The sequence below is a fragment of the Cryobacterium lyxosi genome (assembly GCF_004403345.1).
Taxonomy (GTDB): Bacteria; Actinomycetota; Actinomycetes; order Actinomycetales; family Microbacteriaceae; genus Cryobacterium; species Cryobacterium lyxosi.
Genome location: NZ_SOGT01000004.1, coordinates 1 through 57,671, shown reverse-complemented (window position 1 = coordinate 57,671; position 57,671 = coordinate 1). Strand labels below are relative to the sequence as shown.

Here is a 57,671-nt window from a genome sequence, read left to right as displayed (position 1 = left end):
GGCCCCGGGCCTGAAGTACGGCGCAAACCCGCTCGACTTCATCTCCCTCGCCCTCGCCCTGGTTCTCGGAACCGCCGGCCTGCCGCACGTGCTGATGCGTTTCTACACGGTTCCTACCGCCAAGGAAGCTCGGCGCTCGGTGGTCTGGGCCATCTGGCTCATCGGCGCGTTCTACATCTTCACCCTGGTGCTCGGCTTCGGTGCCGCGTCGCTCGTCGGTGCGGAAACAATCGAAGCCGCACCGGGCGGCGTGAACTCGGCAGCCCCCCTGCTCGCTCTCGCTCTCGGCGGACCGCTGCTGCTCGGCTTCATCTCGGCCATTGCATTTGCGACGATCCTGGCCGTCGTGGCCGGCATCACGATCACGGCAGCAACGAGCTTCGCACACGACATCTATGGCTCCGTCATCAAGAAGGGCAAGGGAAACCCTGACGACGAGGTCAAGGTCGCCCGTCGTACCGTCGTTGTCATCGGAATTCTGGCCATCGCCGGCGGTATCGGCGTGCAGGGGCAGAACATCGCCTTCCTGGTCGCCCTGGCCTTCGCCGTCGCGGCGAGCGCCAACCTGCCGACCATTCTCTACTCCCTGTTCTGGCGTCGGTTCACGACCCGTGGCGCGGTCTGGAGCATGTATGGCGGATTGTCCTCGGCCGTTCTGCTGATCATCTTCTCGCCGGTGTTCTCGGGCACGCCCACCTCCATGTTCGGCGAAGGTGTCGACTTCGCGTTCTTCCCGCTGAGCAACCCGGGCATCGTCTCGATCCCACTCGGATTCTTCCTGGGCTGGCTCGGATCGGTCACCAGCACCACGAAGGAGAGCCCGAAGCTCGCCGCCGAAATGGCCGTGCGCTCACTCACCGGTCACGGCGCCGAAAAGGCCGTCGAGCACTAACCCCCGCCCCTCACCCGCAACGACGAACGGGCTGGCCAGGATCTCACGATCCCGTCCAGCCCGTTTTTTAGCAACGCTGCGGGCTGCCTGCTACTCCCGAACTTTTAGAGGACCACGGGCGATGCGGGTCGTGGCAGCCTGGGCGACCGGCTTGATCACGATCAGGTCGAGGTTCACGTGCGCGGGCCGCTCAACACTTGCAACGATGGTCTCGGCGATGTCCTCGGCCGAGAGCGGGTCGGGCACGTTATCGTAAGCTGCGACAGCTTTGTCGGCGTCACCGTCAAAGCGAACCAGACCGAACTCATCCGTTTTGACCATGCCCGGCGCGATCTCGATCACCCGGATCGGCTCACCGGAGAGTTCGAGGCGCAGCACCTCGGTCATGGCGTGCGCGGCGAACTTGGCCGCGTTGTAGCCGCCACCGCCGAGGTAGGCGACATGGCCCGCAATCGATGTGACGGTCACAATATCGGCTGATCCGGCCCCGGAGTCGATGCCGGAGCGCAGTAGCGGCAGGATGGCCGTGGTGACCCGCTTGACGGCGAGCACGTTGATCTCGTACATCCAGGCCCAGTCTTCGATGCTGCCGGCCTCGACCGAGTCGAGACCCTTGGCGCCGCCGGCATTGTTGACGAGCGCGTGCACCGGGCCGCTGGCGGCGAGGTAGTCACGCAAGGCGTCGACATCCGCCTGCACTGTGAGGTCGGCGGTGAAGACATCCGCCCCCGTTTCAGCTTGCAGCGTTCTGAGGCGGTCGGCACGCCGCGCGACCCCCACCACGTTCCAGCCATGCTCCCGGAACAGGCGTGCCGTTGCCGCTCCAATTCCTGAACTTGCCCCGGTCACAACCACTCGTCGAGTACTCATTTGTCCATTGTGGCGGGAGAATGGTGTCAATGAGCGCACTGGACACCACCACTTCACCGCAGAAGCGTCGCGTACCCCTCTGGGACAACGCGCGCTGGGTCGCCGTGACCCTCGTGCTGATCGGCCACGCGATTCTCAAACTCATCGGCGAATCGGATGTCGCGTACACGCTGTATCTATTTATTTACGCCTTCCACGTACCCGTTTTCGTAGCTGTGAGCGGCTACTTCACCAAGTCGGAACCACCAGACGCGCGGCAGCTGCACCGGCTGCTCACCGACATCATTTTTCCGTACGTCATCTTCGAAACAATCTGGACGGTGCTGCGCTGGATCCTCGGCGGCAAGTTCGTTCTGGACTATTCCACCGCGAGCTGGACACTGTGGTTTCTGCTCGCCCTGTTGCTCTGGCGCATAGCCCTGCCCTACCTCGTGCTTTTGCGCTACCCCCTCATCATCAGCATTATCATCTCGATCGGGGCCGGCTACCTGCCCAATATCGACGGCACGTTCACCCTGTCCCGCGCCCTCGGGCTGCTGCCATTCTTCGTCTTCGGCTGGAAAATGCGCCAGTGGCAGCTGACCGATACCTGGCTCGAACTGCGTGATGGCCTGATCTGGCGTTGGCGGGCCGGGGCGATCGGGCTGTTCGCCCTGCTGTACCTGCTGATCGGGCTCAACATCGAGACCCTGCGCACCCTGCAGGTGCGCCGATTCCTGCTCTACGACGAGGCGTACGCGATATTCGGGTATTCCGAGTTCTGGGCCGGCGGCATCCGTTTGGCCGTCATGCTGCTCGCCTGTGCGCTCATCGTGGCGTTCCTCATGCTGATTCCGCGCCGCACGACCTGGGTGACCAACCTCGGCACGGCCACGATGTACATCTACCTGCTGCACACCTTCGTGCTGTACCCGCTGCGCGAAACGGGTGTGCTCGACGGGCCGCAGCCCGCGTGGGTATTGCCGGGCATGATCGTGCTGAGCGTGGCTACCTCCTTCCTGCTGTCGACGCCCCTCGTTCGACGACTGGCTCGGCCCTTCGTCGAACCGAAAGCCCGGTGGCTGTTTGGCACGACCAGAGCGACGCCGCCCGGAACGATCGCGCTGCCACACCGCGAGCGCACCTAACCGCCGCGACAACGTGACGTTGTGTTTCGCCCACTCTTGCACGGCCATTCGCGGCTTCATATGCTCGGGGCGAAGCCGGACATTCCGCGCTGAGTAATCCGGAGGCTACTGTGACCGACAATTCTTCATCGTGGAAGTTTGAGACCAAGCAGGTCCACTCCGGTGCCCGGCCCGACCCGGTCACGAACGCGCGCGCTACCCCGATCTATCAGACGACCTCGTATGTCTTCAACAGCGCCGAGCACGCGCAGAACCTGTTCGCGCTGGCTGAGTTCGGCAACATCTACACCCGCATCCAAAACCCCACCCAGGCCGTCGTCGAAGAGCGCGTGGCCGCGCTCGAGGGCGGAACCGCGGCGCTGCTGCTGTCCAGCGGCCAATCGGCATCCACCTTCGCGGTATTGAACATTGCCCAGGCCGGTGATCACATCGTGTCGTCGAGTTCGATCTACGGCGGAACCTACAACCTGTTCAAGTACACCCTGGCCAAGCTGGGCATCGAAACCACATTCGTCGAAGACCAGGATGACGCGAATGAGTGGGAGCGTGCAGTGCGCCCCAACACGAAGCTGTTCTTCGCCGAGACGATCGGCAACCCGCGCATCAACGTGCTCGATATCTCGCTCGTCGCCGATATCGCGCACGCGGCCGGCATTCCGCTGATCGTCGACAACACGATTGCCACGCCCTATCTGATTCGTCCGTTTGAGTACGGCGCCGACATCATCGTGCACTCGGCAACGAAGTTTCTTGGCGGCCACGGCGCCATTATCGGAGGCGTACTCGTTGACGGCGGCACGTTCGAGTGGTCGAAAAACGTCGAAAAGTTTCCGGGACTGACCGAACCCGACCCGTCCTACCACGGCGCGAGCTACACCACCGCGGTCGGCGACGGCATTGCTTACATCATCAAGGCCCGCGTACAGCTGCTACGCGACCTCGGAAGCGCAATAGCCCCGGCCAGCGCCTGGCAGCTCATTCAGGGCATCGAAACACTCAGCCTGCGCATTGAACGCCATGTGCAAAACGCCCAGGACATCGCCGAATGGCTCGACCACCACGATGACATTGCCTCGGTGAACTACGCCGGACTGCCGTCGAGCCCCTGGTATGCCAACGCCAACAAGTACGCGCCACTCGGCGTCGGAGCTGTGCTCTCGTTCGAGTTGAAGGGCGGAGTCTCGGCCGGCCGCGCCCTCGTCGACAACCTGACTCTGTTCAGCCACCTCGCCAACATCGGGGATGTACGTTCCCTGGTCATTCACCCGGCGTCGACCACGCACTCCCAGCTGACCCCTGAGCAGCAGCTCACGGCCGGAGTCACGCCCGGCCTGGTACGGCTCTCCGTGGGCATTGAGAACGTCGCCGATCTGAAAGCCGACCTCGAGGCCGGCCTGGCTGCAGCCCGCGACGTCGTCAAGCGCGACCGCAGCAACGCCTGACGATCGCTCTTCGCCCGGGCGTACGACGTAACATGCGCCCGGGCTGCTCATCCGACCGCCAGAATAGACATGTATGGAATGGCAATCGTCAGCAGACACGGTCCCGTCGAGCTTCATCACCGAAGCCCAGGCGCGCTCGGTCCTTGGCAAGCCTCCGGCGACCGGCGCCTGGCGCGACGGCGACCCGGTCGGCCACCGACAGTTCCTCAACCTCGGGCCACTCACCTTCGAGGCCGGCGGCAGCCTGCCGATGGCCCGCCTCGCCTATGAAACCTGGGGCACGTTGAGCCCGACCGGCAACAACGCCGTGCTCGTGCTCCATGCCCTCACCGGTGATAGCCACGTAGCTGGCTCGCCCGGCCCCGGGCAAGAGACCGGCGGATGGTGGGACGGCATCGTCGGCCCCGGCCTCGCCATCGACACCGATTCATGGTTCGTCGTGGCGCCGAATATGCTCGGCGGCTGCCAGGGCAGCACCGGACCGGCGTCGCTTGCGCCCGACGGTCTGGAGTGGGGTATCCGTTTTCCCTATCTGACCATTCGCGATCAGGTCAGTGCGCAGCGAGTGTTCAGTGACCTGCTCGGCATCGACCGCTGGGCGGCCGTCATCGGCGGTTCGATGGGTGGCATGCACGCCCTCGAATGGGCGATCGAGACCCCAGACCGGGTTGAACGCCTGATCATCTTGGCCGCGCCACCGATCACGACCGCCGACCAGATCGCGCTCAATTCGGTGCAGATCGAGGCCATCCGTACCGACCCGGCGTTTCGTGCCGGCGACTATTACGACGAAGCAGACGGCGACGGGCCGACGCGCGGTTTGGCCCTGGCTCGCAGAATGGCCCTGCTCAACTACCGAAGCCCGGCCGAGCTGAACGCCCGTTTCGACCGTGGCTGGCAGAGCGGCATCAGTCCGCTCGGCGCCAACGGCCGTTTCGCCGTGGAGTCATACCTCGACTTTCATGGCAACAAATTCACTCGACGTTTCGACGCCAACAGCTACATCGTGTTGGTTGAAGCCATGAACTCCCACGATGTCGGTCGCGGACGCGGCGGCGTCGCGGCCGCCCTCGGTCGGATCAAAGCCCACTCGGTCGTCGTCGGAATCGATAGCGACCGTCTCTTTCCCGTCGATGGCCAGCGCACGATCGCCGCGCACCTGACAAACAATATCGATGGACCCACCGCGATGGTCCTGAAATCAAGCTACGGCCACGATGGCTTCCTCATCGAGAACGAGGCAATCGGAGCCCAGATCAAGCGGGTGTTGCCCTAAGTCGTACCCGCATGTGCGTCGCCCGCTATGGTGCTGATAGAACACCTTCATCTGCAACCGGACAGGCACCTATGCAACGCATCATCAAGGAGCGCGACCGTCTCCTGCGAAGAGGGGTGCAGGCAGGCGGGCTCGTTGGCTCGGCAACAACGCTGGCGTGCGTGCTGGTGCCGGGCGGTCTGGAGGCCGACGCGCGCCTCGGGTCTGCCGTGCTGGTGCTGCTGATGGCCACTGGCCAATACCTGCTCGGAAGCACCGGCGCGCTACGCTGGGCCGTTCTGATCCTGCTCAGCGGAGAAGCGATCATTCTCCTCGTGGGTTTCACCAGCCATCCCGGCGTTCCGCCGAACTTGATCGAGGAGAGTGTCATCGGCATAGTTTCCACCGCGCCGATGTGCGCGGTCGCCGCCGTGCTCCTGACCAGCCCCCGCCGGCTGATGCTGCTCGCGGCATCTTTCACGGTCACGGTCACCAGCGTCGCTGTTGTGACGGTCGATGCTCCCGACCGAACGGTGTTGCTGGCCCTGACCGTGGCCATGTGGCTGTCGTTCACCCTCGCCTCCTGGTGGATCGCGCAGAGCGTGCCCCGGGTGATGCATCGCATCGCCGCGATCGGCCGCGCCCACCGGGCCGAGCGGCATGCGAGCGAGCTGGAGGCTCAGCGCCGCCAGGATGCCCGCCTGTTGCACGACACGGTGCTCGCCACGCTGACCCTACTCGCCCACTCCGGTGTCGGCGTGAGCCCGAACGCACTGCAAAAACAAGCCGGTGATGACGCTCGGCTGCTGCGCCAGCTACGCCTCGGCGGGCTACCGACGCCGCGTCGTTCCGGGGTCTACAGCCTGGAATCGGCGACGGTGCTCACTCTCGGCGACACCCTGGACGCCGTGCGCCAACGCTTTGAACGCCTCGGCCTCGCCGTCAACTGGCACGGCAGCGGCCAGATACAGCTGCACAGTAACGTTTTGGATTCCTTTCTCCTGGCTCTCTCGGAATGCCTCGAAAACGTGCGCCGTCACTCCGGTGTCGACCACGCAGACGTGACGATAACGGATGACGACAGCACCGTTCGCGTGATGGTCACCGATACCGGGGTCGGTTTCGACCTCGGCCGAGTGGGTTCTGAGCGCCTCGGCGTCGCCGAATCGGTCATCGCCCGGCTGCGGGATATCGGAGGCAATGCCCGCCTGTTCTCGTCGCCCGGGGCCGGAACCACGGTCGTACTGGAGGTTCCGAAGTGAATCACTTTAACGACACCGCACCCATTGCAACCCACCCGCGGGCACGTGGTGTCGGTTTGCGTATGCTCGGCGGGTCCTCTGAACGCAGCTGGCCACCGGCCTCCGCGGGCCGGCGCACCCGAGCTGACCTGTTGCCCTTGCGTTTTCCACGCACGATTCTGCGCGGTGACGGCCGCATCAGCGTCTTTCGGTCGGACCGGAACGGTTTGGGTGCCCGTCATCTGGGTATCGGTATGAGCGTCAGCGGGGCGTTCATCGGTGTATTCCTGCTCGCACGGTTGATCATCGACTGGGACCCAGCGCGGGTCCCCGTGCTGAGTATTCTGGCCTGGGTCATTCTGCTGGCCACCGCGGTGGCCGTGAATATCGTGGCGTGCAAACTGGGGTGCCGGCTGCCGCTCTGGCTGTTCCTAGTATCCCTGGGAGTCTGTGTGATCGTGGTGACGCTCGATCTGGCCGGATCCTGGGGGGTGAGTGGCGCGGGAGACTTCCCTACAGCGGCGCCCGCCGTCGGTGCTTTCCTCCTGTCGATCGTGACGCTGCGAGAGACCGGCGATATCACCATGGCCGCGGTGGCCCTCGGTCTGGTCATAAGCGCGGCGACGCTGTTCAAAACGCGCACGGACCTGCTCACCCTCGGCCCCGACATTCTCTCCATCGCCCTCGCCGTCGCGCCACCGCTGGTCGGTGCGAGCATCGTGCAGGCCTTTCGGCGCATGGTGCAGCGCGAACTCGATCTCGTGCTGGTGCAGAGCACGGTCTCCCAGCCGCGATTCGCGGTCGGGATGCTCGCCTCCGAGCAGTTGGCGCGGCTCGATCTCGATGCCGAGACCCTGCTCGACGATGTAGCCCAGGGCCGCACCGCACTGCCACTCGCGCCGTCGGCGGCGGCAACGGCCGCTTCCCTGGCCACCCAGCTTCGATTACACCTGATCGAGGGGCGCACCGAAACGTGGCTGCACCATGCCATCACCGAGAGTGAATTTCTCGGCCCGGTTGCCGCACTCAGCGATCCGGCCGGCCTGGCCGGGCTGCTCTCCCCGCCGCAACGCGATGGGCTGCTGTTGACAATTTGGCTCCTCATGGGGGACACAGCGCGGTCCGGGGCATCCATCTCGCTGCGCCTCGGACCAATTGCCCCCACATATGGGGCGCTCCTGCACCGAAAGGTACGTTTTTCGATCGAATTGACCACAACGGGGGTATCCAGGCGGCGTGTCGATCCCGAAACCTGGCAGGCAATTCGTGCGGTTGGCCCGCATGTGGACTCAAATCGGGCCGGAAGTCTGTGGGTAGACATCGAGTGCAGCGTGGACAATCCCGCGGATGCCTAATGTTGGGTATTTTGACGATAGTGTGCAGGAAGTAGGAGGCAGAAAATGACGACGACAGACCGTCCCATCCGATTGGCCCTGGTGGATGACCACAGGATGCTGCTCGGCGCACTCACCGAGTGGATCCGAAGCGCAGCTGACGACATCGAGATGGTGGCGGCGGTGACCACCTGGCCCGAGCTGCTGACTCACCCCGAGTTTCCGGTGGATGTCGTCCTGCTCGACCTCGACCTCAAGGACAACATTCCGGTTTCCCTGAAGATTTCCACGCTTAGGACGACCGGGGTGAAAACGGTGCTCATGAGCACCTATTCCGAGCCAGCCCTCGTGCGCGAAGCCCTCGCCGCTGGCGCTCTGGGCTACCTCGTCAAGAGCGAGGAAGCGAGCATGATCGTCGACGCCATTCGCGCGGCCTACAACGGCAAGTCGTACATCTCGGCCGAGCTCGACTACGCGCTCAACTCAACCGACAACGTCGAAGGGCCCCGCCTCAGCGCGCAGGAACGCCGCGTCATGGCGCTCTACGGGGCCGGCGAGCCGGTGAAGGCCGTCGCCTATCAGCTCGGCATCTCCGAGGAGACCGCCAAGAGCTACCTCAAGCGCATTCGCGAGAAGTATCGCCTGGCCGGTTACGACGTGGGCACGAAGGTCGCGCTGCGCAAGCGCGCCATCCACGACGGCATCCTGCTGCAGACGGACTAAACGCGCAGCATCCGCTTCACCACTGACCGGCCAACATTTCGATACTGGCCGGTCAAATGCGTTAACGCTGCCGGACGACGGGGATCAGCTGGGTTCCGTACGGCACGTGGTGGCCACGATGACGACGGCTGCGGTCGATGCTGAAGGTGACCACGGTCAGCAGCACGCCGAGCGCGCTGAGCCCAACACCGATCCACACCGGGGCGAGATAACCGAGCCCCGCAGCAATGGCCACACCGCCGAGGGCCGCGCCGAGGGCGTTGCCGACGTTGAGCGAGGAGTGATTGAGCGCCGCTGCGAGCGACTGGCTTTCGTGCGCCACATCCATCAGCCGGGCCTGAATGGTCGGCGACAAAGCGGATGCCGCAGCGCCGACCAGGAACATCCCCACCAGCAGCCCGGCCAGGAACTGCGCCGACAGGCCCAGGGTGATGAGCGCAAGGATGAGCACGCCGAACGCGATGTACATTGTGCGGCGCACGCTCCAGTCGGCCAGGGCTCCCCCGGCGAAGTTGCCCGCTGTCATGCCGAGACCGACGACCACCAGGATGAGTGGCACTGCTGCTGCGGCCAACCCGGTGATCTCGATAACGAGGGGGGCCACATAGGTGTACACGGCGAACAGGCCGCCGAAGCCGATCGCGCCGATTGACAGGGTGATCCAGACCTGCAATTTGCCAAACGCCCGCAGCTCGGCGCGCATGGTGGCTTTCGGGTTGCCGGCCTGGAACGGCACGAAAACGGCGACGGCCACGAAGGTCAGCGCGAAAATAGCGGCGACGACAAGGTAAGCGACGCGCCATCCGCTCATCTGACCGATCCAGGTGATCGTGGGCACCCCGATGACGTTGGAGATGGTCAGGCCGCCGAGCACGATCGCGATGCCGCGGGCTCGCTTACCCGGACCCATCAGGTGGGCGGCAACGAGCGAGGCGATGCCGAAGTACGCGCCGTGCGGCAGCCCGGCCACGAAACGAGCGGCCAGCACCGTCTCAAAGGTGGGCAGCAGTGCCGACGCGATGGTGCCGAGGGTGAACGCGGTCAGCAGGCCAAGCAACAATTGTTTGCGCGGCCAGCGGGCTGCAGCCGCGGCGATCGTCGGAGCGCCGACGACGACACCGAGGGCGTAGGCCGAGATGAGCCAGCCCGCTTGCGCGTTGGCGGCATCCGGTGCGCTGGCATAGAGTCCCGGCAGCAGGTCGGAGGCGAGGTTTGGCAGCAGACCCATGGCCACGAATTCGGTCGCACCGATACCGAATCCACCCAGGGCGAGCGCTAACAGGGCAAAACGAACTCGGGTCGACGACAGCTGCGTCGACCCGTCAGGAGTGAGGGGCATGCAACAAGCCTAAGCCCCGGCTCGCCCGCACGCCAGATTCAGTCGACCAGGGCGGTCTCGAGGCGCTCAAGCTTGCCGGTGAGCTCACCGGTGTGCCCTGGGCGGATATCGGCCTTCAATACCAGGGACACGCGCGGCCCGAACGCGCCCACCGCCTCGGTCGCGGCCTTGATGACGGCAAAGACCTCGTCCCAGTCGCCCTCGATCGTGGTGAACATCGAATCGGTGTGATTGGGCAGGCCGGAATCTCGCACGATGCGCACGGCAGCAGCGACCGCGTCGTGCACCGATCCCTGCGAGTCGGCGGCGACGGACGGTGCAACGGAAAATGCGACGAGCATAGTGGCTCCCTAGAGGTGGTGGTTGGTGAAATGTTGGTTTCGATCAGCGGATACGGGTTCGCCCCGCGCTGGTGTGAGTCGATACAGCGCCAACAGGGCCCAGCCGAGCAGCACGAACTCGAGCAGGTTGCGCACGGTCAGCACGAGCACCATGACCGGATTGGCCCTGAGCACCCCGTCATACAAATAGGGGTACACGAGCTGGGTGAGCGCGGCGAGCGTCAGACCGAGCAGCGCCGGGATTCGCCAGGTTCGCCCGTTCACCGCGATTCCCAGAATGATCGGTGCGGCCAGCCAACTGATGAACTGCGGCGAACCGACCTTGTTGACCGCGATCAGGGTCGCCGTCAACGCGAGCGTCAGCGGCGGTAGTACCGCGAAAGTGCCAGCTCCCCGGCGCTGGGCGCGTATGCCGAGCAGCAACACTGCGAGGGCGGCTAGGGCCAACAGCGGGGTCATCAGAGCGCTCACTGTGGTGGTGCCAGCGCCGGCGACCTGAAACGTGAGAATCTCGTGGTCGTAATAGATGAAACTACCCGGCACGCCCAGTGCAGTCTGCCAGAGCCAGGGCACTGCGACGGGCGATTCAATCTGGATCCCCCGGCCCGCCTGTTCGGCCACGAAGCTCAGCACGTGAATGCCGCTGCCGCGGCTCAGGCTGAGCGCCCCAGCCACGGCGACGACCGCAGCGGTCACGACTGCGGCAACGCCGACCATGCGCCACCGCCGTTTCGACGCCACGAACAGGGCGGCGAGCGCGGCGACCGGCCAGATCTTGATCCAGGTCGCGATCGTGAGCAGTGCCGTGCCCCAGAATGGGCGCCGGCGCAGCCACAGCAGGGCGACGATGCACAGCGGCACCGTGATCGCGTCAATTCGGGCGAGCGCGATGGGGCCGAGCAGCACCAGAAAGGCCAGCCACCACCAGGCCACCGCGCGGTGCGAGCGAACGAGTACGACAAAGGCCCCCGCGTTCAACGCGGTCACGACCGCGAACCAGGTGGCAAGGTAGACCGTGCCACCGAAGGCGAAAGCGCTGACAATCGGCACGAGGGCGAGAACCGGGTAGACGAAATTCTCCGTGATCCCGACGATGCGGCCAGCAAACGCATTCTCGGCCCAGCCGCGGTAGACCACCTCGACGTCGCCGAGCGAATACCCCGGCCCGAACATGGCCAGGACGATCAACAGTATGTGCACGCTCACGAAGGCCGCCCACAGCACGGCGAGCGGGTGTGGCAGCACCGGCCACGTCCGGGCAGTGCTGCGGGTCTCGTCGTGAATTCGCACGCTTTACCTTTGCACAACCGACCGCGTCGTGTCCTGTTCTACCGGGCCACGCGCTGACCGGGTCGATTCAGGGGTCGAGCAGGGCGGCGACAGCCCGCGGTACGGCATCCGCTATGTCGAGGGCCGCGATCGGGCCGCCGGCTGAGGCGAGGATCGCAGCTTCGGCGTGCAGCAGGGCTGCGGTGGCGGCAAGCGGGGCGAGGGAGGCGGAATCCGTTTCGAGCTGGTCGGAATGGGTCGCCAGGAGCGCGCCGAGAATGCCGCCGAGCACGTCGCCAGACCCGGCCGTCGCCAGCCAGGCCGGCCCGATCGACACGGTCAGGCGGGCGCCAGACGGTGAGGCGATGTGGGTGACGGCGCCCTTGAGCAGCACCGTCACGTCGAACAGGTGGGCGGCCCGAATTGCCCATTCCCCCGGGTTTTCGGCAATCTGCGAGGCCGAGCCAGGCTTGGTCTCATTCGCGAGCATCGTGGCCAGTTCGCCCGCGTGCGGGGTGATCACCGTCGGTCCGATCGCCCGCGAGAGCAGGTCCAGGGCGCCAGCGTCGACGACGGTGGGCAGGCCCTCGGCGAAGGCTGCCGCCAGGGCGGCCGTGACGGTATCCGTTCGTGTAGACGCATTCATGCCGGAGCCGAGCAGCCAGGCTTGCACCCGACCGGACACGGTGACTATTTCGGGCCGACGCTGGAGTACGAGGTCTGCGGCGCGGCGCGGACCGAGGTAACGCACCATACCGAGGCCGGTGCGCACGGCCGCGTCGACGCCGAGCACCGCTGCCCCCGGGTACTCCTTGGAACCGGTGCGCACGCCGAGCACGCCGCGCGAGTATTTGTCATCACCGGCCTGGGGCCGCGAGATCCAGTCGCGGGCCTGTTCGGCCTCCCATTCGAGCCAGCCGCGCCGTTTCACCATGCCTCCACGATAGGTCGTTTTCGATCCGCGCGCGGATCCGCCTCCGACTTGTGCACGTGCGCCCGTGCGCCTGGCCGTGATGGTGGTTCAGTCGCGGCGAGTGGCGTCTTGCACTTCGCCGACGAGCTCCTCGATGATGTCCTCCAGAAAGAGAACCCCGGTGGTCTCGCCCTCGGCGGTGAACGACCGCGCAAGGTGCGCGCCCGAGCGACGCATGGTGGCGAGGGCGTCTTCGAGGTCGGTGTCTTCGAAGATTGAAATCAAGGTACGGATGCGCTTGGCGGGGATCGCTCCCGCGTAGCTGTCGGGCTCAGCCAGCGTTGCGGCACCGGTCGACGCCGACGGCACATCGAGGTCGAGCACGTCTTTCAGGTGCACGTAGCCGGTGAGGTAGTTTTCAGCATCGATGAGCACGTAGCGGGAGAAGCCGTGGCGGGTCACGGCTTTCTCGACGTCGGCCGGCGTGGCCGACTCCGGCAGGCTGACCAGCTTGCCGAGGCCGACGGCCACGTCGCGCACTTTGAGGTTGGTGAACTCGAACGCCGCGCTGAGCGCGCCGGTTCCGTCGCTGAGCACACCCTCGCGGGTGGACTGGGTAACGATCGTCGCCACTTCGTCCAGGGTGTACGCGCTCGTTGCCTCGTTCTTGGGTTGCACCCCGAACAGGCGTAATACTCCGTTGGCGCAGGCGTTGAGGGTGACGATCAGCGGCTTGAAAACGCGGGCGACGAACACCAGCGGCGGCGCGAGCAGCAGCACAGCACGGTCCGGCACCGAAAATGACAGGTTCTTGGGAACCATCTCACCGAACACGACGTGCAGGTAAGAGACCACGAGCAGCGCCACAATGAATGCGATCGTGCCGATGTAGGCGTCCGGCAAGCCGGTCAGACCCAGCGGCACCTCGAGCAGATGGTGGATCGCCGGCTCTGAGACGTTCAGAATGAGCAGTGAGCACACTGTGATCCCCAGCTGGGACGTCGCGAGCATGAGCGTCGCGTGCTCCATCGCCCACAGCGCAGTTTTAGCACTGCGCTTTCCGGCCTCGGCGAGCGGTTCGATCTGCGAGCGACGGGCCGAGATGACGGCGAATTCCGCTCCGACGAAGAACGCGTTGGCGGCGAGCAGCACGACCAACCAGGCAAGTCCGGCCCAGTCGCTCATTTGTCGCCCACATTCTTTCGATCGGACTTGGTTTCAACAACCGATATGGGTTCGGGTACGGCCTCTGGAGTGAAGCGCAGCCGGTCGATCCGGCGCCCCTCCAGCCGCTCAACGGTGAGGAAGCCGCCGCGCAACGGTACCCGGTCACCGATCACTGGCAGGCGGCCCAGCTCACTCATGACAAAACCGGCCACGGTCTCATAGGGGCCTTGCTCCGGCACGACGACGCTCGTGCGTTCCAGCAGTTCATCGGGCCGCAGCATGCCGGGAAAGGTCAGTGAGTCGGGCGAGCGCACGACGCCCGCGCGGGCCCGGTCGTGCTCGTCGGCCACCTCGCCGACCAATTCCTCGACCAGGTCTTCGAGGGTCACGACGCCGCCGGTTCCGCCGTACTCGTCGACGACAATGGCCATCTGGTAGCCGCGGGCGCGCAGCTCGCCGAGCAGGTCGTCGAGCTTCATGGTTTCGGGTACTCGCACCGGGTCGGTCTGCAGGGCCGACACCGGAACATCCGCTCGGCGCGTGCGCGGCACAGCCACCGCCTGTTTGACGTGCACGATGCCAACGACGTCGTCGACGCTCTCGTCGACGACGGGAAAACGCGAATAACCGGTGGAACGAGTGAGGTCGATGACCGCCTGCGCCGAATCGGTGCGGTGGATGCTCGCCACGCGGGGACGCGGTGTCATAACGTCGGATGCCGTATGCCCGGAGAACAGCAGCGTGCGGTGCAGCAACGTGGCGGTATCTTTTTCAAGCAGTCCGGCGCTGGCCGAACGGCGCACGAGTGAGGAGAGTTCCTCGGCTGTGCGGGCACCGGAAAGCTCTTCCTTCGGTTCGATGCCCACAGAGCGCAGCAGACCGTTGGCGCTGTTATTGAGCACCAGCACCGCCGGTTTGAAAACGGTCGTGAACACGGTCTGGAACGGAAGCACCAGGCGTGCGGTCTGAATGGGCAGGGCCAGCGCGAAGTTCTTCGGAACCAGCTCACCGATGACCATCGACACGAGGGTCGCCGTCAAAATGGCGATCGTGGCGCCGAACACCGGCACCAGGTCGACGGGCAGGCCGATCGAGGTGAGCGGGCCGCGCAGCAGTGACGATAGGGCCGGTTCAATCGTGTAGCCGGTGAGCAGGGTGGTCAAGGTGATACCCAGCTGTGCGCTCGACAGGTGCGTCGAGGTGATTTTCAGAGCGGAGATGGTCAGGGCGAGGCGGGTCTCCCCGCGATCGCGGCGCGCTTCGAGGTCGGCGCGGTCGAGATTCACCAGGGCGAACTCACTGGCAACGAAAAGGCCCGTTCCGACGGTGAGGATGAGACCGACCCCGAGCATGACCAGCTCAGACAAGGAGTTCACCACCAGCGACTACGGGCGAGGGTTTGTGGGACGAGGGTTCAGCAGTGGGAGGGTCATCCATTATTCCTACGAGTATACCGGAGCACCTGCCCGCGCGCCCGGCAGCCAGCGGATACTGTACCCGCGAGATACCGCCAGCACTACCAGGACACCGGCAGCGCCTTACCCTCCTCATAGCCGGCGGCCGATTGAATACCTACGAGCGCTTTCTCGTGAAAGTCCGCGACATTGGTGGCTCCGGCATAGGTGAACGAGGAGCGCACCCCCGAGGTGATCATGTCGAGCAGGTCTTCGATCGACGGGCGCAGCGGATCGAGGTAGATTTTCGAGCTCGAGATTCCCTCGGCGAACAGGGTCTTGCGGGCGAGGTCGTAGGCGTCGAGGCGCTCGAAGCGCGCCTGAACCGCCTTGGTCGACGCCATGCCCCAGCTTTCCTTGTAGACCGCGCCGCTGGCATCCACATTCAACGTGCCGGGCGCTTCGGTGGTTCCAGCGAACCAGGAACCGATCATGACGGATGCTGCGCCAGCGGCCAGCGCCAGGGCCACGTCGCGCGGATAGCGCACCCCGCCGTCTGCCCAGACGTGAGCGCCGAGCTCACGCGCGGCCGTGGCCGTTTCGAGCACGGCCGAGAACTGGGGCCGGCCGACGGCGGTCATCATGCGGGTGGTGCACATTGCCCCGGGACCCACTCCGACCTTGACGATGGTCGCGCCAGCGCCGACCAGATCACGCACGGCGTCTTTGGTCACGACGTTGCCGGCCACGATCGGCAGCCCGAGGTTCAGGTCGGCGACGATGCCGATCGCGCGCAACATGCCATCCTGGTGGCCGTGCGCGGTGTCGATCACCAGAATGTCTACGCCGGCGGCGGCGAGCGCGCGAGCCTTCGCCGCGACGTCACCGTTGATACCGATCGCTGCTGCGACCTTGAGCCGTCCGTGTGCGTCGAGCGCGGGCTGGTAGAGCGTGGAGCGCAGGGCGCTCTTGCGACTGAGGGTTCCGATCACGACGCCATGGTGCAGTACCGGAGCGAAGTCGATGTCGGCCTCGGTCATCAGGTCGAAAGCGCGGCGCGGCCCGTCGACGTCATCGGCGTCGATCGCGGTCAGTTCACCGTGCAGCAGGTCACCCAGGCGAGCGTCGGGCAGGGCTGTCGCCAGCCGGCTGGCGACGATGCAGCCGAGGTAGTCACCATCAGCGGAGTGGATCACTATTCCCTGTCCGGGAACGGCCGGAACCTGCCGACGGGCGAGCTCGACGGTGTCGTCGGGGGCGAACACGAACGGCGTGTCGAAACGAACCGACTGGTCTTTCACCCAGCGGATGGCCGCATCCAGGTCTTGTAGGTGCATGTCCTGCGGCAGTACCCCGAGCCCGCCACGTCGGGCGAGCGAGGCCGCCAGACGAGGCCCGGTGACCGAGTTCATATTCGCCGACACGATGGGTATCGTGGCGCCGGTGCCGTCACTCGGCGCCAGCGAGACATCTAAACGGCTGGTGACGGTCGATTGGCCGGGCACCAGGAACACGTCGGAGTAGGTCAGATCGTGACTGGGTGTCGTTCCATAGAACTGCATACCAAGAACGCTAGCCGCTCAGAGGGGTGTTTATAGCGGGACGGGATGGGATTAGGCTAGACGGGCAGACTGACCTGGCGGTCAAGATCGTCAGCGACAGGCTCAATGAAAGCGCAGATTGACCCGGCGATTGAACCCGCCGAGGGCATCCAACTTCAAAGCAGAGAGTGGGCGATCCCACGGTGTCAGGCCAGGTAACCGGTGGAGCTTCCGATGAGACAACGTCGGGCGAATTCGGAGCAAATGAGTGGCTCGTTGACGAATTGTACGAACGCTACTTGATCGACAAGAAGTTAGTGGATGAATCGTGGTGGCCGGTGCTCGAGAGCTACCAACAGACCGCGAACACCCCGGCAACCGCCGCTCCGGTACCGCAGGCCACCGCTCCGGCAGCTCCGGCAGCCCCGGCAGCTCCGGCGACAGCCGTAACGGCACCAGCAGTAACGGCACCAGCAGCTCCGGTCGCGGCCGCCGCGCCGGTCGCGCAGACCGCTCCTGGAGCCGCAGCTCCGGCTCCGGTGACCGAGAACCAGCCCACGGCGCGCACCACCTCGAGTGCACCCAAACCGGCCCCCGTTCCCGCTGACGCCCCCGTGACGAGCCCGCAGGCCATCATCGTCGATGCCTCCGCGCCGGTCAAACAAGATCAGGTCTCGCCGCTGCGCGGCATGGCGAAGTCACTTGCGACCAACATGGTCACCAGCCTGACCGTGCCGACGGCCACCAGCGTGCGTACCATTCCGGCCAAGCTGCTCATCGACAACCGCATCGTCATGAACAACCACATGAAGCGGGCTCGTGGTGGCAAGGTCTCCTTCACCCACCTGATCGGTTGGGCTCTCATCCGCGCGCTCAAGATGTTCCCCAGCCAGAACGTCTACTACGACGAGGTCGACGGCAAGCCTTCGGTCGTTGCCCCCGCCCACGTCGGCATGGGGCTGGCTATCGATATGCCCAAGCCCGACGGCACCCGCGCCCTGCTCGTCCCGGCGATCAAGCGTGCCGACACGATGACCTTCGGAGAGTACCTCGCCGCCTACGAAGACCTGGTCACGCGTGCACGTAAGAACAAGCTCACCGCCGATGACTTCGCCGGAGCGACCCTGTCCCTGACCAACCCGGGCGGCATCGGCACGGTTCACTCGGTGCCCCGCCTCATGAAGGGTCAGGGCTGCATCATCGGCGCCGGCGCCCTCGACTACCCGGCCGAATTCCAGGGTTCGAGCGTCAAGACCCTCACCGGCCTGGCCATCTCCAAGACCATCACCCTCACCAGCACCTACGACCACCGGGTTATCCAGGGCGCCGGTTCGGGCGAGTTCCTCAAGATCGTGCACGAGCTTCTGATCGGCCAACACAACTTCTACGAAGAGATCTTCTCGGCGCTGCGCATTCCGTACGACCCGATCCACTGGGCACCGGACATTAGCGTCGACCTCACGAGCGCCGTCGACAAGACCGCACGCGTGCAGGAACTGATCAATTCGTTCCGCGTGCGCGGCCACCTGATGGCCGACATCGACCCGCTCGAGTACTCGCAGCGCAGTCACCCCGACCTCGATATCGCCACCCACGGGCTTACCTTCTGGGATCTCGACCGTTCCTTCGTGACCGGCGGTTTCGGTTCGCAGCGCCAAATGCTGTTGCGCGACATTTTGGGAGTGCTGCGCGACTCGTACTGCCGCACCACCGGCATCGAGTACATGCACATTCAAGACCCAGCCCAACGCAAGTGGGTGCAGGAAAAAATAGAGAAGTCGTACGTCAAGCCCACGCACCACGAGCAGATGCGAATTCTCGCCAAGCTCAACGAGGCCGAGGCTTTCGAAACGTTCCTGCAGACCAAGTACGTCGGTCAGAAACGCTTCAGCCTCGAGGGCGGCGAGTGCACCATTCCGCTGCTCGACACTATTCTGCAGGGCGCTGCAGAGCAGGGCCTTGACGAGGTCGCGATCGGCATGGCCCACCGTGGTCGCCTGAACGTGCTCACCAACATTGCCGGCAAGACCTATGGCGAGATCTTCCGCGAGTTCGAGGGAACGCAAGACCCGCGCACCGTGCACGGTTCCGGGGACGTGAAGTATCACCTCGGCACCATGGGCTTGTTCCGCGGTGAAGACGGCGCCGAGATTCCGGTCTCGCTGGCCGCAAACCCGTCGCACCTCGAGGCCGGCGACGGCGTGCTCGAGGGCATCGTACGCGCCAAGCAGGACCGCAAGCCGATCGGCACCTTCTCCACCCTGCCCATCCTCATTCACGGTGACGCCGCGATGGCCGGCCAGGGCGTTGTGCTCGAAACCCTGCAGATGTCCCAGCTGCGCGGCTACCGCACCGGCGGCACCGTGCACATCGTGGTCAACAACCAGCTCGGTTTCACGACCCTGCCGCAGGATGCCCGCACCAGCGTCTACGCCACCGACGTCGCCAAGACCATTCAGGCGCCTATCTTCCACGTCAACGGGGACGATCCCGAGGCAGTGGTGCGTGCCGGCGAACTCGCGTTCGCTTACCGCCAGGAGTTCAAGAAAGATGTCGTCGTCGACCTCATCTGCTACCGCCGTCGTGGACACAACGAGGGCGACGACCCCTCGATGACCCAGCCGCTGATGTACAACCTGGTCGAGGCCAAGCGCAGCGTGCGCAAGCTCTACACCGAGGCGCTCGTCGGCCGTGGCGATATCACCGTGGAGGAATACGAAGCAGCCCACCGCGACTTCCAGGACCGCCTCGAACGTGCATTCCTGGAAACGCACGCCGCGCAGACCGCGTCGATTCCGATCATCACCCCGGAGATGGCCGCCACCGCGAAGGCCGAAGCTGAGGCACAGGAACGCGAGGACGCCGCTGGCGAGCCAGAGACGACCGGCGTTCCCGAGAGCGTCATCCAGCTCATCGGTGACGCGTTCAACAACAAGCCGGTCGGTTTCACGGTGCACAATAAGCTGCAGCAGCTGTTACAGAAGCGTCTCGACATGAGCCGCAACGGCAACATCGACTGGAGCTTCGGCGAGTTGCTCGCGCTGGGTTCGCTGCTGGTCGAGGGCACCCCGGTGCGTTTCGCCGGGCAGGATAGCCGCCGCGGCACGTTCGTGCAGCGTCACGCCGTTCTGCACGACCGGGTGAACGGCCAGGAATGGCTGCCGCTGGCCAACCTGAAGGACAACCAAGCGCGGTTCTGGATCTACGACTCCCTGCTGAGCGAATACGCCGCCATGGGCTTCGAGTACGGCTACTCGGTGGAACGCGCCGACGCTCTTGTACTCTGGGAAGCCCAATTCGGTGACTTCGCCAATGGAGCGCAGACCATCATCGATCAGTTCGTCTCCTCGGCCGAGCAGAAGTGGGGGCAGCGGTCATCCGTTGTGTTGCTGCTGCCGCACGGCTACGAGGGCCAGGGGCCTGACCACTCGTCGGCTCGTATCGAACGGTTCCTGCAGCTGTGTGCCGAGGAGAACATGACCGTGGCGCGCCCGTCGACGCCCGCGTCATACTTTCACCTGCTGCGTCGCCAGGCGTACATGCGTCCGCGTCGCCCGTTGATCGTGTTCACGCCCAAGTCGATGCTGCGGCTGCGCGGCGCGACGAGCGCCGTGGCCGAGCTGACCAGCGGCAAGTTCGAGACGGTCATCGATGACGCCCGTATCGCCGACAAGAGCGCCGTCAAGCGCGTCTTGTTCATGGCCGGGAAGATCTACTACGACCTGCTGAACGAGCTCGAGAAGAACCCGAACCCGGCGATCGCCCTCGTGCGCGTTGAGCAGTACTACCCGCTGCCCGCTGTGGAGCTGAAGAACGTAGCCGCCCAGTACCCGAACGCCGAGCTGGCCTGGGTGCAGGACGAACCAGAGAACCAGGGTGCCTGGCCGTTCTTCTACCTGGAGACCAGCAAGCTCGGTCCGCGCGCCATGCTGTTGTTCTCCCGTCCGGCGTCGGCGTCGCCAGCGGCTGGATCGGCCAAGCGCCACGCAATCGAGCAGGCCAAACTGCAGCGCGACGCTTTGACCCTCTAACAGTCAGAGCGAGGCTCTCACAATGGGGGTGGCGAGAGTCACCCCCATTGTTGTGTCCGTGGCGGCTGGATGTGTAGGCCGGCGGGGCTGTGCCAGCTGGCACGGCGGCGTCGTTTCGTCCCCGCCGTGATGCCGATGCCGTGGTGCCGATACCGACGTGTTGCCAGAGTGCGCCGACGGTTCTAGGCTCAGGGCAACTCGAGGAGAGACCATGCCCGTTCGCACTGTGAACCAGCTCGGGGAGCCGTGCTGGATTGACCTGATGACAAGCGACCCGGCCCGGTCGATCGAGTTCTACACCAAACTGCTCGGCTGGCGAGCCGTCGACACCGGGGCGGGAAGCGGCCGCTACACGATGTTCTTCCACGGCGACGCCGCCATCGCTGGTCTCACTGCCCAGGAGCGCGGAAACCGTGACTTCTGGACCACCTATCTCGCGATCGATAGCGTCGACGAAACCGTGCGCGCCGCGAGGGCCGCGGGAGCTACCGTGCTCGTGCATCCGCAGACTGTCGGGGACCAGGGGCGGCTGGCCGTGCTGACCGACCCGGCGGGAGCGGCCGTCGGCGTGTGGCAGGCCGCCGGCCATCGAGGGTTCCACGTCGACAACGAGATCGGGACGCCGGTCTGGCACGAGCTGATCACCCGTGATTTTAACGCAACGATCGCCTTCTACGAGGAGGTGTTCGGCTGGACGCCGATTCCGTTGAGCGACACCGCGGATTTTCGCTACAGCACCTTCGGCCACGACGAATCCATGACCGGCGGGGTGTACGACGCCGATGCCATGCTGCCAGCCGGGGTACCGGCATACTGGCAGGTATACCTGGGCGTCGCCGACGTGTGGGCTTCCGCGAAGAAAGTGAGTGAACTCGGTGGCACAGTGCTACGAGAACCGTGGGATTCCGACTTCGGAACCTTCGCTCAGGTAGCGGATGCGGCGGGCGCCGCGTTCCTGCTCGGGCAGGTCGAAGCGTCCCCGCGACCCTCCGACTAGTGCGAGGCTTGCAGGGAGCGCAGCTTGAGCAAAACCTGGTCGCGCAGGTCTTCGGGCGCGGTCTCCTTGCAGGCACGCTGCATGACCTCGGTCAAGGTGCGACCAACAAGATGTTCGCTGCTGCAGTCGGGGCAATTAGCGAGATGCTCCCGAATGTCGGCCGCATCATTCTTGCGAAGTTCGTTGTGCAGGTATTCTTCGAGTTCGGCCTTGGCCTTCTCGCAACCACAGTCGGTCATTTTTCTGTGCTCCTGGATGTTTTCTGGTCCTGGCCCATGCCCAGCCCGCGTTCAGCCGCGTAGCCGGCCAACAGCTCGCGCAGGAGTCGCCGGCCACGGTGCAGGCGACTCATTACGGTGCCGATGGGGGTCTTCATGATTTCGGCGATCTCCTGGTAGGAGAACCCTTCGACGTCGGCGAAGTACACGGCGAGTCTGAAGTCTTCGGGAATTGACTGCAGGGCGTTTTTGACGGCGCTGTCCGGCAGGTGGTCGATGGCCTCGGCCTCGGCCGAACGCCCCGACATCGCGGTGGTTGATTCGGCGCCGCCGAGCTGCCAGTCTTCCAACTCATCAATTGTGCCCTGGTACGGCTCGCGTTGCTTCTTGCGGTACGCATTGATGAAGGTGTTGGTGAGAATGCGGTACAGCCACGCTTTGAGGTTGGTGCCCTGCTCGTACTGTGCGAAGGCGGCGAAGGCCTTCACGAAGGTTTCCTGCACGAGATCCTGCGCATCCGACGGATTGCGTGTCATGCGCATGGCCGCCGCGTACAGCTGGTCGAGAAAAGGCAACGCCTGTTCCTCGAACAAGCCGCGGGTCTGCTCGCGCAGTTCCGCCTTGGTCGGGGAAAGTATCGTGAGATCTGTGTCGCTGCTCGAAAGGTCTCCCGAGTTCGCGGGCGTGTCTGAAGTCATTACCCCTGATTCTAAGCTGTTACCCACAGTCAGGGCTCGCTCCAGCAGCATTGACACCGTTATGCATCTCCCTCAGATTGTTATCACCGACTATTCTGATAACCGATGCTGATCTCGAAATATTCCAAGCCGGAGTTCGATCCGTACGGCGATAATTCACCGACCGTGGAAAATGCCTGGTGGCCGGCGCCGAACACAGACGCGCCCCTGCAGGCTGTGCTGGCCCTGCCAGGCTCGAAATCGTTGACCAACAGGGAGCTCGTCGCATCCGCTTTGGCCAGCGAACCGTCCCTGCTCCGGTCGCCGCTGCACTCCCGCGACAGCGATCTCATGGTCGCCGCGCTGCGCCAGCTGGGCACCACGATCGAGGCGGTGGCCGGCACGGGTGCGTTCGGCTCCGACCTGCTGGTGACCCCACCCGAGGAATTGCTCGGTTCCACCACGATCGACTGCGGCCTGGCCGGAACCGTTATGCGGTTTCTGCCGCCGCTGGCCGCCCTCGCCCTCGGTCCGACGACGTTCGACGGCGATGTCGGTGCCCGCCGCCGCCCCATGGGTCCGATCATCGGCGCGCTGCGCGACCTCGGCGGCGATATCAACGACGATGGCAAGCGCGCCTTGCCCTTCACCGTTCACGGACGCGGAGTGGTGGCTGGCGGCGCCACGACCATCGACGCGGGCACATCCAGCCAGTTCGTCTCCGGCCTGCTGCTGGCCGGCGCACGTTTCGAGCACGGGCTGCACCTCACGCACTCCGGCGAACGACTGCCCAGCCTGCCGCACATCGAGATGACCATCGAGGTGTTGCGCGCTCGCGGAGTCATCGTGGCCACGCCGAACGTCGGCGAATGGATCATCGAACCCGGTCTTCTCTCGGGTCGTACGGTCGATATCGAACCCGATCTTTCCAACGCCGCACCGTTCCTCTGCGCCGCGCTCGTGGCCGGGGGCAGCGTCAGCATCACCGGCTGGCCGCAGACGACCACTCAGGTGGGCGCCGACCTCGAGCAGCTCCTGCCGCTGTTCGGCGCGACCGTCACCCACGTAGGCGACCGCCTCACCGTGACCGGCGGCGAGCGCATTCTCGGTGTCGACCTGGACCTTTCAACCGGCGGCGAGCTCGCCTGCACTCTCGTCGCCCTCGCTGCCCTCGCCGAGACGCCGAGCACGATCACTGGAATCGGGCACATTCGCAACCACGAGACCGACCGCCTCGCTGCGCTGGCCACCGAGATCAACCGGCTCGGAGGCCAGGTCACGGAGCTGCCCGACGGCCTGCAGATCGAGCCGGCCCCCCTGCACGGCGGCCAGTGGCTCAGTTACGACGACCACCGGATGGCCACGGCCGGAGCGCTGATCGGCCTCGCCGTACCCGGCGTTGACGTGGAGAACATCGGCACGACCGCGAAAACCCTCCCCCAGTTTCCGCAGCTCTGGCATGCGATGATCACCGAAGCGGCGCTGTAGATGGCGGTGGCGGGCGATGCGACTGTGCCGGGCGATGGCGAGGATCGCGATCGGCTCAGCGCTCATGTGGTCGCCGACGCACCGTCCACGGACTACGCCCATTACGCCGACCTCGCCGGTGATCCTGGCGATACCTGGTGGGCTTCTGCCGACGATGACGAGCCTGAGTTTGATGAGTCGAACGTGCACGTGCGTCCCGGCCGCAAGGGCAGTAAACCCCGCTCCAAAACCCGACCGAGCCATGAGGACGCCCTGACCGGCCGCATCCTCTCGGTCGACCGCGGCCGTTATACGGTCATGCTCGATGAAAACCTGCCGACCGAGCGACGTATCACAACCGCCAGGGCCAGTGAACTGCGCAAAAAGGCCGTCGTCAACGGCGACCGGGTCGACATCGTCGGCGACACGACCGGGGCGGAGGGCAGCCTGGCCCGTATCGTGCGCATCGTCCCGCGCGACACGCTGCTGCGGCGAAGCGCCGACGACACGGATGCCGTTGAGCGCGTGATCGTGGCCAATGCCGACCAGATGCTGATCGTGGTCGCTGCGGCCAACCCGGAGCCACGCATCCGCTTGGTGGATCGCTACCTGGTCGCGGCCTACGACGCCGGCGTGAAGCCCATCCTGTGCATCACCAAGACCGACCTCGCCGACCCCGCCGTATTCTTGGCCAATTTCGCCGGCCTCGACCTGCCTGTGTTTCAGAGCGGCGAGGGCGGCATGCCGATCGAAGCGATCTCGGCGGCACTGGTCGGTCACGACACCGTCTTCGTCGGGCACTCCGGAGTTGGCAAGTCCACGCTGGTGAACGCGCTCGTGCCGGGCACCAACCGGGCCATCGGCGTCGTCAACACCGTCACCGGGCGTGGCCGCCACACTTCGTCGTCGACCGTGTCGCTGCGCCTTCAAACGGATGCCGGCCGCGGCTGGGTCATCGACACTCCCGGTGTGCGGTCCTTTGGCCTCGGGCACATCAACACCGACAACATTCTCAAGGCCTTCACCGATCTCGCGACGATCGCCGAACGCTGCCCGCGCGGCTGCACGCACTTACCCGACTCGCCGGACTGCGCCATCATCGAGGCCGTCGAGGCCGATGAACTCGGCGTGACCGGCCGGGTGCGCCTGGACTCCCTGCAGCGCCTTCTCGCCACCTTCGCGCCCACGCGCTGAGCCCGTGTCCCCTGACGCAGTTACGATGGAGGGATGACGGATTCAGCGCGCCTTGCAGTCGGCGATACAGCCCCCCAGTTCACCCTGACCGATCAGGATGGGGCATCCGTTTCACTGGCCGACTTTTCGGGCAGCAAAGTCGTCGTGTATTTTTACCCGGCCGCGATGAGCCCCGGCTGCACGACCCAGGCCTGCGACTTTCGCGACAACCTCGGGTCGCTCAAATCGGCCGGCTACCAGGTACTCGGACTGTCGAAAGATGCTCCGGCCACGCTCAAGAAGTTTCAAGAGCACGACGCCGTGAACTTTCCCTTGCTCAGCGACACCGACCTCGCCGTGCACCGCGCCTACGGCGCTTACGGCGAGAAGAATCTGTACGGCAAGATCGTGACCGGTGTGCTGCGGTCGACGATCGTGCTCGATGAGGCCGGAATCATCACCCACGCCCTTTACAACGTCAAGGCCACGGGCCACGTCGCAAGCCTGCGTAAGAAGCTCGGTATCGACGCCTAGGTTCGCACTTGATCGGGTCTTCACGCCCCGCACAGCGCCGTTTAGTCGGCTTCGGGCTCGGGTTCGTGGCTGGTCGCAGCTACGACACGCGGAGTGAACACCAAAACGAGCACGATGATAGACGGCAGCAGCAGCGCCCAGCCGACGTCAGGCCGAGCGTAGATTCCCTGAAAACAACCGATCGCGATCATGACCTGCACGAGCTGCCACGTGATGGCACCGCCACGAATCCACGGACGTCGACGAAGAGCGCCGACGGTGATCGCACTGACCCACACGGCAGCGACCACGATAAGGGCTAACAGGGCGAGCGCGGCTCCCACCGAGGTCGGGGTGGCAATGAGCAGTTCGAGCACCCACCAGGCGCTGAAGAACCACAGGGCGAGCGCTTCCAGGGCGAGGAATGCGATCAACACCCCCAACAGGGGGGCACGACGAAGAGCCCGGAGGTCGATCCAGGCTGGGCGCCCTGCACCAGAGCCGCTGTTCACAGCGAAAAACCATACAAAACTATTGATTTGATACCTCTATTATGGGACGATATTCAAGGTCTGGTTGACGCTCACAGGGACGTGAGCTATTTCAACGCGGTTAACGCGCAGATCCCACATTCCTGCAACCGGCCATCACCCCCGCAACTCTGGCCAATCGGCCGTGCACCCATGTAACAAAAGGAGCATCCCTATGGACTGGCGCGATAAAGCTGCCTGCCTTACCGCCGACCCGGAACTTTTTTTTCCGGTCGGCAACACTGGACCCGCTGTGGACCAGATCGAGAAGGCAAAGTCGGTGTGCGCACGATGCAACGTCACCGAGGTGTGCCTCCAGTACGCACTGGAAACCGGCCAGGACTCGGGAGTCTGGGGCGGTCTGAGCGAAGACGAACGCCGCGCGCTCAAGCGTCGCGCAGCACGCGCCCGCCGAGCTTCCTAGCGAGTTAGCACGACCACAGAACGCGAGCCTGCGGCCATCCGGTATTCCCGGAAGCCGTTGGCTCGTTTTTTTGTGCCCGCCAGCGGACCTCGCGACCGCGCGAAACCTCACCCGCTCGAGGGCCCACCGTATGGCCGCGGGCCAAGTCTATAAACTCGGCCCGCGCATCGGGCCCGGGCCCCGTCCAAAAGGAGACGGGGGCTAGCCTTCCTTCATGAAACGCAGGGGGATCTCGATCGTCACCTCGGTGCCGCTGCCCATCATGGTGTGCCAGTCGATGGTGCCGCCGAGTTCACCCTGAATAAGCGTGCGTACAATCTGCGTCCCGAGGCCAGAGCCCACCTTGCCTTCTGGCAGACCGACACCGGTGTCGCGCACCATGACGGTGAGTGTCTCATCGCTGCGCTGCGCCTCGATCGACACTTCACCCTCACGCCCGGCGAGGCCGTGCTCGACCGCGTTGGTAACCAGCTCCGTCAGCACGAGCGCGAGCGGCGTCGCATAAGCGCTCGGCAAGGTACCGAAGCTGCCGGAGGATTTCGGGTGCACGGTCGTGTTGTGAGCGGATGCCACCTCTACCGTCAACAGCAACACCCGTTCGAAGACAGCGTCGAAGTCGACGATCTGGCTGAGTCCCTCCGACAGGGTGTCGTGCACAACAGCGATGGCGGCAACGCGCCGCATCGCCTGGGTCAGTGCCTCGCGCGCCCGGTCGGACTGGGTGCGCCTTGCCTGGATGCGCAGCAGGGACGCCACGGTCTGCAGATTGTTCTTGACCCGATGGTGGATCTCCCGGATCGTCGCATCCTTGGTGATCAGCTCACGTTCCTGGTGGCGCAACTCGCTGACGTCACGGGACAAGATGATCGCACCAACGCGTTCTCCGCGGTTGCGAATGGGAATCGCGCGTAGCGACACCGTCACCCCGCGCGCCTCGATATCGGTGCGCCACGGCGCCCGCCCGGTGACGATCAGGGGCAGGGACTCGTCGACGACAGCAGTGCCGGTGAGCAGGCTCGTGGTGACCTCGGCGAGGGACTCCCCCTCGAGTTCTTCGGCGAAACCCATACGGTTGAATGCGGAAAGCGCATTCGGGCTGGCAAAGGTGGTCAAGCCGTCGACGTCAAGGCGCAGCAGGCCGTCCGAAGCGCGCGGCGCGCCGCGGCGCGGTCCGGTTGGGGCCCCAAGATCGGGAAAGTCGCCGGAGGCGATCATGGCAAAGAGGTCGTTCGCGCAGTCGTTGAAGGTCAACTCCTGACGACTCGGCGTGCGCGCCTCACTCAGGTTGGTGTGACGGGTGAGCACCGCCACCGGGACAGCTGTCACCTCGGATCCGCTCGTGCTCAGTCGGCGCAATACCGGAATGGCCCGCACGCGGGTGGGAGTCTCCTCGAACCAGGCAGGGGCATCGCGGTCGACGATCTTCGCAGCCTCGAAGGCTTCAGTGACCTGGTTGCGCCACTCCGCTTTGATGTGCTGGCCGACGAAGTCCCGATAGAACAGGGTGGCCGCGCTTGATGGGCGTGCGTGCGCTACCGCGACGAAACTGTCGGAGGTCGTCGGAACCCACACGACGATATCCGCGAACGCGAGGTCAGCCAGCAGCTGGCCGTCCGCGACCAGCATGTGCAGCCAGTCCACGTCTTCCGCGCTGCTGCGGCCCTGGGCAAGTACGAGATCACTGAGCGTCGACACTCTCCATAGCCTAGGTGTATCTGTGGGTTCACCTCGCCGTACCTCACATGACCGGGGCTGCCTTTCGTCCGCGCCACGTGACGCGCCGCGGCTTGCGCTTCGATTCCGTGGCAGGAAGAACGATCAGGTCCTCCAGAACAAAACGACGGATGCTCACGCGCGCCGCAGATTTCGGGCTCGCGTCCCGCAGGGTGCGGCCCGTCAATACCGCGGCGTCCAGGGCGCCTTGGTCGTGCGGCACCAGAATCGATGATTCGATGCCGCCGAAACGCAACAGCATTGCCGTGACCTGCGCCCGCGGATTCATCCCGACAGCACTCGCCCGCACCTGGTTCATCACGACGCTGACCGTACTGGTGCCGATCACCTCGGTGAGATCGCTCCAGGCGCGAAGAAACCGGGCCATCCCCACCGGGTCTGCCAGCCCACAGGCGACAACGTGATCGGCCACGCGCAGGGCAGTGACGGTGGCGGCGTTCCGCCTTGGCGCCAACACGTCACTGCTCAGTTCTTCATCGCTCTCCAGACTGAATCCGGTATCGACCACCACGTAGTCGACCCAGTGGCGTAACGCGTCAATGGTGCGAGTGACCCGTTCGGTCGACAGTTCCGGCCAGCGCGACGGCCTGCCGAGGCCGGTGAGCACCCAGAAAGCGCCCTTGGGCGAGTTGTAGCGTTGCGCGATACGTTCAAGCTCCGATTGGTTGAGACTGTCGCTGCCGGCCAGCCGACAGGCGGCAGCGAAACCCGGTGCTTCGTCGAGCATGCCCAGGCTCGGGGCGATCGAGGCGCTGTAGGTATCAACGTCGGCCAACACGACGGTGTGACCGGCTGCCGCGATTTCCGCCGCGATGTTGATGGCGAGGGTGGTGCGCCCCGGGGCGCCACATGGACCCCAGACCGCGATCACCGACCCGGTATTGAGCGCGCCGCCGGTGAAATGCCGTTCCCCCACCCGCAACGGAACGACAACGCCCGACACAAGCAGATCTTCGATCTCCGACCAGTCGCAGGGTATCGCGACCGTTTCGTACAGGCCGAGTGTGCCCGCGTGCCGCCGCTCCTGTTCGGTCGCGGTCAGGGCGACGACCCGGATGCCGCGCTCGTCGCACGCGGCGATCAGCTGCCCCGTCAGGGACTCGCGGCGACCACTGACGACGACGACGTGCGGCTGGCCATGCGATAGCGTCTCGAGAAACTCCCGGGCGGTATCAACGCGCGTGACGACGCTGTGCCCGCAATCCACGATCTCGGCCAGCATCCGCTGCTCGGTCGCTCGATCCAGCACGAGCGCGAGCCTGGCCATCAGGGCACCACCGGGGTGTTCACGGGCACGATCGCGACGGCATCACCGTTCATGATCGCTTCCAGCACCACGCCCACACTGGCCTTCGGTACGAGCATCTCGACGGATTGACCGTTGTCGGCCGCGATGATGCCGGTCGGTTCGACGATACGAACGATAACGGCCTGCCCCACGAGAATCGTCGGCGGAGCGTACTCGCTGGGCCCGGTAGCCCGCGCCGACCAGATATCGACGACGGAGCCCGCCACGATGGACGCGGCCAGCCTTCCGGGGATATCGACGACGACACTGGTCACGTCGCTCCCCGACGCTTGTCCGACCGCGGAGCGTGCCACGAGTTCGCCGGCCAGGATGGTCTGGGTGACGAGCAGACCGCGTTTCAGGTCGGCCGCCGGCATAAGATACAGGTCGGCCGTGCCGCCGAGCTGCACCCGGCTCTCCACGAGGTCGGCCGATCTGAGCTGATCGCCGACGGTCAGTGTGTGCCGTGCGGTGTAGACCGCCGTGGTGCGATCACTGCCGGCGACGATCGCGCCGACGCCCGCGATCGACGCAGCGACCAGCACCAGACCGATGACAAATCGGGGATCGACCCAGAACCGGCGGCGCGTACGTATGGAACCGGTTGTTTTCATCCGTTACCTCGCTTGTCTGTAGCGCTTCTGATGATGCGTTGGGCCTTATCGTGCCCGACTGCGGAAAATCGTGGAAAAGTCATCCACAATTACCCCAGCCGGATGACGTGAATTTGCCAGAACGGCACGAGACGGTAGTGCAGGACTTCCGGCGCGCGGCGCAGCGTTCCGAGCGGATGCACCGCCAGATCGAGGTGGTCACGCGCGACCCGGTCGATGGTGCCGGCCAGGACACCACCGCGGGTCGCAAGCTCCACGCTGCGCCGTCGCCGGCACAGATCGCGAAGCACAAAGGGGAAAGCGACACGTTCGATCAGCTTTCCGGTAGATTCTGACTCGACCGCGAGCGAGGCCAGATACTGCTCGTCATTGAGCACGACACCGGCGATGGCCGAGAGCGGAATCACACACTGAACCCGACCGTTTCCAGCGCCCGTTAAGTCAGCCGCGAGCCAGTCTCGGCCGAGCGTCGTCGGGCGAAGCACGATCGTCTCACCGGAGACCAGCACAATGCGCAACTGCAGCGCGCCACCCAGGCCAACCGACCGCACCACGTTACTCAATCGGGTGCGCAGGGAGAGCTTGTCCAACCGCTGGCGTTCTTCCTTCAGGCGCAGGTCAGTAGCTTCGGAGTGCAACTCGCGTTCGAGCTGCCCTTCGAGGTCATCAAACAAATCATCCCAGCGCACACGTCGAAAGTAGCCGACGCGAGACGATCTCGCTCACGTTGTGCACAGGCTCTTTAAGCGCTAGACAACGCGGTGATCAAGCTGGTTGAGTGTGGCGCTACAAGAGTTGCACGTTCGATATCAGGAGGAACGATGACGTCATCTGGTTCCGGTGCTTCCAGCGCACAGGTTCACCCGTCGGAGGCTCACAACGATGCGCGCAGAGTCAGCCCGAAGCCGATTGGACAGGCACACCGGCCCGAACCGGAGCAGGTGCTGCGCGCCCTCGCCCTGCGGGCTGTCGAAGTCATCGCCGGAGCCAGAGACCTCGAGCAACTCGCGCGATGGGTTACCGACGACGTCTACGCCCATCTGCGCGTGCGCGTGTCGATCGCCGCTCGCGCCAGAGCCATCACGGGAGTCGTCGCTGAACGGCCAAGGCTGTGGATCGACCATGTCACGACCTGGCCGACCGACACCGGCGGTTTCAATGCAGTGATCTTGGTGTACGACAAACGCCGAGCGCACGTCGTTTCGGTACAGTTGGAAGGCTTGGATCAGCGCTGGCGTGCCACCGTTCTCGTTGTCCTGTGATGCGCGGGGCATTTCCGCCAGCAGACGGATGCCCCGCTCACGAACCGTGCGACAACGCTCGCCCACGAATGGGCGTGCGTTGCCGGCCCAATCGTCGGCACAATCGTCGGCGTGCGTCGGGGCTAGATCGTCTTCTTGCCCTGGGCGCGGCGCTCGGCCCGGTTCACCGGTGCGGCACCCTCGGTTTTCTGCCCAAACGCTCCACGCTGGGGCGGGCTGGCTGCTTCTTCCGCCTCGTCATCGCTCGCCGCGATCGTCGCCGTGCGCCTGGCCCGATCAGTGGCAGCCTGCTGAATCTGGCCGCGCTGATTGCGCACCTCGACTCCGCCGGAATCGCTCGGCGCAGTGTAACTGAGCTTCTCGTCTGATGAGTCAGCTGGGCTGAGCCCCTTTCCCGCAATGGCCGGCCCGTTGACGGCACCAGCACCGGCAGTCACCTCAACGTCGAGGTTGAACAGGAACCCAACGGTCTCCTCGCGAATCTGGCCCATCATCTGCTGAAACATGGCGAAACCCTCGCGCTGGTATTCGACCAGCGGGTCGCGCTGCGCCATCGCACGCAGCCCGATGCCATCTTTCAGGTAGTCCATCTCATAGAGGTGGTCGCGCCAGCGGCGGTCGATCACCGAGAGCACCACACGACGTTCCAGTTCGCGCATCGCGGGGGCACCGAGGGAATCTTCACGACGTGAGTAGGCGAGCTTGGCGTCGGAGAGAATCTCCCGGCGCATGAAATCGCGATTGATTCGGCCCTTGTCGCCGGCCTCAGAAACGACCTCGTCGATGGTCAGTCCCACCGGGTAGAGGGTCTTCAATTCGGTCCACATCGCGTCGAAGTCCCAGTCGTCGCCGTTGCCGTCGCTGGCATGCACGTCGAGCACCTCGTCTATGACGTTGGTGAGGAAAGTCTGGGTGCGTTCATGCAGGTCGTCACCTTCGAGGATGTGTCGACGGTCACCGTAAATGGCTTCACGTTGGCGGTTGAGAACGTCGTCGTACTTGAGCACGTTCTTACGAATCTCGGCGTTACGACCCTCGACCTGTGACTGTGCGCTGCGGATGGCGCGGCTGACCACCTTGGATTCGATCGCCATGTCGTCTGGCACGCCCGAGCGGCCCATCAGAGCTTCGGCTGCGCCGGCGTTGAACAGGCGCATGAGGTCGTCGGTGAGCGAGAGGTAGAACCGGCTCTCGCCCGGGTCTCCCTGGCGTCCGCTGCGTCCGCGCAGCTGGTTGTCGATGCGGCGTGATTCGTGCCGTTCGGTACCGAGCACGTAGAGGCCGCCGGCAGCGATGACTTTCTCGGCCTCTTCACTGACGTCGGCCTTGACAGCGGTGAATACGTCGTCCCAGGCGAGTTCGTACTCGTCAGGTGTTTCTACCGGGCTGAGGCCCTTCGCGTTCATCTCGGCAACAGCGAGGAACTCGGCGTTCCCGCCGAGCATCACGTCGGTACCGCGGCCGGCCATGTTGGTGGCGACGGTCACCGAGCCGAGTCGACCGGCCTGCGCGACGATCGCGGCTTCACGGGCGTGGTTCTTCGCGTTGAGGACCTCGTGTCGCACACCCATTTTGGCGAGCAGGCGGGACAGGTACTCGCTCTTCTCGACGCTGGTCGTGCCGACCAGAACCGGCTGGCCGGCTTCGTGGCGCAGGGCGATGTCTTCAACGACCTGACGAAACTTGGACTCTTCGTTCTTGTAGATCAGGTCGGACTGGTCGATGCGCTGCATCGGCTTGTTGGTGGGAATGGCCACGACGCCGAGCTTGTAGGTACTCATGAACTCAGCAGCTTCGGTCTCGGCCGTACCGGTCATGCCGGAGATCTTCGAGTACAGGCGGAAGTAGTTCTGCAGGGTAACGGTGGCCAGGGTCTGGTTCTCGGCTTTGACGGCGACACCCTCCTTGGCCTCGATCGCCTGGTGGATGCCCTCGTTGTAGCGGCGTCCCATGAGAATACGGCCAGTGTGCTCATCGACGATGAGCACCTCCCCGTTCATGACGACGTAGTCCTTGTCCTTCTTGAACAAAGAATTCGCCTTGATGGCGTTGTTCAAAAAAGAGATCAGCGGCGTGTTGGCTGATTCGTAGAGGTTGTCGATGCCGAGGTAATCCTCGACCTTTTCGATGCCGGGCTCGAGCACGCCGATGGTGCGCTTCTTCTCGTCGACCTCGAAGTCTTCGTCGGCGATGAGACGCTTGGCCAGGCTGGCGAACTCGTTGAACCAGCGGTTAGCTTCGCCCGACGCCGGCCCCGAGATGATCAGCGGGGTACGAGCCTCGTCGATGAGGATCGAGTCGACTTCGTCGACGATGGCGAAGTAGTGCCCGCGCTGCACCATATCGCTGGCCTGCCACGCCATGTTGTCGCGCAGGTAGTCGAAGCCGAACTCATTGTTGGTGCCATAGGTGATGTCGGCGGCATACATTTCGCGCCGCTGTGCCGGAGTCTGACCCGAGACGATGCATCCGGTCGTCATACCGAGGGCACGGAAGACGCGGCCCATGAGCTCGCTCTGGTAGCTTGCGAGGTAGTCGTTGACCGTGATGACATGCACACCGCGGCTGCTGATGGCGTTGAGGTAGGCAGCGGTGGTGGCGACGAGGGTCTTGCCCTCTCCGGTCTTCATCTCGGCAATGTTGCCAAGGTGAAGGGCCGCTCCACCCATCAGCTGCACGTCGAAGTGCCGCAGCCCCAGGGTGCGAGTGCTCGCCTCGCGCACTGCGGCGAACGCCTCGGGCAGCAGATCATCGAGCGATTCCCCGTTGGAGTACCGTTCCCGGAGGGTGACGGTCTCGTTTTTCAGCTCCTCGTCGGTGAGCTCGTGGAAGTCTTCTTCCAGCGCGTTGATGGCCTTCGCGTAGTTTTCCAGGCGGCGCAGAACGCGACCCTCACCAACACGAAGAACCTTTTCAAGAATTGACGCCACGAATGTACTCCACTAGTCAAACGGTGCAGGCACGCACCGTGGCAGCCCAATCGGACTGCCACAGCACAAGCCTGCGCCTCTCGTCTGGCAGATGCCAGAGCACCGACCTGGTCGGCGGCTAAGGTAATGCTAGTTGGTCAGTTGGCACGCCCGCTGGTAACGGGCACAGCCTCCTGCAGCTCGCCGACCGAGCCGTCGAGTTCGATCACTCCGTAGTCCCAGCCCTTGCGGCGGTAGACCACACTGGCTCGTTTGGTTTCGATGTCCTGGAACAGGTAGAAATCGTGGCCGACGAGTTCCATGAAGTAGAGGGCATCATCGACGGACATGGGGGCCGCCGCGAAAACCTTGCGACGGATGACGACGGGGCAGTAATCCTCCTCGGTGGAGGCCTCGGGGGCATCCGCTTGCACGATAGGAATCGCACCGGTGCGCACGCGCTCGAGCGTCTCGGGGTTGGCCGGTGTGATGTCGATGACGCTGAAGCCGACCGCGGACGCTTCGTGGAGCGAGGTGGGCCGGTGGGCGCCGCCGCGGTGTACCTTCTTGCGGTCCTTGGCGCGACGAACACGCTCGAGCAGACGACCCAGCGCCACGTCGAAAGCGGCGTACTTGTCGGATCCGTCCGCTTCGGCCCGCACCAACGGACCCTTGCCGATCAGGGTGAGTTCGACCCGGTCGTTGCCGACGGCCGCCCCGTTCTTCTCGTGGTGTCGACTGACCTTGATCTCGAGGGCGAGGGCCTTATCGGCGAGAAGAGCAATTTTCTCGGCCTTCTCCGTCGCGTAATCCCGGAAGCGATCAGTGATCCCAAGGTTGCGTCCGACGATGTTAGTTTCCATGACGACCTCCAGTTTGGCGGACCGCCCAAAACCGGGCGATCAGTGCACGCCTTTGTCTCCACCGTAGCCGTGGGAGTGGAATAAGTCACAGTATTTGTCGACGAGTTTGCTCAGAGTGCGATTACGGGGACAGTAGACGCCGTGTTTCCGCGAGTGTGGCCAGACCGACGACGGCACCGCCGGCAGCAGACACGGCGCGGCGCGCCTCGAGCAGGGTCGCTCCCGTGGTGACGATGTCGTCGACCAGGATCACCAGCATCCCATCGAGCGGACGCCTGGCGACGAGGCTGTTGCTCTTGTTCGCAGCCCGCGCCGCCCGGCCGAGGCCCACTTGGTCGAGCGCCTCCGTGCGCTGCGCGAGCGCCGGAAATGGGTGCAGGCCGGCGCGGTGCAGCAGGGCATCGACCGGGTGGTAGCCCCGAACACGCCAGGCCCGACGAGACGACGGGATGGTCACGAGCTGGATTCCGGGGCCGGCATCATAACGCGCAGCACCACGACCCCGGCGGCCAGCGGGCACGGCGGCCAGCGCGGCCACGATGGCCGCCCGCAGCGGCCCGGCGAGCGCGGCGGCGGCATCCGTTCGGCCGCCGTCTTTGTAAGCCGCGATCGCATGACGGGCAGCGCCCTCGTAGGTGAGTGCGGCCCAGATGACGGCGTCGTCGCGGACGACCGGGTGCACGGAAGGCACCAGCGCCCGCCGGCACTCGGCGCAGAGGGCGCGGTCGACGACACCACAGCCACTGCACTCGGTCGGTAGCACGGTTGCCCAGGCATCCCGGCTCGCAGCGGCCAGACGCGCGCGCAGCTGTCGACTCATGGCCCCAGTGTGCCGCGAGGTAGCGGCAGGGCCGGCCCGAACGCATCAGCGGTGGATAAGCGCGCCTCGGCGCCTCCTGGGGAGAAGCGGCGGGTTGCTCAGCCGCCGAGGCCTTGCTGGGTGGCAAGCAAGGTCACGCCGCCGATTCGGGCCTGCCAGCCTGCTCCACGTTGCACCGCGAGGCTGCCGCTGTCAGTGAGGGCTCGCAGATCACGCACCGAGTTGCTGCCGACAATGAACCGGCTACTCACAGGGGATTCGAGAATGGTGCTGACGCCACCAATCTGTTGCGCGACGACGCGGGCTTCGCCGCTGGGCAGCGTGCTGAGCGAGGCGACGGTCAATTCATTGATCCAGGTTGCGTCACGGCCGACTCCGCCACCCGACGCCAGCAGTACTGGCGCACCGATCCCGGTCGGCGCCGCGCCGGTACGAATGATGGAGGCGATGACGAATCGGGTCTCAGAACCGGTGCCGAGGAGTGCGATCAGCCGAGAGCCGTCTCGGGACACTTTCAGTGCCGCGATCGACGTGGCCTCTGGCCACGGGGTAGGCAGCAGGGTTGCTTCCCCGGTGGGGCTGTAGACGACGAGAGCACTTGGATCGTCAGCTGGCACCGACCAGACGAAGCGGTCATTGTCGATCGATGGCGCGAGCAGCCCCGCGCGCGCATCGAGCAGCTCGGGTTCATCGCCGGCCCGAACGACGTAGACGCCGTCGCTGGTGAGTACGGCCGCCGATCCCTGGCCCGATGCGAGCGTCACAGCGGTCGGAGCCAGCTGGGCGATGGGCTCAGAGAGCCCATCCAGCAGGGTGACGCTCTGCCCGGTCGCGGCGAGAAAACCGAACTCGTCACCGCGCAGCACGAGCGCCCGGGCATCTACCCGCGGATCCACGAGCGGCGCCCCTGATTCCAGAGCAGTGATGGCCTGGGAGTTCTGGTCGATGGTGATTTCGACTGTCAGGCCCGTCGGCAGACTCGCCGCCAGCTGCGCCTTCATGCGCTGGAGGGTCTGCCGATCGGCGTTGAGGGCTTCGCTGTTCAGATCGACCATGGCCTGACGCCCGACAACCTGCACGGCATCGGCGGTGAGCTCGGAACCTTGCGGAAACGCCGTGGCCACGGCACCGGTCAGCCAGGCGCTCGGTCCGTTCAAGACCGCGTTGACCAGTTTCGTCGGAGCGGATGCGCCGCGCGGAAACCAGCGCAGGTCCGGCACCAAAAACCGAAATCCCGGATCATAAAAATAGACCGGCTGGGCGCTGAATACCTCATTGAAGGTGTTTTCGTCAATCACCGTGCCATCCGGAGCCGCGCTGATGCGCCACTGGCCACCGATCTGCGCAAATTCGTAGCGCAACGGTACCGGACTCGCGTCGACCTCGCGGTATTCCCCGGACTGGTCCACTTCGGCGATCGGCGTGACCGCCACGAGGGTGGTGGCCTCGTCGATGACGGTCAGGGTGCGCCCTGAACCGTTGTCGACGGTGACGCCCGAGGTGGGGTCCCAACTGGATTGAAACGCCGGAGCCAGAAACTGCCGGGCGATGTCGTAGTTGCTCTCCGGGCTTGACGACGCGTCGATGAAGCCGCGCAGAATAGCCTCCGTCGGGGCGTCCTTCTGCGGTAGCGCCGGCAGAAAAACCGGGGCCGGATTATCGTCTGGCGCAATGTCATTGCCGGCGTGTACGACACCGTCGCGTGGAATACCGGTGCAGCCACCGAGCCCAACGGCGAGACTGACGGCCACCAACAGCGCCGGAGCGACCCGCCAGAGTGAACCACGCGCTCTGCGATCAGTCATGCTGATCTCCGCCCATTCCAAGCACATGCCCGACGTCGCCCAATGCGGCCGTTGCGTCGTCGGGAGGCAATGGGATCGGGGACGATTCGAGCACAACTCCGGCCGTGCGCGGCAGGGTCAGCCGAAAACACGACCCCTCGCCCGGACTCGACCAGACCTGTAGCCAGCCGTTGTGCACGCTTGCGTCTTCACGCGAGATGGCCAGTCCGAGTCCGGTGCCCCCGATCGTGCGTTGGCGAGACGGATCAGCACGCCAAAACCGGTCGAACACGTGCGCGACATCGGCCTGGGTCATGCCGAGCCCGTAGTCCCGTACCGCGAGCGCGACCGCGTTCGCGTCGCTGTCGACTGACACCACGACGGGTTTACCCTCACCGTGTTCGATGGCGTTGCCAATGAGGTTGTGCAGAACCCTCCGGATGCGTCGCGGGTCGACGTCGGCATTGAGATACCCGCCCGGCGCTACGATCCGCAGGTCACTCCCCTTCGACTCGGCCAGTGACTTCAAGCTGTCGATGGCGTCCTCGGCGAGATAGACCAGATTCGTCGGTTCACTCTCAAGTTCCACCGACCCGGCATCGTACCGGCTGATTTCGAGCAGGTCGCTCAACAGCAACTCGAAGCGTTCCACCTGGGTGTGGAGCAACTCAGCGGTGCGGCTGGTGGCTGGCGGAAAAGTCGCCCGCTGGTCATAGAGCACATCACCGGCCAAGCGGATGGTCGTGAGCGGCGTTCGCAATTCGTGCGAGACATCCGATACAAACCGTTGTTGCACCTCGGACAGGTCGGCGAGCTTACGAATCTGGCTCTGCAAACTGTCGGCCATGCCGTTGAACGAGCGGGCAAGCGTGGCGATGACGTCTTCGCCCTTCTCGGGAATGCGCACTTCGAGGTCGCCGGAGGCAAGTTTCTGGCTCGTCTCGGCGGCCACCCGCAATGGCGTGACGACGAAGCGCACGACGATCCACGATACGGCCCCGATCAGCAGGACGAGCGCGACACCGGCCACCCCGAGCGTTTGCTGCACGAAGAGCAGCGTCGCTTCGGAATCCTGCAGACTGTAGGCGATGTACAGCTCGTATCGGCCGGCCACGGGAACCGTGATCTGCGACCCGACCACTATCCCGGGCATGGTGGTGGCCTCGTCACCGGTCAGGGTGACGGACTGCCAAAATTGATCACCGTCGTTCGCCTGCACCTCGGTGCGCAGGTCGGCTCCGATCACGCCGGTCGATTGCCCAAACGTCGACGAATCCAGCGGCGCGACGGTCGACGGATCCTGGCCAGGCACCCGCAGCACGGCGACCAGTCGACTCGACGAGGCAGCGGAGATCGAGGTGCGGGCCGAACTGAGCAGGTTCTGCACCTCGACCCGGTCGGTGGCATCGGAGGAATCGAAGAGGCTCTGCGCGGAGCTGCTCGCACGGTCTGATTCCAGCAGGACCTGGCTGAGCCGCGACTGGAACAGGTCAGTACCGATGCTGACCGACATGTACACACCCACGACCAGAATGGCCAGCCCGGACAGCGCTACGGAAATCGTCACCGTACGAAATTGCAGGGACGAGCGCCACGACGCGCGCACGAGCCGCGGCCAGTTGCGCGGCCTGCTCCAATAGGTCAGCTGAGGCACGGTTTCGGAAACCGTTTCTCTGGGCGTCGCCGGGAGGACATCTCTGGTCTGCGATTTCTAGCTGATCGTACCGGCGCGATAGCCGACGCCGCGCACCGTCATGACGATCTTGGGATTATCGGGATCGTGCTCAACCTTGGATCGCAGCCGCTGCACGTGCACGTTCACGAGCCGGGTGTCCGCCTTGTAGTGGTAACCCCAGACCTGCTCCAGCAACATTTCGCGGGTGAAGACCTGCTGGGGTTTGGAGGCGAGGGCTAGCAGCAGGTCGAACTCGAGCGGTGTGAGGTTGATCGCCGCCGTTCCGCGGGTGACTTCGTGGCCGACTGCGTTCACCACGAGGTCACCAATGTGCAGGGCCAGTGCGCCGTCGACAGCGGGCGGGCGCAAGCGTGTGCGAATGCGGGCGACGAGCTCCTTGGGGTTGAACGGCTTGACCATGTAGTCGTCGGCGCCGGACTCGAGCCCCTTGACCACATCGGTGGTGTCAGACCGGGCGGTGAGCATGATGATCGGCACCCCTGATTCTGCGCGGATCAGCCGGCACACTTCGATGCCGTCGAGGCCGGGCAGCATGAGGTCGAGCAAGACCAGGTCAGGCTTCTCGGTACGAAACGCTTCGAAGGCGAGCGATCCATCGGCACAAAAGCCCGGCGTGAAGCCCTCGCCTTGCAAAACGATGCCGATCATCTCGGACAGGGCGGTATCATCATCGATAACCAAAATACGTGCAGTCATGGGTCTCTTTCCAGAACGTCAGCTCCGTGTGTTCTGATGTCGTTCGCTCAGCAGATTGCCCGATGAGTAGGGCAAAGTCTCGCATAAGAGTAGCTGAGTGCGCTGACAGAGTGCTCGCGAGCGCATTTCTCGATCGACCTGTGCCAGCATTGAAGGGTGACCGACCCCTGGCTAGCCCCCGACGCCCCCGTTCCACCGCGGTATGGGGAGTTGGCGACACCGTCCTCGCCCTATCAGAGCGCGCCGCACTCGAATAGACCCTTTCCAGGCAGCAACCCAGGCCAGGCCTGGTCGCCTCCGCCCAAGCCGGGACTGATTCCACTGCGGCCGATCGGATTCGGTACGCTGCTCGGCGCGTCTTTCCGGGTCCTGCGCCGCAATCCCAAGGCCACCTTCGGTAGTGGTCTGATCGTGCAGGCGGTGATTATGCTGGTCACCGTGGTCATCGTCGGGCTCGTCACGTTCTGGGCCCTTGACCGCGTTGACAGCGCCCCGCTCGACCAAAAGGATGCCGTCATAGCCGGCTCGGTGCTGGCCGGCTTGCTGTCTGCCATCATTCCGATCGCTCTGTCGCTCATCGCTTCTGCGTTGCTGCAGGCCGTCATCGTGGTCGAGGTGGCCCGCGCGACCCTGGGCGAGAAACTGCGGCTCGGCACTCTGTGGCGCCGGGCGGCGACTCGTCTCTGGCCGCTAACCCTGTGGACCCTGCTGCTGGGCGGTGCGCTGCTCGTCGGCGTGGCCGTGCTGGCCGGCATCGTCGTGCTCCTGATCAGCGTCGGCGGTGCCGTCGGCCTCGTCGCCGGCGTTCTCATCGGTGTCTTCGGCGGTCTGCTGCTCGCGGCTGCGAGCGCATTCCTCTTCACCAAAACCAGTGTGGTTCCGAGCCTGATCGTGCTGGAGGAGCTGGGCCTGCGGGCATCCGTTATTCGGTCGTGGTCGCTGACGCGCGGCTACTTCTGGCGCACCCTGGGCATTCTGCTGCTGATCACCGTGATCGTGCAGGTCATCAGCCAGATCATCAGCATGCCCGTGTCGCTGCTCATGGGAATCGGCACTACGCTCGTCGACCCTGCCGGGGCGTTCATGGAGCAGTCGTCCATCATCCTCACCGTCATCAGCCTGATTATCGCCATTCCCGTAGCGGCGGTGGCGGCTGTTGTGCAGTCAGCGACCATAGCGCTGGTCTATCTCGACCTGCGCATGCGCAAGGAAGGCCTCGACCTTGAGCTGGCCCGCTACGTCGAATCGGCAGCGCAGGGCGGCGACGTACCCGACCCGTATCTGGCGCCAACCGTGTCCGGCGGATACTCGGCGGTATGACCGAGGTGGGCCTAACGCAGCTCGGATCGATGGTCGAATCACTCCTCGACCGCTTCACGTTCGGCGTGCCGCATGATGTTCCGGTGGTTCCTGATGCGCCAGACGCCCGCCAGTGGCTGCGCGAAGAGCTCGTTAAAGCCCCGTACGCAGCGGCCCGGCCGACCTGGTTCGACCGGGCGTCTCAGGCTTTTCTCGACTGGCTCAATTCGCTGGCTGGCAGCGGCGACGGCAGCCTGACGGGTTGGGTTCCGATTGTCGCGGCCGTGCTCGTGCTCGCGGTGCTCGTGGCGGGCTGGCTGCTGTTCGGCGCGCCAAAACTGGCCAGGCGCCGCCGGGCAGATCTCGACCTGTTCGGCGCGATCGACCAGCGCAGCAGCTCCGAGATGCGTGCGGCGGCCGACGCGGCGGCCGGTCGCGGTGACTGGAGCCTGGCCTGCGAGGAGATTTTTCGCGCCCTGGCCCGCGGCTTGGCTGAACGCACGGTGCTCTCAGTCACGCCCGGCACGACCGCGCATGATTTCGCTGCCCGGGCTCAGCTGGCGTTTCCGTCCCACGGTCCGGCACTGGCCCGCGCTGCAGACACCTTTGATCGGGTGCGCTACCTCGAACAGGTCGGTCTCGAGCCCGACTACCGCGCCCTCGCCGCGCTCGAGGCTGAATTACGGGCTGCGGCGCCCGCCATACTCGCCCCACTGACCGAGGCGGGTCGGTCATGAGCGCAACGCTCGGTTCCCCAACCGATGCGCCTGTTCGCTTGACTGGTACTGCCGACAGCACGACCGTGGCTACCCCGACCCTGCGAGCGCTGCTGGGCCGCTCCTCATTCTGGCTGATCGCCACTGCCTGCATTCTGGCCACCGCGATTGTCGCCGTGCTCGTGTCCGGCGGCAGCCAGGCGGCTGGCCGAGCGCTTGCCGGGGACAACGCTGCTCCGGCCGGCTCGATGGCGCTCGTGGAGGTGCTTCGCCAGCAGGGTGTCACCGTGACTCTCGCCAGTTCCCTGGCCGAGGTGCGGGGCGCAGTCGGACCAAATTCAACCGTGTTCCTGTACGACGAGAACAGCTACCTCGATCAGTCGCAGCTGCGCGAACTGGGTGACCTCGCCACGCGCACCGTTGTCGCGGCACCGGATTTTCTGGCTCTTCAGGCGCTGGCCCCGACCGTGGGCTTTGGCGGTGTGTCCGAATCCGACACTCTCGCCGCTGACTGCTCGGTGCCGACCGCGAATCGAGCGGGGGAACTGTCACCGGGCGGGGACACCCTGTCCATTCCGCCCGGGAGCGGGCAGTTGCTTCTCACCGGTTGTTTTGCCAGCGACACCAACACTTTCTCGCTGGTTCAGGTGCAGAACGACACGACCGGCCGGATCATCTCCCTCGTGCCCGACGCCCGCCTGTTTAATAATGAGCACATCGCTGACTACGGTAATGCGGCGCTCGCACTCGGGTTACTGGGGCCGAGCGACTCGCTGGTCTGGTACCTGCCGACACTGGCCGATCTGCCCCGCACCGGGCCTCCGTCACTCGCCGATTTGATGCCCGGCTGGGTCACCCCGGTGCTCGTTCTGCTCACACTCGCCGCGGCCGCCGCCGCGTTCTGGCGGGGAGCGCGGTTCGGACCGCTCGTGGCCGAGAACCTGCCGGTCACGGTGAAAGCGAGCGAGACCATGGAAGGTCGCGCCCGATTATACGCGCGCAGCAATGCCCGGCTGAGGGCGCTGGACGCCTTGCGGGTCGGCGCTGTGCAGCGACTCGCCCTCGCTGTTGGCCTGGGCCGCCTCGCGCACCTGGGGGAGGTCGTCGGCTCGGTCGCCCATTTCACCGGCCGCACTCCCGACGACGTGCGGCGAGTGTTGGTGGACGCGATCCCCAAATCCGACGCGCAGCTGATGGCATTCTCCGACGCTTTACAGGCTCTCGAACACGCGACCGGTCAGGCCGTACGAGCCGGGGCCGCGCCGGCTGCTCGGGCGTCGGCATCCGTTTCTCAGGAATTACCACCCCCTCCAGCCGAAAGAATGGACCCATGACCACTCCAGCCACCCCAATCACGCCCGCTGACTCGCTCGCAGCTGCGGTGCCCTCGACCGCAGAGGATGCCGCCGCACTGCGGGCCGCGCTCAACCGGGTGCGCTTAGAGGTCACAAAGGCCGTCGTTGGGCAAGACGGCGCGGTGACCGGGCTGATCATCGCGTTGCTCGCGCGCGGCCATGTGTTGCTTGAGGGCGTGCCCGGAGTGGCCAAAACGCTGCTCGTGCGTACGCTCAGCCACGCGCTGAGCCTCGACACGAAGCGCATCCAGTTCACGCCCGACCTGATGCCAGGGGACGTGACCGGGTCGCTCATCTACGATGCTCGCGCGGGCGAGTTCGAGTTTCGGCAGGGCCCGGTGTTCACCAACATCATGCTCGCCGACGAGATCAACCGGACGCCGCCGAAGACGCAGTCCGCACTGCTTGAGGCCATGGAGGAACGCCAGGTCAGCGTTGACGGCGAATCGCTCAAGCTGCCGGAGCCGTTCATCGTGGCGGCGACCATGAACCCGATCGAGTACGAGGGCACGTATACGCTGCCGGAAGCGCAGCTGGACCGGTTTCTGCTCAAGCTCGTGCTCGAAGTCCCCCAACGGGTCGATGAGATCGAGGTACTGCGCCGCCACGCTGCCGGTTTCAATCCGCGCGACCTGGCCGGGGCCGGGGTGAGCGCGGTGCTCGGACAGGTCGAACTTGCCGCGGCGCAGGCCGCGGTGGCCCGGGTCGGTTCGAGTGCGGATGTGCTCGCCTACATCGTCGACCTGGCCCGCGCCACGCGCACGAGTCCCTCGGTCAAGCTCGGGGTCAGTCCCCGCGGAACGACCGCGCTGCTCGCCGCCACCAAGGCGTGGGCCTGGCTGAGCGGCTATGACTCGATCACGCCCGATCACGTGCAGGCGATGGCGTTGCCGGTCTGGCGACACCGGGTGCAGCTGCGCCCGGAGGCCGAACTCGAGGGCGTCTCGGTAGATGCCATTCTGCGCGGCGTGCTGCAGCAGGTTCAGGTTCCGATCTAACGATGACGCTCAGCGGACGGTTCGTTCTTCTCCTCGCCCTCGGGGTGGTGCCTATCGTGCTGTTCGGGCCCGATCCTACGGCCGCCACCGGCGTTCTTTTTCTCTGGCTGCTGCTGGTGTTCGTGCTTGGCGGCCTTGACCTCGCTTTGGCGGCGTCTCCGCGTGCCGTGACGGTCGAACGGATGCTGCCCGCCCGGGTTCGACTCGGGGAATCCGTCACGAGCGAGCTGTACCTCACCAACACCGGGCGCCGCCGCCTGGTCGGCGTCGTGCGGGATGCCTGGCAGCCGTCAGCAGGCGCCGGACGCAATCGCAGCCGCGTCGTGATCCCGTCCGGGGAACGGCGGCTCGTCTCGCTCACGCTCACACCATTTCGGCGCGGAGAACGACGGGTCGAACAGGTGACGGTGCGCTCGCGCGGGCCGCTTGGCCTGTGGAACCGCCAGGCCACGCTGAACGCGCCGGGGCGCATCCGGGTATTGCCGCCCTTTCATGCCCGTAAACACCTGCCCGCACGAATCACGCGACTCAAGGAACTCGACGGACGCACGAGCGTGATGGTGCGCGGGCAGGGCACCGAGTTCGATTCGCTGCGCGAATACGTGCGCGGCGACGACGTGCGCTCGATCGACTGGCGGGCCACTGCCAGGCGCAACGATGTGATGGTGCGCACCTGGCGACCGGAGCGCGATCGCCGCGTCATCATTCTGCTCGACACCGGGCGAACCTCGGCGGCGCGGGTCGATAACGAGCCACGCCTCGACACCGCATTCGAGGCTTCCCTGCTGCTCGCCGCTCTCACCTCGGTTGCCGGCGACCGGGTAGATTTTCTCGCGTTCGACCGCCGGGTGCGCGGCCGTGTGCAGGGGGCCAGCGGGGCCGCCCTGCTCTCGCAGCTGGTCGATTCCATGGCCCTGATCGACCCGGAACTGATCGAGATGGACTGGGCCGCCGTTCCCGGGCAGGTGCGGTCCATCACGAGCCAGCATGCACTGGTCGTGGTGCTCACCTCGGTCGACGCCGCGGGGGCGTCGACCGGGCTGTTGTCGGTGCTGCCCCAGCTCACCAAACGACACACGGTGATCGTGGCCTCCGTGCTCGACCCTGCCACCGTGCTCGCCGCAGCCACCCGCGGTGGTCGCGACGAAATTTACCGGGCGGCGGCGGCGGAACGGGCCCTGCTCGACGTGGCACGCGTATCGGCTGCTATCCGTCGGCTGGGAGCGGATGTTGTCACCGCCTCGCCCGCGCAGCTCCCGCCGGCCCTGGCCGACCGCTACATCGCCCTCAAGGCTGCCGGCCGGCTCTGACGACCAACGGCTGCGGGGACACCCTTGGCGCCGTCCGCGTCAACACCACTCCCGCCACTCAAGACCGTGGAGACGACCAGAGACGACCAGAGACGACCAGAGACGACCAGAGACGACCAGAGACGACCAGAGACGATAGCGTCTAGTTTCGGCAATCGGCAGCGAGGCGAGGTGTCAGGCAGCGTAGATGCGGGTGCTTCCGGCCTCAAACTCACTCAGGTCGCCGGTTTCACCGGCGCGAGTGGCGCGGCCGCCGACCCCGATCATGTACGTCAGGAATGCGCCGAGCGCGACGGCTCCGATCCCGATCTTGATCGGCCATGGCCACGCCTGCGGAGTGACGAATCCCTCGATGGTGCCCGACACCAGCAACACGAAAACGAGACCGATGGCCACCGTGAACAGCGCACGGCCGTCTTCGGCGAGCGCCTGCCCGCGGGTGCGGGCACCGGGGGCGATCCAGGCCCAGAAAATGAGCAGTCCACCAGCCGCTGCCACGAAGATAGCGGTCAGTTCGAGCAGCCCGTGCGGAGCGATGTAGAGAAAGAATACGTCACCCTTGTCATAGGCGAACATGATCGCTGCTGTGGTGCCGAGGCTCATGGCGTTTTGCAAAATAATGAACGGAACGTAGACCCCGGTGATGCCAAAGGCGATGCACTGTGCGGCGATCCAGGCATTGTTCGTCCAGACAAATCCAGTGAATGACGCCGCAGGGTTCGCCGAGTAATAGCCGACGAAGTCCTCGTTGGCCAGCTGGGCGAGTTGGGTCTCCGTTCCCAGATTCGCGAGCACCTCTGGATCGTTGTAGGCCCACACCGCGTACAATCCGGCGACGAGAAAGGTCACCACGGCGACCACAAGCGTGAGCCAGCGCAGCCGATAGAGGGCCGCCGGCAACTGGGCGACGAAAAATCGCGGAATTTGCGCCAACACATTGGCATTCACGCCGGTGAAACGCAGCCGGGCACGAGAGAGACCGACCGACAGCCGGTCACCTTCAAGAGTCGACCCGGCAGTGGACTTGATCGCTGAGAGCTGGGTGGCACCGGCCTGATAGCGCTCGATGAGTTCGTCGGACTGGGCACCGCTCAACTCCCGCCGGGCTCCGAGCTCGGTCAGGCGGTCCCAGTCGGCGCGATGCGCGGCCGTGTAAGCATCGAGATCCATCTGGTTCAATAGTAGACATGAACGAGACCGGGCGTCCCGCCGATCGTGCCGACCGTCACAGTGATCTGATTCGCGACGACGAGCTCGTCACCGGCGAGGCAGTTGCGCTCGACGTACGCCCCGCCAGCGTCATTCTGCGCGCCGCCGGCTCCATCATCGACACGATCGCCTATCTGGCCCTGTACCTGCTCATTATGCTGGCCCTAGTTATGACCATCGCGGGCGATACCGACTCGGCGCTCACCCAGGCCATCTCGATTGCCGCGCTCGTCTTCGCCGTACTGATCGTGCCGGTGCTGGTCGAGACCCTCACTCACGGTCGATCGCTCGGCAAGCTCGCCATCGGTGCCCGCATTGTACGCGACGACGGCGGAGCGATCTCCCTGCGCCACGCATTCATTCGGGCCTTGACCGGGGTGCTGGAGATCATCATGACGCTCGGCGGGCTCGCCGCCATCACAGCTTTGCTCAACGGCCGATCGAAGCGCCTCGGCGACCTCCTGGCTGGCACGTACAGCCAGCACGAGCGCGTCCAGCGCAACAAAGAGATCCCGCGCCCGATGCCCGAAGCATTGCTGACGTGGTCGCAGACCGTTGATATTGCCAGGCTGCCCGACCAGCTGGCGCGGCGGGTGGCCCAGTACCTTCGGCAGTCACCTCACCTGACCCCACTGACCCGCGAACGTCTGGCTCAGACCCTCTCGGCGGAGGTCACTCCGTTCGTCTCCCCACTGCCCGATGCTCCGGCTGAGTCCTTCCTCATCGGAGTCGCCGCCGTGCGCCGAGAACGCGAATACACCGCACTCCTCCTCGAGCGCGAGCGCCTGGCGCGCCTGGCCCCGATCTTGACCGGCCTCCCCCATGGCTTCCCCAACCGCTGATGTCGTCATCGCGTGTGGGTCGAGCGATACGCCGCAGGCAGCAGCTGGCATGCCCGGTTTCGTCAAGTCCGACTTCACCCCGACACGTCCCGGAGTGAATTTGACGATGGCGAAGGCTCGGAGTCGTCATAATTCGCGACGTGGCCTGCCCGGTGTCAGACTTGAAACATGGTGCCTTCACTACCAATCCTCGATTTCTCTCAACTCGACGCTGGCGAGGCCGAAGCTGCGGTATTCCGAGCTGAACTCCTGCGCGTCACCCACGAGGTCGGGTTCTTCTACCTGACCGGCCACGGCGTCGACCCGCAGCTGACGAAGGAGCTTCTCGCCGTCTCTCGTAAGTTCTTTGACTTGCCGGCCGAGCAGAAACTCAAGCTGGAAAACATCCACAGTCCCCAGTTTCGTGGTTATACCCGCGTCGGTGGGGAGCTCACCGCCAACGCCATCGACTGGCGTGAACAAATCGACATCGGGGTAGACCGCAAGCCCGTGCCCTTCGCCGCTGGAACTCCAGATTATTGGCGCCTTGAGGGCCCGAATCTCTGGCCGGAGTCCCTGCCTGAGCTGAAGACCGTCGCTCTGCGCTGGAATGCAGAGCTGAGCCGCATCGCGCTTCGCCTGCTGCGCGCCTGGGCACTCGCCCTCGGCAGCCCCGAGAACGTCTTCGACGCCGCTTTCGCCGAGAACGCTTTTCTCCTGACCAAGATCGTGCGTTATCCCGGCCAGCCTGTACGTGCGCAGGGTGTGGGCGAGCACCGCGATGGTGGGGTTCTCACGCTGCTGCTCGTCGAACCTCACAAAGACGGTCTGCAAGTCGAACACGACGGCGAGTGGATCGACGCTCCCCCGCTCGAGGGCGCCTTCGTCGTCAACATCGGCGAAATGCTCGAGCTGGCAACGGATGGCTACCTCAAGGCCACCCTGCACCGCGTCTTCTCCCCTGAAGACGGCTCCGACCGCATCTCCGTGCCGTTCTTCTTCAATCCAGCACTCGACACCGTAATGCCGAGGCTGCAGCTCGACGAGGGCCTGTCTCGCGAGGCCCGCGGGCTCTCCGCCGACCCGACCAACAGTCCCATTCTCGAAACCACCTACGGTGACAACGCGCTGCGCTACCGCCTGCGCGCCCACCCCAACGTGGCCGCCGCCCACCACGCCGATCTGCTCTAACGCCAGACGACGGATGAGGCAGAGGCCGAAGCATCCGTCCCGACAAGCGCCGGGTTGCGGAGACTCGGTTGGGCCCGTTTGATACGGATGATAGCGGGCTGGTGAGTGTGAAAATCGGTTTCTTCCTCGATACGTGGAATGTATCCCCGCCCGAGAACGTGCGGATATAGGTGATATCGGCAACCCATCTGCATTTGCTGACAGATCGACTCGACCCGTATTCCTGCTCGTTCACGTCGATGACCGTGTTCATCTGACGGAGCAGCGCTCTCTGAGTGGTGTCGACGATTGGTGGAGATCTTTACGGAAACGGCTGGTTGGCCTGGCGTAAATAGGTTTTCAGAAAGAGGGCCGTTCGCTGGAATGCGTCTGCTGTCTCGTCTGCGGCGTGGCGTGGAAGGTCCGGGTCCAGGGCGAAGCCGTGGCGAACTTTGGGGTACACCACCACCACGGATTGCGTGATGCTGTGGGTCAGGATTTCGCGCATCCGTTGAATGTCACGGGCGGGGGTACTGGCGTCTTTGCCGGCATATATTCCCAGCCAGGGTGCCTTGAGCACGCGTGCGGCATCGATTCCGCTGAGGATGCCAGGCCAGCGTGGAGACGCCAAGTTGGCGCCGTAGAAGGTGACTGCGGCATCGATGTGCAGTGTTGCTGCCGCCCACAATGCGAGGGTGCCTCCCATGGAGAAACCTATTATCGCTACTTTCTGTGCTCCCTGGGCGCGAATCCAGGCCTGGGCGCTCTCGATGTCACAGGTGAGCCCTGCCGTCGTGAGGGTGTTGTGGTACCGGCGGGCTTGCGCGAATTTTCCATCGGTAACGACGGGGTCTTTGATGCGGTGGTAGAGGTGCGGCGCGGCGGTGATGTAACCGCAGTCGGCCAGTCGAACGACGAGATCGGCAACTGGCGCGGAGAGGCCCCACACCTCATGGAGCACGATGATTCCAGCCCGTGCTACGCCGGCCGGTACTGACACTGTCAGTGGGACACCGTTCGCTCCTGCAGTGTTAATCGCGCGCGAATGGTCGGAACGGTTCGGGATCGGTTGCATGCTTTCTCCGTTCGTTCACGGACACCTATGGCCGCGGTGTTATCGGGGATATCCGCGCCTAGCTCGTGTGACCCGGTGAACCGCAACGAGCAAGCCTCCTGCACTGATCAGGTTAGCGACGGCTTCAGCATGGCAACAGGGCGATGGCCAACGTCCAGGGGTTCCCCGTTATTGCGGAACCGAGTGTCGGGCGCACACATCTGATATTCCTGATGCGGGCTGTAGTAGGTGCGGTTCAATGGGAGCATGGCTGAAACCTGTGTGTACACGATCGGGCACTCGACTCATCCCATTGAGGAGTTCGTTGAAATGTTGAATAGACACGGTGTCGAACGACTCATCGACGTGCGCACCGTTCCGGGGTCTCGTCACAACCCGCAATTTGGGGAACACGAACTTATCGCCAGCATGCCGAAGGCAGGTATCGACTATCAGCGACTCGCCGAGCTCGGCGGGCTACGGCACACCCCGGTGGCAGAAGAATCTATCAATGGAGCGTGGCGTAACAGGAGCTTTCGCAACTACGCCGACTACATGCAAACGCCCGAGTTCGTCGCCGGTGTCGATGAGTTGATGGCGCTGGCGAGGAAGCAGACCGTAGCGATCATGTGTGCCGAGGCCGTGCCCTGGCGTTGTCATCGATCACTGATCGGAGATGCGTTGCTGGCCCGGGGCCTTCAGGTTGCCGACATCATGAGCCCAACCTCGACCAAGCCGCACACCCTGACCAGCTTTGCCAAGGTCAACGGTGACCGTGTCTGGTACCCACCGGAAGAGTGATCAACGAGGGTGCACGGCAGCCCGTCGTGAATGTGTTGACACGAGCTACCGCGAGTGAAAGTCTGAAATGTAGGCATCAGCGAGCGAAACGAGGACAGTATGGCCGAATTCACAACGGACACTGATCAGCTCACGGGGGTGCGGCATCGCACCATTTCCGTCGATGGGCTAGAGCTCTTTTATCGGGAGGCGGGGCCCGCGGACGGTCCAACGATCGTGCTGCTGCACGGTTTCCCTGCTGCGTCGCACCAGTATGCGCGCCTGATGGATCGGCTCAGCGATCGGGTGCACCTCATTGCACCGGATTACCCGGGGTTCGGTTACAGCAGTGCTCCCACCTCGAGTAGTGACGGCGGGGACTTTGTTTACTCTTTCGATCACGTCGCCGAAGTTATCGAAGCATTTCTGGTCACCCTCGGCATCGACGCGTTCTTCATGTACGTTTTCGACTTCGGCGCTCCTATCGGGTATCGCATCGCGGCGCGACATCCGAATTGGATACAGGGAGTCATTGCACAAAATGGCAACGCCTACGAGTCCGGACTAGGACCGAATATGCAGCCGGTGGTTCAGTACTGGATAAATCAGAAGGAAATGGAGCCTGTCATCCGCGGAGCGCTTACAGCTGAGGCAACGCGCTCCCAACATCTCGAGGGGGCCGCGCATCCGGATTTCGTCGATCCGGACGCATGGACCTTGGACCAACACTGGCTTGATCAAGCTGGACGAGACCAGATCATGCTGGATTTGCTCTATGACTATCAGTCCAACGTCGCACTGTATCCCGCGTGGCAAGCGTGGATGCGCGAGCACCAGCCCCCCATGCTATTGCCCTGGGGCCGTAACGATCAGTTCTTTTCTGAATCAGGGGCGCGCGCGTATCTTGACGACCTACCGTCTGCTGAACTGCACCTGCTCGACACCGGGCACTTCGTCTTGGACGAACAGCTGGACACCGTTGTGCATCTGATCGATGACTTCATCGGGCGACACACTCCATAGGAGCCACTCGACGCACACGCACCGCAAAAACAGACAGATAGATTGAGGTCGTCAGCTGTTTGTAAACGCTGATCCGAAACGAAACCCATTCGCTTCTTGTTAGTTGACAACCTTCGACGCTTCGGCTGTCGAATATGCGGCAGTTGGCTTCAACGCGTCAGCCTTCGGTCGCGGCATTTTAGTGATGATGGGGACGATCAACGACGTCAGGGCAATAATGCCCATGACGGTGTAACCCAGCGTGTAGTCCTTATCCGCGCCGATGAGAGCAGCGATGATTGGTGAACCGATGATCCCACCGAGGCTCCACCCGATGATCATGAGCCCGTAGATCGCACCAGCGTGTTTGACTCCGAAGAAGTCTCCCGCCGTTGCGGGCATCGTGCCGAACCCGCCGCCGAAGCAGAGATAGACGATGGCGGCGAGGACGAAGAACAGCACAGCGTTGCTGGCGTGGGGAATGACCAGCAAACAGATACCCTGCAGGCCGAGCATCAGACCGAATGTCGTCATCCGACCGGTCTTCCCAGAAACCCATGCCCAAAAAACACGGCCACCTCCATTGAACAGCGCCAACACTCCGACGAGCGCGGCAGCACCGCCGATGCTATAACCGGCGATGTCGATCGCACTCGAGTTGGCCTGGGCGACCAACGCAATGCCGACAGTGACGTTGAGGGTGAGAATTCCCGCCAGAAAATACCACTGCGGTGTCCGTAGTGCCTCTTTTTCGGTGAACTGCTTGTAGCTGTCGTGCGCCCTACCTGTGGAGGCAGGCACCCAACCTGGAACCGCGTATCCGGCAGGCGGGTTATGGAAGAATGCCGCGCCTATCAGCGCGAGCACAAGGTAACCGATGCCAAGAGGCAAAAAAGCCCGGTTCGGTTCCGTCGGAGTCATAGCGATCAACCACTGGGCGATGGGTGCGGTCAGGACCGCTCCAAATCCGAAGCCAGCTACGGCAAGTCCGGTGATGAGACCGCGTTTGTCTGGGAACCACTTCTGCAACATTGCAATCGGTACGATGTACGCCAAGCCGAGGCCGAATCCGCTGATGACTCCGTAGCCGAGGATCAGGAGCCACAGCTGGGTGTTGTCATGCGAGAGCGCGAACGAGGCAAGGATGCATCCGAAGGCATAGATGGTGCCTCCGGCCAGGGCCACCGGCCGCGGCCCCTTCTTATCCTGGATCCTCCCACCGATGTAGCTGCCGATGAAAATCATGCCGATTGTCACGGTGAATGGCAAAGATGCTTCCGGATTGGTGAGTCCCATGGCATCCGGGCTCTGCAATGCTGAACTGAACACACTCCACGCGTAGACAGCGCCAATCGAGAACTGCAGCAAAAGCGCTGCAATCACGATCCCCCATCGCCCCGCCGTCGGTTTTTTGGTCGTTCCACCGGTCACAGTGGCTGATGAATACATAGTTCTACCCTTCTAATGGTTATGGGTAAGTCCCCCACTAAACCATTCATGGCGCGCGGCCCATCGCTAATCCCACTCTGGGATCCCGCAGAGGAGTTTGTCAAAAATAAAGCCTAAGAGGGGTTTGTCAAAAATGAAATCGGAAACACCCGCGATCGATTGTTATCTCATCGTCACTCACTTTGTGTACAGACTAAGTGCGCCCCTGTCAACACTGGCCTAACTGCAGGCACCACAAGAATTCGTGGCATGCGAATTGGGCTTTAGGCGCGGATTTCACTGCGGGACGCCAGCGGCCAGCGTGACATTTCAGGTCGCTATTCGCGTTCAGCCGCTCTCAGGCGTCCTTTTTCACGAATAGCGAAACATCACTCTCAGCAGGCGATTTGTCGTCCCGTCGTTACCCACTCAGCTATTTAGTCCTATCAGCTCAGTGAGCGCTACGCAAATACCAGCTCCCGATTTGGAAGGAGCGGAGAACGATTTCGACTCTATCTACATCTGATAACGCGTCCGAATTTCCTCCGCCGCAGTGGGTTTTGGTCGCGCCCAGCGGGTGTCGATCCCGGTTCAGTCCGACCCAGATCCAGACATCGCATATCAACAGAAGCGTACGCCCCCACTGATAACCGCATTTAGACTCCTATGCGAACTCTGTGATGCGGATGGCTTTTGTGAAAAACAGATGCCTGAAAATAATGTACGTCCACCGCGTTGAAAATATTTTTCACGGGGTTTTATTGTCGCGACGATTCATTTTTAGGAGCAGGATGGACATATGAAACGTGCAGCACCGGTAAATGACATCAACGAAAGCAATCTCGTCGTTAAGAAGCCAAGAACTCACGCAGCGGGCCTCGAAGCCGTCGTGGTGGCCCTTGACCGTGGAATTGCTCAGGCTGGACTGTCCCGCACAGCCCGCTCATTGCTTCGCCTGAATCAGCGTGACGGCACCGACTGCCCCGGATGCGCCTGGCCCGAATCCCAAGGGCACCGAAAAACAGCTGAGTTCTGCGAAAACGGCGCCAAGGCCGTGGCCGAGGAGAGCACCACCCGCACGGTAAGTCCGTCTTGGTGGGCGCAGCATTCCGTCGAGGAGCTCGCAACCAAGACCGAATACTGGCTGGGCAATCAGGGCCGTATCACCCACCCTGTGGTCATCCGTCCCGGTGACACGCACTACTCGCAAATCAGCTGGGACGATGCCTTCGAGCTCGTCGGGCAGAAGATTCGCGAGAGCACTCCGAAGCGCACCGTCTTCTACACCTCGGGTCGAACGGTCAATGAATCGGCGTTCATGTACCAGCTTTTTGCGCGGTCCATCGGCACCAACAACCTGCCGGACTGTTCAAATATGTGCCACGAATCTTCGGGGTCGGCGCTGAACCCAACGATCGGCATCGGCAAGGGCACGGTCTCGCTTGACGATATCCATCAGGCCGAGCTCATCTTCGTCGTCGGCCAGAACCCCGGCACAAACCATCCCCGAATGCTGTCCGCCCTGGCCGCATGCAAGGATAATGGTGGAAAAATCGTCGCCGTCAACCCGCTGCCCGAGGCGGGACTGTTCAACTTCAAGGACCCGCAGACCCCCTCCGGACTGATCGGAAGCGGTACCAACCTCGCCGACGAATTTCTGCAGATCAAGGTCGGCGCCGACCTGGTCCTGTTTCAGGCACTCGGTCACCTCCTACTCGAAGAGGAAGAGCGCGTGCCAGGTTCCGTCGTGGATCACTCCTTCATCGCTGAGAACACCGATGGGATAAACGCCTATCGGGCCGCCCGCAAGACCATCGACTGGGAGGTGACCGAAGCCGCTACCGGCCTGTCACGCACACAAATCGCCACGGTTGCTCAGATGATGGTCAACTCCAAAGCCACCATCATCTGCTGGGCCCTCGGACTCACGCAGCAGCCGCACTCCGTAAACACGCTCAAGGAGATCATCAATCTGCTCCTGCTGCAGGGAAACTTCGGCAAGCCCGGCGCGGGGGCGTGTCCGGTGCGGGGACACTCCAACGTACAGGGCGACCGCACTATGGGCGTCTGGGAAAAGCCGCAGGAGCCAATGCTCGCGGCCCTGGACAAGGAATTCTCGATTGAATCCCCGCGCGAACATGGCCTCGACTCAGTCGACACCGTGGACGCGTTCGAGAACAACAATGTTGACGTCTTCATTTCCATGGGCGGTAACTTCGCGCTGGCATGCTCGGACACCGATCTACTGGAGGCAGCGATGCAGCGGGTAGGCCTGACAGTGAGCGTGTCGACCAAACCCAACCGGTCGCACGTCCGCCACGGACTGACCTCGTTGATTCTGCCGACCCTCGGCCGCACGGATACCGATGACAAACATCCGGGTGGCCGTCAGGTGCTCAGCGTCGAAGATTCCATGTCCGTTGTGCGCACCACCCAGGGACGCCTGAAACCGGTTTCAGACCACATGCTGGCCGAACCCGTGATCATCGCCCGCATGGCTAACGCCACCCTCGGCGCCGACCACGTCATCGATTGGAAGGCCATGGCTGACGACTATGACGTCATTCGTGACCACATCTCGCGGGTTCTCCCAGGTTTCACTGACTTCAACGCCCGACTCAAGACGAAGAACGGCTTCGTGTTGCCGAACCCGCCACGAGATACCCGCAGCTTCAAGACCGACATCGGTCTTGCCCGCTTCACAGTGAGCCCGCTGGAATACCTCACCCCGCCGGTCGGCCACCTCATCTTGCAGACCATGCGCAGCCACGACCAGTACAACACCACGTTCTACGGTCTTGACGACCGCTACCGCGGCATCTCCAACGGTCGCCGGGTGATTCTGATCAATGCCGAAGATGCGATAGAAATGGGTTTCTCTGATCGTGCCGCGGTCGATGTGATCAGTACCTTCCAGGGTGCCGAACGCCGCGCGGACGACTTTCGTCTCGTGTTCTATCCGACTCCACGCGGTTGTGTGGCGGCGTACTTCCCGGAGGCGAACGCGTTGATGCACCGCGAGCTCGTAGCGAGAGAATCGAACACCCCCGGCTACAAGGCCATGGCGGTGCGGTTTGTGGCACGTGCCGAGTAATCTGCCCTGTTGAGCCCACCGACTGAACCCGGCCCTTCCAACCAATGGGAGGGGAGGCCGGGTTCGGTTTAAGCGCTGGCCGGCGCGGCAACGATGCCTCCCGCGCCACGGACCATCGTGAGTAGTGCTGCGACCCACGCGAAAACTCTACGTGCCACGATGCTCACTCATGAATGCCTTAATGCATGCGAAAACGCTGGCGCGATCGGCGATACTACGTGCCTCCCCTGTCACGATGAAAGCACCAGCAAAGCTCCCCGCGAAGCGCATGGCACTGGTCAGCTTCAACTTCGGGGACTACCGTGGCTTCAATACGCGCTGATGAACGTCTTGGCACGATCGCTCGCTCCTTGACGCGTTTACACGCAATGCTCGTGGCGAATCCGATGAAAAGAAGGAAAAAATGACCGACGACAGCGGCACCCAAGACGAACCGGTTCAGGACCAACATTTCCAACCGGATGACGCCAAAGCTGCAGGGATCCTGATGCAACAAGAAGCTGATCTGGCCGGTCATGACGAGGAGCACGTTCTCACCGCTTTACGTCAGCGCTTTACGGACATCGGGGTACACATCGACGAGGACACGCTCCTGGCTCATGCACATCGCATCGCGAGCCTCAGACCGAATGATTTCTCAAAAAAGTAAACCCCTGCCCAAAGACGTGAACTGCGTCATCTTGAACCTTGCGCCCTCCCCCTCCCGCCGGCGCCGGCGAGGAAAGTGCCCCGCCACAAACGGACGCTTGCGTAACGCAACATGGAATTGGACTGCACCAAGTGTGACGCAACGAATCTGTTCCTGTTGTGGGCGGGGTGGCGGGATATTCGCGGGGTGTCGAGTTTTCGGGTGGTTTTGGGGGTTTCCGCACGTTCTTCGCGGAAGCCCCC

49 protein-coding genes (1 of these 49 running past the window's edge) are annotated in these 57,671 nt (G+C 64.1%); 25 read left to right on the top strand and 24 right to left on the bottom strand.

Features of this window, described 5'->3' with window-relative positions:
• Nucleotides 1-892: the 3' portion of a solute symporter family protein gene (locus E3T27_RS03290; RefSeq protein WP_104196636.1), read on the top strand. The gene continues 725 nt to the left of window position 1, outside the view; only the last 892 of its 1,617 coding nucleotides appear in the window; its start codon lies off the left edge, out of view; its stop codon occupies nt 890-892.
• Between the two features lie 90 nt (nt 893-982).
• On the opposite strand, the gene E3T27_RS03285 is transcribed toward E3T27_RS03290, so the two are convergent.
• Nucleotides 983-1,762 (bottom strand): SDR family NAD(P)-dependent oxidoreductase, encoded by a 780-nt coding sequence (locus E3T27_RS03285; RefSeq protein WP_174722173.1) that lies wholly within the window; start codon nt 1,760-1,762, stop codon nt 983-985.
• 29 nt (nt 1,763-1,791) lie between these two features.
• On the opposite strand from E3T27_RS03285, the gene E3T27_RS03280 reads away from it, so the two are divergent.
• The 6 genes from E3T27_RS03280 (at nt 1,792) to E3T27_RS03255 (ending at nt 8,884) form a co-directional block, all read left to right on the top strand.
• Nucleotides 1,792-2,889, top strand: a complete 1,098-nt coding sequence (locus E3T27_RS03280; RefSeq protein ID WP_241992097.1) for an acyltransferase family protein — start codon at nt 1,792-1,794, stop codon at nt 2,887-2,889.
• 110 nt (nt 2,890-2,999) lie between these two features.
• Nucleotides 3,000-4,331, top strand: coding sequence for a bifunctional o-acetylhomoserine/o-acetylserine sulfhydrylase (locus E3T27_RS03275; protein ID WP_104196633.1), 1,332 nt, complete (start codon nt 3,000-3,002; stop codon nt 4,329-4,331).
• Between the two features lie 73 nt (nt 4,332-4,404).
• Nucleotides 4,405-5,607 (top strand): homoserine O-acetyltransferase MetX, encoded by a 1,203-nt coding sequence (gene metX / locus E3T27_RS03270; protein WP_104196632.1) that lies wholly within the window; start codon nt 4,405-4,407, stop codon nt 5,605-5,607.
• 71 nt (nt 5,608-5,678) lie between these two features.
• The gene (locus tag E3T27_RS03265) at nt 5,679-6,848 is read left to right on the top strand and encodes a sensor histidine kinase (protein WP_134571577.1); all 1,170 of its coding nucleotides are present in this window, start codon (nt 5,679-5,681) and stop codon (nt 6,846-6,848) included.
• Nucleotides 6,845-8,182: a hypothetical protein gene (locus tag E3T27_RS03260; RefSeq protein ID WP_134571576.1), complete on the top strand. Its 1,338-nt coding sequence runs from the start codon at nt 6,845-6,847 to the stop codon at nt 8,180-8,182. Before E3T27_RS03265 ends, E3T27_RS03260 begins: the two co-directional genes overlap by 4 nt.
• Before the next feature lie 45 nt (nt 8,183-8,227).
• Nucleotides 8,228-8,884, top strand: coding sequence for a response regulator (locus E3T27_RS03255; RefSeq protein ID WP_104127064.1), 657 nt, complete (start codon nt 8,228-8,230; stop codon nt 8,882-8,884).
• Between the two features lie 61 nt (nt 8,885-8,945).
• On the opposite strand, the gene E3T27_RS03250 is transcribed toward E3T27_RS03255, so the two are convergent.
• From E3T27_RS03250 to guaB1, 7 genes are all read right to left on the bottom strand, one after another.
• Nucleotides 8,946-10,223, bottom strand: a complete 1,278-nt coding sequence (locus E3T27_RS03250; RefSeq protein WP_104196629.1) for an MFS transporter — start codon at nt 10,221-10,223, stop codon at nt 8,946-8,948.
• A gap of 38 nt (nt 10,224-10,261) precedes the next feature.
• A complete protein-coding gene (locus E3T27_RS03245) occupies nt 10,262-10,564 on the bottom strand; it encodes a thiamine-binding protein (protein ID WP_104196628.1) in 303 nt (100 codons plus the stop codon).
• A 9-nt stretch (nt 10,565-10,573) separates the two neighbouring features.
• Nucleotides 10,574-11,854: a glycosyltransferase 87 family protein gene (locus tag E3T27_RS03240; RefSeq protein ID WP_198416466.1), complete on the bottom strand. Its 1,281-nt coding sequence runs from the start codon at nt 11,852-11,854 to the stop codon at nt 10,574-10,576.
• A gap of 67 nt (nt 11,855-11,921) precedes the next feature.
• Nucleotides 11,922-12,767, bottom strand: coding sequence for an ADP-dependent NAD(P)H-hydrate dehydratase (locus E3T27_RS03235; protein WP_134571575.1), 846 nt, complete (start codon nt 12,765-12,767; stop codon nt 11,922-11,924).
• Between the two features lie 87 nt (nt 12,768-12,854).
• Nucleotides 12,855-13,931 carry a hemolysin family protein gene (locus E3T27_RS03230; RefSeq protein ID WP_134571574.1) on the bottom strand — a complete coding sequence of 359 codons (1,077 nt, stop codon included), beginning with the start codon at nt 13,929-13,931 and terminating at the stop codon, nt 12,855-12,857.
• Nucleotides 13,928-15,265, bottom strand: coding sequence for a hemolysin family protein (locus E3T27_RS03225; protein WP_104196743.1), 1,338 nt, complete (start codon nt 15,263-15,265; stop codon nt 13,928-13,930). The genes E3T27_RS03230 and E3T27_RS03225 overlap by 4 nt, the downstream gene beginning before the upstream one ends.
• Before the next feature lie 164 nt (nt 15,266-15,429).
• On the bottom strand, nt 15,430-16,869 hold the full coding sequence (gene guaB1, locus E3T27_RS03220; protein WP_104196625.1) for a GMP reductase: 1,440 nt from the start codon (nt 16,867-16,869) through the stop codon (nt 15,430-15,432).
• Between the two features lie 182 nt (nt 16,870-17,051).
• On the opposite strand from guaB1, the gene E3T27_RS03215 reads away from it, so the two are divergent.
• Entirely contained in the window at nt 17,052-20,879 is a 3,828-nt protein-coding gene (locus E3T27_RS03215) for a multifunctional oxoglutarate decarboxylase/oxoglutarate dehydrogenase thiamine pyrophosphate-binding subunit/dihydrolipoyllysine-residue succinyltransferase subunit (protein ID WP_134571646.1), read from the top strand.
• 211 nt (nt 20,880-21,090) lie between these two features.
• Entirely contained in the window at nt 21,091-21,876 is a 786-nt protein-coding gene (locus E3T27_RS03210) for a VOC family protein (protein ID WP_134571573.1), read from the top strand.
• Here the strand turns inward: E3T27_RS03210 and E3T27_RS03205 are convergent.
• Both E3T27_RS03205 and E3T27_RS03200 read right to left on the bottom strand, forming a co-directional pair.
• Nucleotides 21,873-22,115 carry a zf-HC2 domain-containing protein gene (locus tag E3T27_RS03205; protein WP_104196623.1) on the bottom strand — a complete coding sequence of 81 codons (243 nt, stop codon included), beginning with the start codon at nt 22,113-22,115 and terminating at the stop codon, nt 21,873-21,875. The genes E3T27_RS03210 and E3T27_RS03205 overlap by 4 nt on opposite strands.
• Entirely contained in the window at nt 22,112-22,792 is a 681-nt protein-coding gene (locus E3T27_RS03200) for a sigma-70 family RNA polymerase sigma factor (protein WP_104196622.1), read from the bottom strand. Before E3T27_RS03200 ends, E3T27_RS03205 begins: the two co-directional genes overlap by 4 nt.
• 105 nt (nt 22,793-22,897) lie before the next feature.
• Here E3T27_RS03200 and aroA point away from each other — a divergent pair, with 105 nt between their 5' ends.
• Genes aroA through bcp form a run of 3 tightly spaced genes read left to right on the top strand, consistent with a single transcriptional unit; the run spans nt 22,898 to nt 25,945 of the window.
• Entirely contained in the window at nt 22,898-24,259 is a 1,362-nt protein-coding gene (gene aroA, locus E3T27_RS03195) for a 3-phosphoshikimate 1-carboxyvinyltransferase (protein WP_134571572.1), read from the top strand.
• Nucleotides 24,260-25,432 carry a ribosome small subunit-dependent GTPase A gene (gene rsgA / locus E3T27_RS03190; RefSeq protein ID WP_134571571.1) on the top strand — a complete coding sequence of 391 codons (1,173 nt, stop codon included), beginning with the start codon at nt 24,260-24,262 and terminating at the stop codon, nt 25,430-25,432.
• A 33-nt stretch (nt 25,433-25,465) separates the two neighbouring features.
• Complete coding sequence (gene bcp, locus E3T27_RS03185; protein ID WP_104196619.1) at nt 25,466-25,945, top strand: thioredoxin-dependent thiol peroxidase; 480 nt, start codon at nt 25,466-25,468, stop codon at nt 25,943-25,945.
• A 41-nt stretch (nt 25,946-25,986) separates the two neighbouring features.
• On the opposite strand, the gene E3T27_RS03180 is transcribed toward bcp, so the two are convergent.
• The gene (locus tag E3T27_RS03180; RefSeq protein ID WP_233200660.1) at nt 25,987-26,436 is read right to left on the bottom strand and encodes a hypothetical protein; all 450 of its coding nucleotides are present in this window, start codon (nt 26,434-26,436) and stop codon (nt 25,987-25,989) included.
• Nucleotides 26,437-26,629: 193 nt separating this feature from the next.
• Here E3T27_RS03180 and E3T27_RS03175 point away from each other — a divergent pair, with 193 nt between their 5' ends.
• Complete coding sequence (locus tag E3T27_RS03175; protein WP_035837005.1) at nt 26,630-26,878, top strand: WhiB family transcriptional regulator; 249 nt, start codon at nt 26,630-26,632, stop codon at nt 26,876-26,878.
• Between the two features lie 201 nt (nt 26,879-27,079).
• Here the strand turns inward: E3T27_RS03175 and E3T27_RS03170 are convergent, their stop codons facing one another.
• From E3T27_RS03170 to E3T27_RS03155, 4 genes are all read right to left on the bottom strand, one after another.
• Entirely contained in the window at nt 27,080-28,573 is a 1,494-nt protein-coding gene (locus E3T27_RS03170) for a sensor histidine kinase (protein WP_104196618.1), read from the bottom strand.
• A gap of 43 nt (nt 28,574-28,616) precedes the next feature.
• Entirely contained in the window at nt 28,617-29,879 is a 1,263-nt protein-coding gene (locus E3T27_RS03165) for a CpaE/TadZ family protein (protein WP_104196617.1), read from the bottom strand.
• Entirely contained in the window at nt 29,879-30,514 is a 636-nt protein-coding gene (locus E3T27_RS03160) for a hypothetical protein (RefSeq protein WP_134571570.1), read from the bottom strand. Before E3T27_RS03160 ends, E3T27_RS03165 begins: the two co-directional genes overlap by 1 nt.
• An 89-nt stretch (nt 30,515-30,603) precedes the next feature.
• Nucleotides 30,604-31,203 (bottom strand): hypothetical protein, encoded by a 600-nt coding sequence (locus tag E3T27_RS03155; protein ID WP_134571569.1) that lies wholly within the window; start codon nt 31,201-31,203, stop codon nt 30,604-30,606.
• 132 nt (nt 31,204-31,335) lie between these two features.
• Between E3T27_RS03155 and E3T27_RS03150 the strand changes: the two genes are divergently transcribed.
• Complete coding sequence (locus tag E3T27_RS03150) at nt 31,336-31,776, top strand: Rv3235 family protein (protein WP_134571568.1); 441 nt, start codon at nt 31,336-31,338, stop codon at nt 31,774-31,776.
• A 122-nt stretch (nt 31,777-31,898) separates the two neighbouring features.
• Here the strand turns inward: E3T27_RS03150 and secA are convergent, their stop codons facing one another.
• The 6 genes from secA to mtrA all read right to left on the bottom strand — a co-directional run bounded on the left by secA (nt 31,899) and on the right by mtrA (nt 40,544).
• Nucleotides 31,899-34,706 carry a preprotein translocase subunit SecA gene (secA, locus tag E3T27_RS03145; RefSeq protein WP_134571567.1) on the bottom strand — a complete coding sequence of 936 codons (2,808 nt, stop codon included), beginning with the start codon at nt 34,704-34,706 and terminating at the stop codon, nt 31,899-31,901.
• Between the two features lie 137 nt (nt 34,707-34,843).
• Nucleotides 34,844-35,548 carry a ribosome hibernation-promoting factor, HPF/YfiA family gene (gene hpf, locus E3T27_RS03140; protein ID WP_134571566.1) on the bottom strand — a complete coding sequence of 235 codons (705 nt, stop codon included), beginning with the start codon at nt 35,546-35,548 and terminating at the stop codon, nt 34,844-34,846.
• A 121-nt stretch (nt 35,549-35,669) separates the two neighbouring features.
• Complete coding sequence (locus E3T27_RS03135; RefSeq protein WP_104196611.1) at nt 35,670-36,368, bottom strand: ComF family protein; 699 nt, start codon at nt 36,366-36,368, stop codon at nt 35,670-35,672.
• A gap of 98 nt (nt 36,369-36,466) precedes the next feature.
• Nucleotides 36,467-38,173, bottom strand: coding sequence for an LpqB family beta-propeller domain-containing protein (locus E3T27_RS03130; RefSeq protein WP_166786085.1), 1,707 nt, complete (start codon nt 38,171-38,173; stop codon nt 36,467-36,469).
• Nucleotides 38,166-39,806 (bottom strand): MtrAB system histidine kinase MtrB, encoded by a 1,641-nt coding sequence (gene mtrB / locus E3T27_RS03125; protein ID WP_174722172.1) that lies wholly within the window; start codon nt 39,804-39,806, stop codon nt 38,166-38,168. The genes E3T27_RS03130 and mtrB overlap by 8 nt, the downstream gene beginning before the upstream one ends.
• A gap of 57 nt (nt 39,807-39,863) precedes the next feature.
• Nucleotides 39,864-40,544, bottom strand: a complete 681-nt coding sequence (gene mtrA, locus E3T27_RS03120; RefSeq protein ID WP_104196609.1) for an MtrAB system response regulator MtrA — start codon at nt 40,542-40,544, stop codon at nt 39,864-39,866.
• A 156-nt stretch (nt 40,545-40,700) separates the two neighbouring features.
• Between mtrA and E3T27_RS03115 the strand changes: the two genes are divergently transcribed.
• Genes E3T27_RS03115 through E3T27_RS03095 form a run of 5 tightly spaced genes read left to right on the top strand, consistent with a single transcriptional unit; the run spans nt 40,701 to nt 46,222 of the window.
• On the top strand, nt 40,701-41,864 hold the full coding sequence (locus tag E3T27_RS03115; RefSeq protein ID WP_104196608.1) for a DUF7847 domain-containing protein: 1,164 nt from the start codon (nt 40,701-40,703) through the stop codon (nt 41,862-41,864).
• A gap of 29 nt (nt 41,865-41,893) precedes the next feature.
• Nucleotides 41,894-42,580 carry a DUF4129 domain-containing protein gene (locus E3T27_RS03110; protein WP_166786084.1) on the top strand — a complete coding sequence of 229 codons (687 nt, stop codon included), beginning with the start codon at nt 41,894-41,896 and terminating at the stop codon, nt 42,578-42,580.
• The gene (locus E3T27_RS03105) at nt 42,577-43,893 is read left to right on the top strand and encodes a DUF4350 domain-containing protein (protein WP_134571563.1); all 1,317 of its coding nucleotides are present in this window, start codon (nt 42,577-42,579) and stop codon (nt 43,891-43,893) included. The genes E3T27_RS03110 and E3T27_RS03105 overlap by 4 nt, the downstream gene beginning before the upstream one ends.
• On the top strand, nt 43,890-44,912 hold the full coding sequence (locus tag E3T27_RS03100; RefSeq protein WP_134571562.1) for an AAA family ATPase: 1,023 nt from the start codon (nt 43,890-43,892) through the stop codon (nt 44,910-44,912). Before E3T27_RS03105 ends, E3T27_RS03100 begins: the two co-directional genes overlap by 4 nt.
• Nucleotides 44,913-44,914: 2 nt before the next feature.
• On the top strand, nt 44,915-46,222 hold the full coding sequence (locus E3T27_RS03095; protein ID WP_134571561.1) for a DUF58 domain-containing protein: 1,308 nt from the start codon (nt 44,915-44,917) through the stop codon (nt 46,220-46,222).
• 174 nt (nt 46,223-46,396) lie between these two features.
• Here the strand turns inward: E3T27_RS03095 and E3T27_RS03090 are convergent, their stop codons facing one another.
• Nucleotides 46,397-47,392, bottom strand: a complete 996-nt coding sequence (locus E3T27_RS03090; RefSeq protein ID WP_134571560.1) for a stage II sporulation protein M — start codon at nt 47,390-47,392, stop codon at nt 46,397-46,399.
• 17 nt (nt 47,393-47,409) lie between these two features.
• Between E3T27_RS03090 and E3T27_RS03085 the strand changes: the two genes are divergently transcribed.
• The gene (locus E3T27_RS03085) at nt 47,410-48,273 is read left to right on the top strand and encodes an RDD family protein (RefSeq protein WP_134571559.1); all 864 of its coding nucleotides are present in this window, start codon (nt 47,410-47,412) and stop codon (nt 48,271-48,273) included.
• 168 nt (nt 48,274-48,441) lie between these two features.
• A complete protein-coding gene (locus tag E3T27_RS03080; protein WP_134571558.1) occupies nt 48,442-49,443 on the top strand; it encodes an isopenicillin N synthase family dioxygenase in 1,002 nt (333 codons plus the stop codon).
• A gap of 301 nt (nt 49,444-49,744) precedes the next feature.
• On the opposite strand, the gene E3T27_RS03075 is transcribed toward E3T27_RS03080, so the two are convergent.
• Nucleotides 49,745-50,422 (bottom strand): dienelactone hydrolase family protein, encoded by a 678-nt coding sequence (locus E3T27_RS03075; protein WP_166786083.1) that lies wholly within the window; start codon nt 50,420-50,422, stop codon nt 49,745-49,747.
• A 321-nt stretch (nt 50,423-50,743) separates the two neighbouring features.
• Here E3T27_RS03075 and E3T27_RS03070 point away from each other — a divergent pair, with 321 nt between their 5' ends.
• Both E3T27_RS03070 and E3T27_RS03065 read left to right on the top strand, forming a co-directional pair.
• Nucleotides 50,744-51,277 carry a DUF488 domain-containing protein gene (locus E3T27_RS03070; protein WP_134571556.1) on the top strand — a complete coding sequence of 178 codons (534 nt, stop codon included), beginning with the start codon at nt 50,744-50,746 and terminating at the stop codon, nt 51,275-51,277.
• 138 nt (nt 51,278-51,415) lie between these two features.
• Entirely contained in the window at nt 51,416-52,279 is an 864-nt protein-coding gene (locus E3T27_RS03065; RefSeq protein WP_198416465.1) for an alpha/beta fold hydrolase, read from the top strand.
• Nucleotides 52,280-52,378: 99 nt separating this feature from the next.
• Here E3T27_RS03065 and E3T27_RS03060 read toward each other — a convergent pair whose 3' ends face one another.
• Nucleotides 52,379-53,707, bottom strand: a complete 1,329-nt coding sequence (locus E3T27_RS03060) for an L-lactate MFS transporter (RefSeq protein WP_134571554.1) — start codon at nt 53,705-53,707, stop codon at nt 52,379-52,381.
• 778 nt (nt 53,708-54,485) lie between these two features.
• On the opposite strand from E3T27_RS03060, the gene E3T27_RS03055 reads away from it, so the two are divergent.
• Nucleotides 54,486-56,780, top strand: coding sequence for an FdhF/YdeP family oxidoreductase (locus tag E3T27_RS03055; protein ID WP_134571553.1), 2,295 nt, complete (start codon nt 54,486-54,488; stop codon nt 56,778-56,780).
• Between the two features lie 403 nt (nt 56,781-57,183).
• On the top strand, nt 57,184-57,429 hold the full coding sequence (locus tag E3T27_RS03050; RefSeq protein WP_134571552.1) for a hypothetical protein: 246 nt from the start codon (nt 57,184-57,186) through the stop codon (nt 57,427-57,429).
• Nucleotides 57,430-57,671 lie beyond the last annotated feature (242 nt).

Coding starts and splice junctions, on each gene's coding strand:
- hpf (WP_134571566.1), bottom strand. CDS start 35,548: ATGGAAACTAACATCGTCGGACGCAACCTTGGGATCACTGATCGCTTC.
- E3T27_RS03080 (WP_134571558.1), top strand. CDS start 48,442: ATGGTGCCTTCACTACCAATCCTCGATTTCTCTCAACTCGACGCTGGC.
- E3T27_RS03095 (WP_134571561.1), top strand. CDS start 44,915: ATGACGCTCAGCGGACGGTTCGTTCTTCTCCTCGCCCTCGGGGTGGTG.
- E3T27_RS03085 (WP_134571559.1), top strand. CDS start 47,410: ATGAACGAGACCGGGCGTCCCGCCGATCGTGCCGACCGTCACAGTGAT.
- E3T27_RS03175 (WP_035837005.1), top strand. CDS start 26,630: ATGGACTGGCGCGATAAAGCTGCCTGCCTTACCGCCGACCCGGAACTT.
- E3T27_RS03245 (WP_104196628.1), bottom strand. CDS start 10,564: ATGCTCGTCGCATTTTCCGTTGCACCGTCCGTCGCCGCCGACTCGCAG.
- E3T27_RS03060 (WP_134571554.1), bottom strand. CDS start 53,707: ATGTATTCATCAGCCACTGTGACCGGTGGAACGACCAAAAAACCGACG.
- bcp (WP_104196619.1), top strand. CDS start 25,466: ATGACGGATTCAGCGCGCCTTGCAGTCGGCGATACAGCCCCCCAGTTC.
- E3T27_RS03160 (WP_134571570.1), bottom strand. CDS start 30,514: ATGAAAACAACCGGTTCCATACGTACGCGCCGCCGGTTCTGGGTCGAT.
- E3T27_RS03135 (WP_104196611.1), bottom strand. CDS start 36,368: ATGAGTCGACAGCTGCGCGCGCGTCTGGCCGCTGCGAGCCGGGATGCC.
- E3T27_RS03100 (WP_134571562.1), top strand. CDS start 43,890: ATGACCACTCCAGCCACCCCAATCACGCCCGCTGACTCGCTCGCAGCT.
- aroA (WP_134571572.1), top strand. CDS start 22,898: ATGCTGATCTCGAAATATTCCAAGCCGGAGTTCGATCCGTACGGCGAT.
- E3T27_RS03255 (WP_104127064.1), top strand. CDS start 8,228: ATGACGACGACAGACCGTCCCATCCGATTGGCCCTGGTGGATGACCAC.
- E3T27_RS03055 (WP_134571553.1), top strand. CDS start 54,486: ATGAAACGTGCAGCACCGGTAAATGACATCAACGAAAGCAATCTCGTC.
- E3T27_RS03250 (WP_104196629.1), bottom strand. CDS start 10,223: ATGCCCCTCACTCCTGACGGGTCGACGCAGCTGTCGTCGACCCGAGTT.
- E3T27_RS03150 (WP_134571568.1), top strand. CDS start 31,336: ATGACGTCATCTGGTTCCGGTGCTTCCAGCGCACAGGTTCACCCGTCG.
- E3T27_RS03165 (WP_104196617.1), bottom strand. CDS start 29,879: ATGGCCAGGCTCGCGCTCGTGCTGGATCGAGCGACCGAGCAGCGGATG.
- E3T27_RS03070 (WP_134571556.1), top strand. CDS start 50,744: ATGGCTGAAACCTGTGTGTACACGATCGGGCACTCGACTCATCCCATT.
- guaB1 (WP_104196625.1), bottom strand. CDS start 16,869: ATGCAGTTCTATGGAACGACACCCAGTCACGATCTGACCTACTCCGAC.
- E3T27_RS03200 (WP_104196622.1), bottom strand. CDS start 22,792: ATGACTTCAGACACGCCCGCGAACTCGGGAGACCTTTCGAGCAGCGAC.
- E3T27_RS03105 (WP_134571563.1), top strand. CDS start 42,577: ATGAGCGCAACGCTCGGTTCCCCAACCGATGCGCCTGTTCGCTTGACT.
- mtrA (WP_104196609.1), bottom strand. CDS start 40,544: ATGACTGCACGTATTTTGGTTATCGATGATGATACCGCCCTGTCCGAG.
- E3T27_RS03225 (WP_104196743.1), bottom strand. CDS start 15,265: ATGCTCGGGGTCGGTCTCATCCTCACCGTCGGAACGGGCCTTTTCGTT.
- E3T27_RS03205 (WP_104196623.1), bottom strand. CDS start 22,115: ATGACCGACTGTGGTTGCGAGAAGGCCAAGGCCGAACTCGAAGAATAC.
- E3T27_RS03130 (WP_166786085.1), bottom strand. CDS start 38,173: ATGACTGATCGCAGAGCGCGTGGTTCACTCTGGCGGGTCGCTCCGGCG.
- metX (WP_104196632.1), top strand. CDS start 4,405: ATGGAATGGCAATCGTCAGCAGACACGGTCCCGTCGAGCTTCATCACC.
- rsgA (WP_134571571.1), top strand. CDS start 24,260: ATGGCGGTGGCGGGCGATGCGACTGTGCCGGGCGATGGCGAGGATCGC.
- E3T27_RS03210 (WP_134571573.1), top strand. CDS start 21,091: ATGCCCGTTCGCACTGTGAACCAGCTCGGGGAGCCGTGCTGGATTGAC.
- E3T27_RS03090 (WP_134571560.1), bottom strand. CDS start 47,392: ATGGATCTCGATGCTTACACGGCCGCGCATCGCGCCGACTGGGACCGC.
- E3T27_RS03280 (WP_241992097.1), top strand. CDS start 1,792: ATGAGCGCACTGGACACCACCACTTCACCGCAGAAGCGTCGCGTACCC.
- E3T27_RS03050 (WP_134571552.1), top strand. CDS start 57,184: ATGACCGACGACAGCGGCACCCAAGACGAACCGGTTCAGGACCAACAT.
- E3T27_RS03110 (WP_166786084.1), top strand. CDS start 41,894: ATGGTCGAATCACTCCTCGACCGCTTCACGTTCGGCGTGCCGCATGAT.
- E3T27_RS03285 (WP_174722173.1), bottom strand. CDS start 1,762: ATGAGTACTCGACGAGTGGTTGTGACCGGGGCAAGTTCAGGAATTGGA.
- E3T27_RS03235 (WP_134571575.1), bottom strand. CDS start 12,767: ATGGTGAAACGGCGCGGCTGGCTCGAATGGGAGGCCGAACAGGCCCGC.
- E3T27_RS03265 (WP_134571577.1), top strand. CDS start 5,679: ATGCAACGCATCATCAAGGAGCGCGACCGTCTCCTGCGAAGAGGGGTG.
- E3T27_RS03230 (WP_134571574.1), bottom strand. CDS start 13,931: ATGAGCGACTGGGCCGGACTTGCCTGGTTGGTCGTGCTGCTCGCCGCC.